The 57671-nt window shown below is 58.5% G+C and carries 54 protein-coding genes (2 of these 54 cut by a window edge); 27 read left to right on the top strand and 27 right to left on the bottom strand.

Features of this window, described 5'->3' with window-relative positions; translation table 11 throughout:
- The 3 genes in view from FHP24_RS14690 to FHP24_RS14680 are tightly spaced (at most 28 nt apart) and all read left to right on the top strand, a layout consistent with a single transcriptional unit that may run on beyond the window.
- Window positions 1-334, top strand: the 3' end of a protein-coding gene (locus FHP24_RS14690) for an ABC transporter permease (RefSeq protein WP_139676923.1). 608 nt of this gene lie to the left of the window's left edge; the window shows 334 of its 942 coding nt (coding positions 609-942); its start codon lies off the left edge, out of view; the stop codon is at window positions 332-334.
- On the top strand, window positions 331-1278 hold the full coding sequence (locus FHP24_RS14685) for an ABC transporter permease (protein WP_139676922.1): 948 nt from the start codon (window positions 331-333) through the stop codon (window positions 1276-1278). The genes FHP24_RS14690 and FHP24_RS14685 overlap by 4 nt, the downstream gene beginning before the upstream one ends.
- Before the next feature lie 28 nt (window positions 1279-1306).
- Window positions 1307-2224, top strand: coding sequence for an SMP-30/gluconolactonase/LRE family protein (locus FHP24_RS14680; protein ID WP_139676921.1), 918 nt, complete (start codon window positions 1307-1309; stop codon window positions 2222-2224).
- 10 nt (window positions 2225-2234) lie between these two features.
- Here the strand turns inward: FHP24_RS14680 and FHP24_RS14675 are convergent, their stop codons facing one another.
- The 4 genes from FHP24_RS14675 to FHP24_RS28730 all read right to left on the bottom strand — a co-directional run bounded on the left by FHP24_RS14675 (window position 2235) and on the right by FHP24_RS28730 (window position 6453).
- Window positions 2235-3974 (bottom strand): ABC transporter permease, encoded by a 1740-nt coding sequence (locus tag FHP24_RS14675; RefSeq protein ID WP_394344627.1) that lies wholly within the window; start codon window positions 3972-3974, stop codon window positions 2235-2237.
- Between the two features lie 17 nt (window positions 3975-3991).
- A complete protein-coding gene (locus tag FHP24_RS14670; protein ID WP_246091762.1) occupies window positions 3992-4969 on the bottom strand; it encodes a Fe(3+) ABC transporter substrate-binding protein in 978 nt (325 codons plus the stop codon).
- A gap of 183 nt (window positions 4970-5152) precedes the next feature.
- Entirely contained in the window at window positions 5153-6187 is a 1035-nt protein-coding gene (locus FHP24_RS14665) for an ABC transporter ATP-binding protein (RefSeq protein WP_139676918.1), read from the bottom strand.
- Window positions 6188-6300: 113 nt separating this feature from the next.
- Window positions 6301-6453: a hypothetical protein gene (locus FHP24_RS28730; protein WP_180356000.1), complete on the bottom strand. Its 153-nt coding sequence runs from the start codon at window positions 6451-6453 to the stop codon at window positions 6301-6303.
- A gap of 155 nt (window positions 6454-6608) precedes the next feature.
- Here FHP24_RS28730 and FHP24_RS14660 point away from each other — a divergent pair, with 155 nt between their 5' ends.
- From FHP24_RS14660 to FHP24_RS14645, 4 genes are all read left to right on the top strand, one after another.
- Entirely contained in the window at window positions 6609-8258 is a 1650-nt protein-coding gene (locus FHP24_RS14660; RefSeq protein ID WP_342782345.1) for a phosphoethanolamine transferase, read from the top strand.
- Window positions 8255-8722 carry a diacylglycerol kinase gene (locus FHP24_RS14655; protein ID WP_139676917.1) on the top strand — a complete coding sequence of 156 codons (468 nt, stop codon included), beginning with the start codon at window positions 8255-8257 and terminating at the stop codon, window positions 8720-8722. Before FHP24_RS14660 ends, FHP24_RS14655 begins: the two co-directional genes overlap by 4 nt.
- 95 nt (window positions 8723-8817) lie before the next feature.
- Entirely contained in the window at window positions 8818-9480 is a 663-nt protein-coding gene (locus tag FHP24_RS14650; RefSeq protein ID WP_112456053.1) for a response regulator, read from the top strand.
- Window positions 9477-10853 carry an ATP-binding protein gene (locus tag FHP24_RS14645; protein ID WP_246091746.1) on the top strand — a complete coding sequence of 459 codons (1377 nt, stop codon included), beginning with the start codon at window positions 9477-9479 and terminating at the stop codon, window positions 10851-10853. Before FHP24_RS14650 ends, FHP24_RS14645 begins: the two co-directional genes overlap by 4 nt.
- Window positions 10854-10932: 79 nt before the next feature.
- Here the strand turns inward: FHP24_RS14645 and FHP24_RS14640 are convergent, their stop codons facing one another.
- From FHP24_RS14640 to FHP24_RS14630, 3 genes are all read right to left on the bottom strand, one after another.
- Window positions 10933-11511, bottom strand: a complete 579-nt coding sequence (locus FHP24_RS14640) for a YceI family protein (protein ID WP_139676916.1) — start codon at window positions 11509-11511, stop codon at window positions 10933-10935.
- A gap of 65 nt (window positions 11512-11576) precedes the next feature.
- Window positions 11577-12440 (bottom strand): hypothetical protein, encoded by an 864-nt coding sequence (locus tag FHP24_RS14635; RefSeq protein ID WP_139676915.1) that lies wholly within the window; start codon window positions 12438-12440, stop codon window positions 11577-11579.
- A gap of 66 nt (window positions 12441-12506) precedes the next feature.
- Complete coding sequence (locus tag FHP24_RS14630) at window positions 12507-13490, bottom strand: glutathione S-transferase family protein (protein WP_139676914.1); 984 nt, start codon at window positions 13488-13490, stop codon at window positions 12507-12509.
- Window positions 13491-13617: 127 nt separating this feature from the next.
- Here FHP24_RS14630 and FHP24_RS14625 point away from each other — a divergent pair, with 127 nt between their 5' ends.
- The gene (locus FHP24_RS14625) at window positions 13618-14550 is read left to right on the top strand and encodes a LysR family transcriptional regulator (protein ID WP_139676913.1); all 933 of its coding nucleotides are present in this window, start codon (window positions 13618-13620) and stop codon (window positions 14548-14550) included.
- Between the two features lie 53 nt (window positions 14551-14603).
- On the opposite strand, the gene FHP24_RS14620 is transcribed toward FHP24_RS14625, so the two are convergent.
- The 3 genes from FHP24_RS14620 to repA all read right to left on the bottom strand — a co-directional run bounded on the left by FHP24_RS14620 (window position 14604) and on the right by repA (window position 18050).
- Window positions 14604-15476: an MBL fold metallo-hydrolase gene (locus FHP24_RS14620; protein ID WP_139676989.1), complete on the bottom strand. Its 873-nt coding sequence runs from the start codon at window positions 15474-15476 to the stop codon at window positions 14604-14606.
- A gap of 223 nt (window positions 15477-15699) precedes the next feature.
- A complete protein-coding gene (repB, locus tag FHP24_RS14615) occupies window positions 15700-16761 on the bottom strand; it encodes a plasmid partitioning protein RepB (RefSeq protein WP_139676912.1) in 1062 nt (353 codons plus the stop codon).
- A gap of 23 nt (window positions 16762-16784) precedes the next feature.
- Window positions 16785-18050 (bottom strand): plasmid partitioning protein RepA, encoded by a 1266-nt coding sequence (repA, locus tag FHP24_RS14610; protein ID WP_139676911.1) that lies wholly within the window; start codon window positions 18048-18050, stop codon window positions 16785-16787.
- Window positions 18051-18419: 369 nt separating this feature from the next.
- On the opposite strand from repA, the gene FHP24_RS14605 reads away from it, so the two are divergent.
- From FHP24_RS14605 to FHP24_RS14590, 4 genes are all read left to right on the top strand, one after another.
- Window positions 18420-19541, top strand: coding sequence for an anhydro-N-acetylmuramic acid kinase (locus tag FHP24_RS14605; RefSeq protein WP_139676910.1), 1122 nt, complete (start codon window positions 18420-18422; stop codon window positions 19539-19541).
- Between the two features lie 134 nt (window positions 19542-19675).
- Window positions 19676-20674 carry a phosphogluconate dehydrogenase (NAD(+)-dependent, decarboxylating) gene (gene gnd / locus FHP24_RS14600; RefSeq protein ID WP_139676909.1) on the top strand — a complete coding sequence of 333 codons (999 nt, stop codon included), beginning with the start codon at window positions 19676-19678 and terminating at the stop codon, window positions 20672-20674.
- Window positions 20675-20740: 66 nt separating this feature from the next.
- A complete protein-coding gene (locus FHP24_RS14595) occupies window positions 20741-21853 on the top strand; it encodes a carbohydrate kinase (RefSeq protein ID WP_139676908.1) in 1113 nt (370 codons plus the stop codon).
- 14 nt (window positions 21854-21867) lie between these two features.
- Window positions 21868-22791 carry a pseudouridine-5'-phosphate glycosidase gene (locus FHP24_RS14590; protein ID WP_139676907.1) on the top strand — a complete coding sequence of 308 codons (924 nt, stop codon included), beginning with the start codon at window positions 21868-21870 and terminating at the stop codon, window positions 22789-22791.
- A gap of 23 nt (window positions 22792-22814) precedes the next feature.
- Here the strand turns inward: FHP24_RS14590 and FHP24_RS14585 are convergent, their stop codons facing one another.
- Genes FHP24_RS14585 through FHP24_RS14575 form a run of 3 tightly spaced genes read right to left on the bottom strand, consistent with a single transcriptional unit; the run spans window position 22815 to window position 26834 of the window.
- Complete coding sequence (locus FHP24_RS14585; RefSeq protein WP_139676906.1) at window positions 22815-24476, bottom strand: urocanate hydratase; 1662 nt, start codon at window positions 24474-24476, stop codon at window positions 22815-22817.
- Between the two features lie 10 nt (window positions 24477-24486).
- Window positions 24487-25575: a DUF917 domain-containing protein gene (locus FHP24_RS14580; RefSeq protein WP_139676905.1), complete on the bottom strand. Its 1089-nt coding sequence runs from the start codon at window positions 25573-25575 to the stop codon at window positions 24487-24489.
- Window positions 25576-25586: 11 nt separating this feature from the next.
- Window positions 25587-26834 (bottom strand): Zn-dependent hydrolase, encoded by a 1248-nt coding sequence (locus FHP24_RS14575; RefSeq protein ID WP_139676904.1) that lies wholly within the window; start codon window positions 26832-26834, stop codon window positions 25587-25589.
- Window positions 26835-27199: 365 nt separating this feature from the next.
- On the opposite strand from FHP24_RS14575, the gene FHP24_RS14570 reads away from it, so the two are divergent.
- The 8 genes from FHP24_RS14570 (at window position 27200) to FHP24_RS14535 (ending at window position 34586) form a co-directional block, all read left to right on the top strand.
- Window positions 27200-28009 carry a transporter substrate-binding domain-containing protein gene (locus FHP24_RS14570; RefSeq protein WP_394344626.1) on the top strand — a complete coding sequence of 270 codons (810 nt, stop codon included), beginning with the start codon at window positions 27200-27202 and terminating at the stop codon, window positions 28007-28009.
- 91 nt (window positions 28010-28100) lie between these two features.
- Window positions 28101-28742, top strand: a complete 642-nt coding sequence (locus tag FHP24_RS14565; RefSeq protein ID WP_139676902.1) for an amino acid ABC transporter permease — start codon at window positions 28101-28103, stop codon at window positions 28740-28742.
- Complete coding sequence (locus FHP24_RS14560) at window positions 28739-29407, top strand: amino acid ABC transporter permease (RefSeq protein WP_139676901.1); 669 nt, start codon at window positions 28739-28741, stop codon at window positions 29405-29407. The genes FHP24_RS14565 and FHP24_RS14560 overlap by 4 nt, the downstream gene beginning before the upstream one ends.
- Complete coding sequence (locus FHP24_RS14555) at window positions 29404-30195, top strand: amino acid ABC transporter ATP-binding protein (RefSeq protein WP_139676900.1); 792 nt, start codon at window positions 29404-29406, stop codon at window positions 30193-30195. Before FHP24_RS14560 ends, FHP24_RS14555 begins: the two co-directional genes overlap by 4 nt.
- On the top strand, window positions 30192-30944 hold the full coding sequence (gene hutC / locus FHP24_RS14550; RefSeq protein WP_139676899.1) for a histidine utilization repressor: 753 nt from the start codon (window positions 30192-30194) through the stop codon (window positions 30942-30944). The genes FHP24_RS14555 and hutC overlap by 4 nt, the downstream gene beginning before the upstream one ends.
- A gap of 32 nt (window positions 30945-30976) precedes the next feature.
- On the top strand, window positions 30977-32329 hold the full coding sequence (locus FHP24_RS14545) for an LLM class flavin-dependent oxidoreductase (RefSeq protein WP_139676898.1): 1353 nt from the start codon (window positions 30977-30979) through the stop codon (window positions 32327-32329).
- Window positions 32330-32523: 194 nt separating this feature from the next.
- A complete protein-coding gene (locus tag FHP24_RS14540) occupies window positions 32524-33924 on the top strand; it encodes a sensor histidine kinase (protein WP_139676897.1) in 1401 nt (466 codons plus the stop codon).
- A complete protein-coding gene (locus tag FHP24_RS14535) occupies window positions 33921-34586 on the top strand; it encodes a response regulator (protein WP_139676896.1) in 666 nt (221 codons plus the stop codon). Before FHP24_RS14540 ends, FHP24_RS14535 begins: the two co-directional genes overlap by 4 nt.
- A gap of 66 nt (window positions 34587-34652) precedes the next feature.
- Here FHP24_RS14535 and FHP24_RS14530 read toward each other — a convergent pair whose 3' ends face one another.
- The 7 genes from FHP24_RS14530 to FHP24_RS14500 all read right to left on the bottom strand — a co-directional run bounded on the left by FHP24_RS14530 (window position 34653) and on the right by FHP24_RS14500 (window position 43489).
- Window positions 34653-35087, bottom strand: a complete 435-nt coding sequence (locus FHP24_RS14530) for a hypothetical protein (RefSeq protein WP_139676895.1) — start codon at window positions 35085-35087, stop codon at window positions 34653-34655.
- Window positions 35088-35245: 158 nt separating this feature from the next.
- The gene (locus FHP24_RS14525) at window positions 35246-36304 is read right to left on the bottom strand and encodes an AI-2E family transporter (RefSeq protein ID WP_139676894.1); all 1059 of its coding nucleotides are present in this window, start codon (window positions 36302-36304) and stop codon (window positions 35246-35248) included.
- A gap of 138 nt (window positions 36305-36442) precedes the next feature.
- Window positions 36443-37876 carry an aldehyde dehydrogenase family protein gene (locus FHP24_RS14520; protein WP_139676893.1) on the bottom strand — a complete coding sequence of 478 codons (1434 nt, stop codon included), beginning with the start codon at window positions 37874-37876 and terminating at the stop codon, window positions 36443-36445.
- A gap of 84 nt (window positions 37877-37960) precedes the next feature.
- Window positions 37961-38761 carry an NAD-dependent epimerase/dehydratase family protein gene (locus FHP24_RS14515; protein WP_139676892.1) on the bottom strand — a complete coding sequence of 267 codons (801 nt, stop codon included), beginning with the start codon at window positions 38759-38761 and terminating at the stop codon, window positions 37961-37963.
- A 144-nt stretch (window positions 38762-38905) separates the two neighbouring features.
- Complete coding sequence (locus FHP24_RS14510; protein ID WP_139676891.1) at window positions 38906-39727, bottom strand: bifunctional allantoicase/(S)-ureidoglycine aminohydrolase; 822 nt, start codon at window positions 39725-39727, stop codon at window positions 38906-38908.
- A gap of 115 nt (window positions 39728-39842) precedes the next feature.
- Window positions 39843-42245: a PIG-L family deacetylase gene (locus FHP24_RS14505; protein ID WP_139676890.1), complete on the bottom strand. Its 2403-nt coding sequence runs from the start codon at window positions 42243-42245 to the stop codon at window positions 39843-39845.
- Between the two features lie 23 nt (window positions 42246-42268).
- Window positions 42269-43489: an ROK family transcriptional regulator gene (locus FHP24_RS14500; RefSeq protein ID WP_139676889.1), complete on the bottom strand. Its 1221-nt coding sequence runs from the start codon at window positions 43487-43489 to the stop codon at window positions 42269-42271.
- Window positions 43490-43736: 247 nt separating this feature from the next.
- On the opposite strand from FHP24_RS14500, the gene FHP24_RS14495 reads away from it, so the two are divergent.
- Genes FHP24_RS14495 through FHP24_RS14470 form a run of 6 tightly spaced genes read left to right on the top strand, consistent with a single transcriptional unit; the run spans window position 43737 to window position 50282 of the window.
- The gene (locus FHP24_RS14495; RefSeq protein ID WP_139676888.1) at window positions 43737-45002 is read left to right on the top strand and encodes an extracellular solute-binding protein; all 1266 of its coding nucleotides are present in this window, start codon (window positions 43737-43739) and stop codon (window positions 45000-45002) included.
- Between the two features lie 28 nt (window positions 45003-45030).
- Complete coding sequence (locus FHP24_RS14490) at window positions 45031-45984, top strand: carbohydrate ABC transporter permease (RefSeq protein ID WP_139676988.1); 954 nt, start codon at window positions 45031-45033, stop codon at window positions 45982-45984.
- Window positions 45981-46823 (top strand): carbohydrate ABC transporter permease, encoded by an 843-nt coding sequence (locus FHP24_RS14485; protein WP_139676887.1) that lies wholly within the window; start codon window positions 45981-45983, stop codon window positions 46821-46823. The genes FHP24_RS14490 and FHP24_RS14485 overlap by 4 nt, the downstream gene beginning before the upstream one ends.
- A gap of 5 nt (window positions 46824-46828) precedes the next feature.
- Entirely contained in the window at window positions 46829-48343 is a 1515-nt protein-coding gene (argH, locus tag FHP24_RS14480) for an argininosuccinate lyase (protein WP_139676886.1), read from the top strand.
- Window positions 48343-49386 (top strand): ABC transporter ATP-binding protein, encoded by a 1044-nt coding sequence (locus FHP24_RS14475; protein ID WP_139676885.1) that lies wholly within the window; start codon window positions 48343-48345, stop codon window positions 49384-49386. Before argH ends, FHP24_RS14475 begins: the two co-directional genes overlap by 1 nt.
- On the top strand, window positions 49383-50282 hold the full coding sequence (locus FHP24_RS14470) for a carbohydrate kinase family protein (protein ID WP_139676884.1): 900 nt from the start codon (window positions 49383-49385) through the stop codon (window positions 50280-50282). Before FHP24_RS14475 ends, FHP24_RS14470 begins: the two co-directional genes overlap by 4 nt.
- Window positions 50283-50293: 11 nt before the next feature.
- Here FHP24_RS14470 and FHP24_RS14465 read toward each other — a convergent pair whose 3' ends face one another.
- The 5 genes from FHP24_RS14465 to FHP24_RS14445 form a co-directional block, all read right to left on the bottom strand.
- Window positions 50294-51595: a Gfo/Idh/MocA family protein gene (locus tag FHP24_RS14465; protein WP_139676883.1), complete on the bottom strand. Its 1302-nt coding sequence runs from the start codon at window positions 51593-51595 to the stop codon at window positions 50294-50296.
- Between the two features lie 48 nt (window positions 51596-51643).
- The gene (locus tag FHP24_RS14460; RefSeq protein WP_139676882.1) at window positions 51644-52723 is read right to left on the bottom strand and encodes an ABC transporter ATP-binding protein; all 1080 of its coding nucleotides are present in this window, start codon (window positions 52721-52723) and stop codon (window positions 51644-51646) included.
- Between the two features lie 109 nt (window positions 52724-52832).
- Window positions 52833-53708, bottom strand: a complete 876-nt coding sequence (locus FHP24_RS14455; protein WP_180355999.1) for a carbohydrate ABC transporter permease — start codon at window positions 53706-53708, stop codon at window positions 52833-52835.
- Window positions 53701-54651 carry a carbohydrate ABC transporter permease gene (locus FHP24_RS14450; protein WP_139676881.1) on the bottom strand — a complete coding sequence of 317 codons (951 nt, stop codon included), beginning with the start codon at window positions 54649-54651 and terminating at the stop codon, window positions 53701-53703. Before FHP24_RS14450 ends, FHP24_RS14455 begins: the two co-directional genes overlap by 8 nt.
- Window positions 54652-54655: 4 nt before the next feature.
- A complete protein-coding gene (locus tag FHP24_RS14445; RefSeq protein ID WP_139676880.1) occupies window positions 54656-55948 on the bottom strand; it encodes an ABC transporter substrate-binding protein in 1293 nt (430 codons plus the stop codon).
- Between the two features lie 229 nt (window positions 55949-56177).
- On the opposite strand from FHP24_RS14445, the gene FHP24_RS14440 reads away from it, so the two are divergent.
- A complete protein-coding gene (locus FHP24_RS14440) occupies window positions 56178-57101 on the top strand; it encodes a LysR family transcriptional regulator (protein ID WP_180355998.1) in 924 nt (307 codons plus the stop codon).
- A 64-nt stretch (window positions 57102-57165) separates the two neighbouring features.
- Here FHP24_RS14440 and FHP24_RS14435 read toward each other — a convergent pair whose 3' ends face one another.
- Both FHP24_RS14435 and FHP24_RS14430 read right to left on the bottom strand, forming a co-directional pair.
- A complete protein-coding gene (locus FHP24_RS14435) occupies window positions 57166-57537 on the bottom strand; it encodes a response regulator (RefSeq protein WP_139676878.1) in 372 nt (123 codons plus the stop codon).
- Window positions 57527-57671, bottom strand: partial view of a response regulator gene (locus FHP24_RS14430; RefSeq protein ID WP_139676877.1) — the end only. It continues 266 nt past the right edge of the window; 145 of the gene's 411 nt are visible here — the last part of the coding sequence; its start codon lies beyond the right edge, outside the window — the gene reads right to left on this strand; the stop codon is at window positions 57527-57529. The genes FHP24_RS14435 and FHP24_RS14430 overlap by 11 nt, the downstream gene beginning before the upstream one ends.

Below are 57671 nucleotides of genomic sequence, written 5' to 3'. Positions count from 1 at the left end.
TGCCGCCACCTATGCGCTTGCAGGGTTCTTTGCCATTCTTGCCGGAATAGCTTTGGTTGGCCTCACCACCTCTGCCGATGCCAATATCGCGCTTCGTTACACGCTTCTGTCGATCGCCGGTGTCATCCTCGGCGGCGGACAGTTCGTCGGCGGCAAGGTTTCCCCGATCGGGGCAGTCATCGGCGCGCTCACTTTGACGCTTGCCGGCTCTTTCCTGTCATTCATGCGCATTTCGCCCGACTGGCAAATCGGTGCGCAGGGCGCGATCCTGATCGTCGTTCTGGCCCTGCGTCTTGCCCTCAACCGTCTCGAAAAGCGGGAGAAGAGCCAATGACACTGCATCGTTTTCTCATGGCTAAACCGTGGATCTGGTCTTTCGCCGCAACGATCATCGTCTGGATCGTCACGGTGCTCTTCACCGGCGGCGCCAGTTCCTTCGGCCTGTCGCAGGCCGCTCTCACCTTCGCCGCCTTTTCGGTCGTCGTCGGTATCGGCCAGATGTTCGTCATTACGCTTGGGCCAGGCAATATCGACCTGTCCGTGCCTGCGACCATGACCCTGTCGGGCACACTGGCACTGAAACTCATGGACGTGCAGGACGGCATGATCGTCGTCGGGCTTCTTGCCTCAATCGGGATCGGACTGGTCATCGGGCTCGGCAACTATGTGCTGATCAAGGCATTGCGAATCCCGCCGATCATCGCGACCCTGTCGATGAGCTTCATCGTCCAGTCGGTGGCGATCTGGAGCAATCGCGGCCTGCGCATTAAACCGCCTGAAACGCTCGCGAGTTTTGCAACATCGGGCCTGTTCGGCATCCCCAATGTCGCGCTTGTGGCGCTGATCCTCTCAGCGCTCGCCTGGGTTCTTCTTGAAAAATCCATCTATGGACGCTGGATTTCCGCAATCGGCCAGAGCACATTCGCAGCCCGCATGGCCGGTATCCCTGTCGATGGGACAAGGCTCGTTACCTATATGCTCTGCGCCGTTCTGGCTTCCGTCTGCGGCTATCTGCTGGCGAGCTTTTCCGGCGGCGCGGCGCTTAATATGGGGTCCGAATACCTGCTGATGTCGATCGCCGTCGTGGTGATCGGCGGCACCGCGGTTGCAGGCGGCAATTCCAACATACCCGGCATATGGGGCGCCTCGCTTTTCATGTTCCTGGTGGTCTCGATGCTCAACACCTACGGCTTCGGCGCCGGTTTCCGCCTCATCCTCACCGGCCTCATCATCATCGCCGTGATCCTGCTTGCCGGCGGCCGGCAATCGCTTCGCTAGTCGACAAAACCCAACCGGACACAATTCCATGTCACAGACCTCATCCATCTACGAAATCCATGACGACCGTTTCCGGTTTCTGATCGTCCCGTCATCTCCACTGGACGAGCTTTATTCCGACTGCCGCTGGGCGGAAGGACCGGTGTGGTTTGCCGATCAGGGATGCCTGATCTGGAGCGACAATCCCAATGAGCGGATGTTGCGCTGGGTCGAGGGTGGCGGTGTTTCTACCTTTCGCAGCCCGTCCGGTTTTTCCAACGGCAATACCAGAGACCGGCAGGGCCGGCTTGTGACCTGCGAACACGGCACCCGCCGCGTCACCCGCACCGAAATCGATGGCTCTATCACCGTGCTTGCCGACAGTTATCAGGGCAAACGGCTGAACTCGCCCAATGACGTCGTGGTGCGTTCCGACGGCAGCGTCTGGTTCACCGACCCGACCTACGGCATCATGTCGAATTACGAGGGCTACCGCGCCGATCCGGAACAGGAAACCCGCAACGTCTATCGTCTCAATCCGCAAACGGGTGCGCTGGATGCCGTCGTCACCGATTTCGGCCAGCCGAATGGCCTCGCCTTCTCACCGGATGAAAGCATCCTCTATGTAGCGGACTCCTCTTCCAGCCATGATCCGAGCCGACCACGCCATATCCGTGCTTTCGACGTCATCGATGGCCGAACGCTTGCAAACAACCGGGAACATTGCACCATCGATGCCGGTCTGCCGGACGGTTTCCGCGTCGATGTCTATGGCAATATCTGGACCAGCGCCGGCGATGGCGTGCATTGCTTCGGGCCTGAGGGAAAACTGCTCGGCAAGATCCTGATCCCGCAAACGGTCGCAAACGTCACCTTCGGTGGACCGAGGCGCAACCGCATGTTCATCACCGCCACCAGATCGCTTTATGCCGTCTACACGGCAACGATCGGAACCTCACTCGGATAGGGATTCAGCGCTACCTGTCAGCCGCCACGCTTCGCCCGGCAGTTCCTATTCTCGAAAGCAGGATAACGGGCAATACGCTGATCGCGACAATGGCAAGTGCTGCGATCGACGCTTCCTCATAGGTACCGCGCGCAGCTTCGCCATAGAGATGCGTGGCGAAAGTTTCGACATTGAGCGGACGCAGGAGAAGTGTCGCCGGCAATTCCTTGATGCAATCGACGAAGACCAGCAGGGCTGCAGCCGAAATCGCGGCCTTGGACAGGGGCAGATGTACATGCCGAAATGTGCCGGCAGGAGATTGCCCGAGTGTACGCGATGCATGATCGAGCGACATCGGGATGCGTGAAAGCCCTGCCTCGATGCCTCCGGCAGAAATCGCGAGGAAGCGTACGGTCAGTGCGTAGACGACGGCCGCACCTGATCCCATGAACAGGAGCCCGGTCGAGATACCGCACCAGTCGAGCGCGGTACGGTCGATAAAGCGATCGAAGCCGGCAAGCACGATCAGCACGCCGATGGCGACGACAGTTCCGGGCGCCGCATAACCCACGGTCGACAGGCGAAGCAGCGTGGCCGATGCCTTGCCGGGGCGCAGTCGGGTGGCGTAGGCGACGACCAGCCCGAGAGAAATGGTGACGACCGTCGCCAGTGTTGCGATGGTTATCGTGCTGATCGCTTCGTTCAGAAGCCGCGGCGAGACCCCGGCAAACTGGTAACGTTTCCACGCTTCCGTGGTCAGATAGAGCGCGGGAGCGACGAAACCGAGCAGAATAGGGACAGACCCCATAAACAGGAGGAGCATGCCGTTCACTGCGCTCACCTTCTGCGGCTTCAACCCACGGCTGCGGCGGGCATCCGTCGCATAACGCTGCTTTCGCCGCGCCCAACGCTCGACCGCCACCAGCCCCACCACGATCAGCAGCAGGGCCAGTGCGATCTGCGAGGCACCCGGCAGATCGGTGCGGGTGATCCAGGTCGTGTAGATCGATACCGTCATGGTGCGAACACCAAGAAATTCGGCGGCGCCGACGTCGTTCAGCGTTTCCATCAACGCAAGGGCGATGCCGACAGCCACCGCCGGCCGCGCCAGTGGCAGCGCCACGCGCCAGAATACCGCGCGACGGGAAATGCCGAGCGTTCGTGCCGCATCGATGAGATTGCCTGATTGGGTGATGAACATCGCCCGCGTGGGAATGTAGACATAAGGGTAAAGCACGAAGCCGAGCAACAGGATGCAGCCGATCATCGAGCGGATATCCGGCAGCCGGAATTGCCGAGGACTTTCATACCCCAATACCCACCGGATCGCCCCCTGCACCGAGCCTATAGGATGCAGGATATCGAGATAGGCATAGGCGATAATGTAGGTCGGCACCGCAAGCGGCAGCAGCAAAGCCCATTCGAGCAGGCGCCGCCCCGGAAAATCATAGGCCGTGACCAGCCAGGCGGTGGTCGTGCCGAGCACCGCTGTTAGAAGGCCTACGCCGACAAGCAGGATGACGGTGTCACGCAATGCGACCGGCAGGACGCTGGAAAAAAGATGCGCCCAGAGACCCGTGGAACCCTTCAGCGCTTCCAGAGCCAGGCCTGCAACAGGCAGGACCACGATCAGCGCGGCGATGGCGGAAAGGGCAAGCCAATTTCGGCCGGAACGACCAGCATGACTGACGACCGATGGGCCGGCGACCGATTTGCTGGCAGACATAGGAATATCCATGAGAAGATGTGAGGAAGGCGCCCCGGTTCCCAGGGCGCCTTCGGCATCGATCAGTTGTCGAAGCTGACCTTGTCGACCAGTTCGCTTGCCTGCTTGCGGTGGCTGACAATTTCGGAAAGCGGCTTGTTGTCGATCTTCAATTCACCGAAAGAAGCGATGATCGGATCGGCGGCAACGCCAGCCTTGACCGGATATTCGTAGTTGGCCTCGGCATAGATTTTTTGGGCTTCGTCGGAGACGAGATATTCCAGGAATTTCACGGCTTCGGCCTTGTTCGGCGAATTCTTGGCGACGGCTGCACCGCTGATGTTCACCTGCGTGCCACCATCCTTGAAGCTCGGCAGCACGACCTTGATGGCCTCGGCCCACTTGACCTGTTCCTCGCCACCCTTGCCGGACTTCATCAGGCCGACATAATAGGAATTGGCGATACCGATATCGCAAATGCCACCGAGAATATCCTTGGCCGCATCGCGGTCACCGCCTGCAGCCTTGCGCGCCAGATTGGCCTTCACGCCGGTCAGCCACTTTTCGGTTTCTTCGGCACCGTAATGAGCGATGTAATCGGCAAACAGCGCGGTATTGTAGGGATGCTGGCCAGAACGGATGCAAACCTTGCCCTTCCACTTCGGGTCGGCCAGATCCTCATAGTTGAAAGAGGCGAGATCGAGATCTTTCGCAGCGTAAAGCACGCGGGCGCGATAGGAGAGGCCGAACCAATGGCCCTTGCCGTCCCGCAGCTCGGCCGGAACTGCACCGTTCAGCACCGTGGACTCGATCGGCTGCGTCACGCCCTTTTCGGCGAGATCGACGAGATTACCCGCATCGACCGCCATCAGGATATCCGCCGGCGAGCTTGCGCCTTCGGATGAAACACGTTCCGCCAACCCGTCCTTCAGGAACACGGTATTGACCTTGGTGCCCGTCGACTTGGTGTAGGCTTCCAGAAGCGGGGCGATCAGCGCCGGTTCGCGCGTCGTATAGACGTTGATCTCGGCCGCTGATGCGAGTGACGGAGCGACGAACATCGAGGTCGCAAGAAGCGCGGAACTAAGGAAATTATGCGGGTTCATGAAACTCCCCCTTTGGAATGAACACGCAACGCTTCCAGCACTTCTTGACTTGATTGGTCAAGTTTAAAGTCTCAACCGATGATACGCATCACGTAAACTTTATCAAATCAGAGGCCACCAAAACAACCAAAGGATGTCTCAGAACGCAAGCACGCGCTCGGAAGCAATCGAGATCCTCACGACCTCGGATCCTTCCGGAAGGCGATCGAGGGCAACGGCTCTCAATGGTGTTTCCAAACCGTCCACTGCCAGCAGGATATGTTCCGTCTCTCCATGAAAAACTCGTTCCCTGACGTGTGCCGTGATCTCGCCTCGGTCAGGTGAAATGGAAATGGCTTGTGGCCGGATATGGACGGTGGCAGCACCGCCTTCGGTGGCCCCGCCGTTCCGCAAAAAATTGCCGACCGGGGTCTCGATACGGTCACCCTTGCAAATGCCCGGAATCTTGTTCGAAACACAGAAGAAGTCGGCGGCATAAGCGCTTGCTGGCCGGTCATAGAGATCATAACCGGATCCGACCTGAACGATCTCGCCCGAACGCATCAGCACCACGCGATCGCCTGCCGACAACGCTTCCTGCGGATCGTGGGTGACCATGATAACGGTCGTGTTGAGCGACTTCAGAAGGGACAGCGTCTCGGTCCGCACCTGGCCGCGCAACCCCTGGTCCAGATTGGAAAAGGGTTCGTCCATCAGGACGATGCCGGGCCGCGGTGCGAGCGCCCTTGCAAGCGCCACGCGCTGCTGCTCTCCGCCCGACAACGTGTGCGGAAAACGCTCAAGCAGATGCTCTATGCCGACACGCCGGATAACGTCCTCGGCATTGGTCAAGGCCTCTGCTCTTGAATGCCGTTTCAGCCCGAACAAGATGTTGTCGCGGACACTCAGATGCGGGAACAGTGCGTAATCCTGGAAGACAAAGCCGACACCACGCATTTCCGGCTCGACGAAACACCCGCCATCCACCTCATGACCATCAAGAAGAACCCGACCGGAATCGATGGTCTCAACCCCTGCAATGATTCGCAGCAGCGTGGACTTGCCGCAACCGGAGTGACCGACGAGCGAGATGACCTCGCCCTTGGCGATATCGATCGATATGACCTTGACAGCGGCAGTCGCGCCGAACGAGCGGCCGACATTGATGAGCTGCAGCGCGATATCCTGTTTCATGGCGTTCCCATCCCCTGTGGCGCGGGAAACTGCCATAGCGATCCGGGAGAGTGAAGGGTGTAATGATCACGATGAGGCGAAATCGATATTGCCTCGCCTATTCCGGGGCAAGCTTATCCCAGAAAACCGCGATGCGGCTGGGCATCCGTAGGCCAGCTCTGAAGTGTATGAATACGCTTGGCCTCATGCATCAGCGGGATAGAGCAAACCACCAGGACGAGAGCCGCGACATAGACCATGCCGACACGGGTTCTAAATGTATTCACGAAACGCCAACTCCTACTCCGATTTCAGAAGTTTGCGACCTCAACCTGACATCGGGCTGAACGGGACGCGTCCCGGAGAAGATTTATGACATTCAGGTGACTGTCAGGATCGAGTGCGATTTCGCCGGCAACAGAAACTGCCGGGAGCCTCCTCCTTGTCCATCATCAGCATGTCCCGCCCTGCACGACCATTTGTCCGGCCGCAGATCGGCAGCGTCACTCTCGCTGTCCTTGGGGCGATTTATTTGATCACGTTTACCAACCGCACGTTTTTCACGCGCGCCTACAGCTATTTCGACAATCACCTGGCGCTCGCTGCTTTTGCATTGGGCCTGACCTGCCTGTTTGCCGCCTTCACCATAACCATCTCCGTTAAATATCTCCTCAAACCTGTCTTGGTCCTGATGATTTTTAGCGCCGCCTCGGCGTCGTGGTTCATGGACAGGTTCGGCACGATCATCGATGTCGATATGATCCGCAATGCGGTGCAAACGACGCCGTCCGAGGCCGGTCATCTTGTTACCCCCGCCTATCTGCTGCACATGACTATATTCGGACTGGTGCCGGCACTTCTGGTTTGCTGGGTGCGTGTCGAACACCGCAATTTCTTCTCCAAGGTGAAGTGGAACCTGACAGCAATCGTTCCGCTGATCCTTGTGGCGCTTGCCTGTGGTGTTAGCAGCGCACGGAGCATCGCTTCCGTAACGCGGCTGCACAAGGATCTGATCCTGACGCTCAACCCGTTCGTACCGGTCGGCAGCGCGGTGGCTTTCACCTTGGCCAGCGAAGCAGACAAGAATATCGTGGCGCAACCGCTGGGTACCGATGCAAAGGTAACCTCCACGCTTGCTTCGGGCAAACCACGTGTTCTCATCATCGTCACGGGAGAAACCGCGCGTGCGGAGAATTTCTCGCTTGGTGGGTATAATCGCGAGACCAATCCGGAACTCAGGAAACGCGATATCACCTATTTCTCGGACACATCGAGCTGCGGTACGGCGACCGCTGTATCAGTACCTTGCATGTTCTCCAACCTGACACGGCACGGCTACTCTCATCGTGCGGGGCTTGCGAACGAAAATCTGCTCGACGTACTGGGCCATGCCGGCATCAAAACGGAATGGTGGGATGACAATACAGGCAGCAAAGGCGTCGCCGATCGGACCATCTATCGTTCCTTCTCCGATGCAAATGATCCGCGTTACTGCAAGGATCACGAATGCCTCGATGATGGCATGGTCGCCGAACTCGACGGATGGCTGTCCAAAGTCAAGGGCGACAGCGTTCTGGTTCTGCATCAGCTCGGCAGCCACGGGCCAGCCTACTATCAGCGGTACACGCCGGAATTCGCACATTTCATGCCGGAATGCCGCACCGGCGAACTTGGCAGCTGCGATCGTCAGTCGGTCATCAACGCCTACGATAACAGCATTCTTTACACCGACCACATTCTCGCCTCGGTGATCGACATCCTGAAAGCGCGCGAAGACAAGGTCGCACCGACGATGATCTACATGTCGGATCACGGTGAATCGCTCGGCGAAAACGGCCTTTACCTGCACGGTGCGCCTTACATCATTGCCCCATCGCAGCAGACGCATGTCCCCTTCGTGTTTTGGCAAGGCGCAGAGGAGAAAGCCGCGGTCGACGCCTCCTGCCTGTCTAAGCGTGCGGGTGCAGAGGCATCACACGACAATCTCTTCCACACGGCGCTCGGCATCATGGCTGTCAAGACCTCCGCGTACAAAGCCAATCTCGACGTGCTCGGCACGTGCCGGAAGGCGGTAGGTAACGCAAACTCATGACCGTTCCCGATTATTCCCCCATCGGAACGGTCAAAAGACCGGTCACGAACAAGGCTGATGAACCGCCGCATGTATCCATCAGCCCCTCGTCCCCCATCGAGAAGGTGACCGGTAGCCGGCACCTCAAGGCAGCGTTCGGCTATTCGCTGGGCGGTGCCTTGAGGTTGCTCGGTGAAACCGCATTCTGCCACGAGATCATCGCTGGCGCCGTGATATTCGCAGCTTTTGTAGCCGTGGGCGCCAGTTTCTCCGATTATGTCATGATGGCCGTCGTCATGCTCGGCCTTTTCGCGGCAGAGGCTCTCAACACCGCAATAGAGGAGATCATCGACCGTATCTCGCCGGAATGGTCGGACACCGGCAGGCATGCGAAGGATCTTGGCTCGTTCGCCGTATTCTGCCTTCTCCTGGCAAACGGGCTGACGGCCGCTTTCGTCATCATTCCAAAACTTATGTCGCCATGATCCCCGCGGATGCACCGTCCCCCCTCGAATTTTATCCTCCCACTCTGCTAAACGGTGGGTATAAGATAACATCGCGGTGGGATGGAGCAGACAGTTTGAGGGTTCTTCTGGTCGAGGATGATGCAACGCTTGGCGAAGCGGTGCGAGATCATGTTGCAAGTGGTGATCATGCAGTCGACTGGATGAAGACGATCGACACGGCGACAAGCGCACTCGAGACCACCAGTTATGGCCTGGTCCTGCTTGATCTTCGGCTGCCCGATGGCAGCGGCATTGCACTCCTGAAGGAATTTCGCTCCCGCGGTGTCACCACGCCGGTGATCATCCTCACGGCGCATGACCAGATATCGGACCGCATCGAGGGTCTGAATAGCGGTGCAGACGACTATCTTGTGAAGCCGTTCAATCTCGGCGAACTGACAGCGCGTATGCTGGCGGTGAGCCGTCGCTACAGCGGACGGCCGGTTTCGCTGGTGCGGGTCGGTGATATAGAGATAGACGCAGCGGCCCGTCGTGTGACGATCAGCGGCGACACCATTGACTTGTCCAGCCGCGAATGGGCCGTACTCGATGCGCTGTCGGCTCGTCCAGGCGCCGTGGTTTCCAAAGCCCAGATCGAGGAGGCGCTTTACGCTTTCGGGTCGGAAATCGAGAGCAACACGGTCGAGGTCTATGTCAGCCGGTTGCGCAAAAAACTGGGCCGTGACCACATCGCCACGCTGCGCGGTATCGGCTACCGGCTGGGGCGCGAACAATGAACCTCTTCCACCACTCGACCGGCCCGTCGATGACCCGGCGGCTGATCCTTTCGCTGACGTTTGCCATGACCTTTCTCTGGCTGCTGGCGGTTGGGCTGGGGCTGGTAGTGATGGAGGAGGAGCTTGCCGAAATCTTCGACGGCACACTTCAGGACACCGCTGAACGGCTGGTGCCTCTTGTCGTCGATGATCTCGAACATCGTGGAATGCTGGGGAGTCCGGCCAATGGAACCTCGAGTGCAGCACCCCAGCAGTTACAGACAGGGAGTTCCAGCGGAGACCACGAGTACCTCATCTACCAGGTGCGTGATCCGTCTGGCCGTGTGTTGATCCGATCCCATGACGCACCAGAACAGGCTTTTGCAACACCGCTTAAGGGAGGCTTCTGGAAAGACGCGACCTACCAGTTCTACACCGCCACCAACGATGACCGACAAATCTTCATTCAGGTCGCTGATGCCTTCGAAAACCGCGAAGAGGCGGTTCGGGAAGGCGCTATCGCGCTATTTCTGCCGCTCATATTCTTGATCCCGGTCAGCGGCATGTTGATCTGGCTGGTGGTTCGCCGTGCCGTTCGACCGGTCGGTGAGTTGCGTCGTGAGATCGAGACCAAGGACGGCGGCAATATGGAGCCGATCAATGCGTCCATGCTGCCGCGCGAATTGCAACCGATCGCAGTTTCCGTCAACCTTTTGATGACACGACTCAGAACTGCGCTGGATGCCGAGCGGGAATTCACCTCCAACAGCGCGCATGAACTACGTACGCCGATCGCGGGTGCATTGGCTCAAACCCAGATGCTGATCGCCGAGTTGACCGAAGGCTCCAGCCGCCATCGCGCCGGCCAGATCGAAGCGTCGCTGACACGTCTAAGCCACCTCGCTGAAAAGCTGCTACAGTTATCGCGCGCCGAGGCCGGCATCGGTATTACCGACAAACCCACAGATCTGACCCGCATATTGGATATGGTCCTGACCGACTTCTGGCGCAGCATGGCGGATCCGGCGCGTCTGGTATTTAAACGAACGCCCGGCGCTCAGTTGATAGGCCCATTCAGTGAAGATGCCTTCGCCATCGTGCTGAGGAACCTCGTCGAAAACGCGCTCGTGCACGGCACACCCGGAGAACCGGTCGAGGTATTTCTCGACGACGGCGGGCCTGTCCGGATCGTCAATGGTGCGCCGAGAATGACGGAAGCCGAACTTGCGTCCATCCGCAAACGTTTCAGTCGCGGAAAGACCGAAGCCGGAGGCTCAGGTTTGGGCTTGTCGATTGTCGAAAGACTGCTTGGCCAGATGAACGGCCGCCTCGTGCTGCTGTCGCCGGCAAGCGGCAGGGATGGCGGGTTCGAAGCAAGGATATTCCTCTCGTAACCAACCAGTATCCAGGCAAAACGCGACCAGCCATACGGCCGATCGCGCTGTGTTTCATCTCACCGGAATGAGACCGACTTTACTTCTTGATTGCTTCGACGTCGATGTCGAGCGCGATGTCCGGACCGATGCCGAAATCGGCCATCTTGGCGATACCGAAATCAGCGCCGCTGAACGAACCGGTTGCGGAAAAGCCGGTCTTGATCGTGTTTGCATCCCATGGCAGTGCGGATTCCGCATTCCAGGTGACGTCGAGAACAACCGGCTTGGAGGTGCCGAGCAGGGTCAGGTCGCCGGTTACCTTGGCGGTCTTGTCGCCGGTCTTTTCGATCGAGGTGCTCTTGAACGTGATCTGCGGGAATTCCTCGGCATTCAGGAAGTCTGGGCTTTTCAAGTGGGTATTGCGCTTCTCGTCGTTGGTGTCGACGCTTGCTGCTTCGAGAGCGATTTCCACCGTGCTCTTGGTGACATCGGCCTTATCGAAGGAAATGGTGCCTGACACAGCCTTGAAAGCGCCATGAGCCTTGGTCCAACCCGCATGGTTCGTCTTGAAGCCGACCCATGCATGCGTCGGATCGATTTCGTAGCTGTCTGCCGCGAATGCAGCACCGGTCATGAACATGCCGGCGACGGCAGTAGCGAGAATCAGGCGTTTCATGGTTTCTCCTTTTGAGGTTGCCCGTGATGGGCGTTTGTGCCCGGCGAACCGGATTGGTGACAGTCTCAGCCGCCCGCCAGGACGGCGATAACAATGGCTGCAATTGCCGGGATCGCTGTCAGCGCTCCGATTATCAGCGGCCGCAGAAACCGCGACTGGTTGATGAACCCGACCTTGCGCCAGTTGAGGATAGCGAAGACAGCAACAGGCAGAACCGAAAGCACGAGGGCAGCAGGTGATGCGCTGGGCGACAGCAGCACGGTCATCGTGGTACCCATCGCTGCAGTCCAGATGAAGGACAGCGCAGCGAAACCCTGGAGATCGAAAGCAGCATCATCGCCTCGGATGTAAGCAATGTAGCGAACCAGCAGCCAGCCGCCGAACAACGCAGCGAGCGCACCATTCATCTGCGCCATCCCGATATAGCCCCCCAGGATCGCGGCAAGGGCGGTTCCGATGGCGGTCGCGAGCAATGCGGCAGGCAAGGCGGACGACGATGTTTTTCCAGCGCGGCGACCTGACACGGTTGCTATTTCGATGGCTACAACGACGAGCACAATGGCGAGCGTTGTTGCTTTCGTCGCGTTGGAGGCAAGAACATTTCGCCCCAGCCACCACGCAGGTGCCGCGAGCGAAACGACGCCGACCAACGAAATGATCCAGCGGTTTACGAAATCCCGCAGCAGAACGCCAAGGATAGCGAAAACGACGCCGCCGATGAGCAACAGCAGCGGAAGTTTCTGTTTTGCCGCGATCGGCGGAAACGGCGGGAACCCTTCGATCGACACGCTCGCGATGGCACCGGCAACCGGTATCAGAAGCGCGGTCAACAGGATGCTTCGCGATGTTGCACCCTTGCCGACAAGCGCGATGACCACGCCAAGAACAAGCGGCAGCAGGACGGTGGTGAGAAGGATTTGGGTCAACATGCGTATAAATCCTGATGTTCGCCGGATGGCGGAAGAATGCCGTGAACGGGGGTTATGCCTGGGAGCTTAAATCGCGGCCGATGCCGCTGAGGGCAGCAGATCCTCGAACTCCAGCGCAGGGCCGACGGGAATGATCTTGGGCGGATTGAGGCTTTCGATCGAATAATAGCCGCGCTTGATGTGATCGATGCTGACGGTTTCCGCGATGCCCGGCGTGGAAAGCATCCGGCGCAGATATCGGCTGAGATTGGAATAATCTGCGATGCGGCGCATATTGCATTTGAACAAGCCGTGATAGGCCGCATCAAACCGTACGAGCGTGACGAAAAGGCGAATATCAGCCTCCGTCAGACGCTCTCCGACCAGGAAATTCTTGGCCGCCAGCAAATCTTCCAGTTCGTCAAGCATGCCGAATATGTCGTGAAAGGCCTCTTCATAGGCTTCCTGGGTCGTGGCGAAACCTGCGCGATAAACGCCATTGTTGAGGCGTGGATAGATCCGTTCGTTCAGCGCGTCGATCTCGGGCTGGAAAGCTTCCGGATAAAGATCGACGCTCTCGTCTGCCAGCGAGCCGAAACCGCTGTTGAACATGCGCACGATATCGGCCGATTCATTGTTGACGATCGTACCGGTCTTCTTATCCCACAGGACAGGAACCGTCGCGCGGCCGGTGATATGCGGATCGACGCGGGTATAGAGCTCATGCATATACCGGGTACCGTTGATGGTATCCTCGGTCGCCCCGGGATAGGTGCCGAACTGCCAGCCTTCCTTGGTCAGCGCCGGCTCCACCACCGAAATCGAGATGAGGTGATCGAGTTTCTTGAGCTTACGGGCAATCAGGGTTCGCGAAGCCCAGGGGCAGATCAATGCGACGTAGAGATGGTAGCGACCCGCTTCGGCGCCAAATCCGCCGGTTCCTGTAGGACCGGCAGACCCATCGGGCGTAATCCAGCTCCGAAAGCTGGACGTCTGGCGTACAAAGCCGCCCTTGGCGTCCTTTGCCTGCACCGGTTGCCAGTCAGCTGTCCATTTGCCATCTACGAGCACGGTCGTCTTCCCAACATGATTCAACCGACAGCGTAAAGCCATCACTAGTGGCACTATGCACTCACTCTGTTGACATGATAATCAAGTTTTCGGGAATTACAGATCACACCGATAGAGTGAGATAGTTATGTTGGATCGTATCGCCGGAATGGAGGTTTTCGCCAGGATAGCCGCCATTGGCAGCCTTTCCGGAGCCGCGCGTGCACTCGGCATGTCACAGACCATGGCAACCAAACATATGGGTGCGCTTGAGGATCGGCTTGGTGTGAAGCTTCTGCATCGTACCACCCGCAAGATCACGCTGAACGAAGCGGGCCGCCGTTACCTGGAAAGTGTAGAGCGTATTCTCTCTGAACTTTCGGAAGCCGACGCGATGGCCGCTGCCGAGCGGATGGAAGTTAGCGGAACGCTCCGCGTCAATGCCCCGGTTTCCTTCGGCGTCAGGGAAATCGTGCCTCTATTGGCTGAACTGTCAGATCTGCATCCGGCGTTGAGCGTCGATCTCGGCTTGAGCGATCGTACCGTCGATCTGGTGGAGGAAGGATGGGATGTCGCCATTCGTATCGGCAAGATCGTAGACCAGACGCTAATGGCGCGGAGAATTGCCCGCTGCCGCATGCTCGTCACCGCCTCTCCTTCTTATTTCGCCAAGCGACCAACTCCCATTTCTCTCTCGGAGTTGGGCTCGCACAACTGCCTCGGTTACACCCTGTCGAGTTCGGTAGGCCCGGATCGATGGCGGTTCGGCCTTGATGGTTCCATCATCGTCCCGGTTACAGGAAATCTCCATGCCAATAACGGCGACGCCCTTGTCGCCGCCGCATTGGCAGGTCAGGGCATCATCTACCAGCCGACCTTTCTGGTGGGCGACGAAATCCGCGCAGGTCGATTGGTCTCGCTGTCTCTCGATCAGCCGCTTATGGAACTGCCCGGCGTGTTCGCGGTCTATTCAAGCAATCGGCGACCGCCGGCAAAAGTAAGGGCGTTTATCGACTTCTTGGCCGGAAAATTCGCGCCCACGCCCCGCTGGGATCGCGATCTACCGATTCAGATAGAATAGTCATCGCGCGTCCGCGCAGCGCCGGTGCTCACGATCGCGAAGGGAGGTTTTGTCTACCAGGCCTGAACGGCGAAGGCATTAATCGGAATTTTGAGATAGCTGGTTCCGTTGGTTTCCGAAGCAGGCAGCCGGCCCGCATTCAGATTGATCTGCAACGCATGGAGCATCAAACGGGGAAACGGCAAGGTCGCATCCCGTTCTTCGCGCAGCCGAATGAAAGCCTCGCATCCTTGGCTCACGTGCGTATTTTCCGCCTTCTGCTGCCCAACCGTGCTTTCCCAAGCCGCTTCACGACCGTCGGGACGATAATCGTGCCCGGTGAACAGTCGCGTATCATCAGGAAAAGCGAGAATTGCCTCGACCGACGACCATAAGCTCTCAGCACTGCCACCGGGAAAATCGGCACGAGCACTGCCGCTATCGGGCATGAACAGCGTATCATGAATAAAGGCGGCATCGCCGACCACGTAAGTGATCGATGCCAGAGTATGCCCTGGCGAATGAATGACCCTGCAGACCATATTGCCGATCTGGAAACTCTCGCCATCAGCGAACAGATGGTCCCATTGCGATCCATCCGTCTTCATCTCCGGCATGTTGTAGATCTTCTGCCAAAGCTTCTGGATATCGACCACTTTCGCGCCAATGGCCGTTTCGGCACCCGTCTTTGTCTTCAGATAGGCTGCCGCGGAAAAGTGATCTGCGTGAGGATGAGTATCGAGTATCCATTGCACCGTCAGCCGCTCGCTCTCGATATAGCTGAGGATAGCATCCGCACTGGACGTCTTTGTGCTTCCCGACTTTTCATCGTAGTCGAGAACCGGATCGATGATTGCGCAATGCCTCGTCTCCGGGTCGCTCACCACATATTGAATGCTGCCCGTGCGCTCATCATAAAAACCTTTGATCAGAGGGGTGGCGTTCATGGGGCAAATTCCGGATGGTTGAACAAACAGGCTATAATGTCCGTATTCTTTCACGGACTTTTCCGTCAGGAACAAGGCCGATCCGCGAGCAATTCTCAGGTTTAGATGGAACGGAAATGCAGCCCCTCCACCTGTGACGATCTCGACGATATTCCAATCACGGCCCGTGGAAACGCACTCTCAACGCCCTATTCCATCCCTGAACGAACGGGCAATTCCTGCCTTATCCCTTGGAAGGCGGGCTGGAAAGAAATGCGTCATAGTGTCGAACGAGAACATCCATGACTTCCTCGACGAACTGGGGATCGATCCCTGCCGCAAACTCGATCCGGCTTTTCTTGCCATCGGTATGGACGTGCGCGAACACCTTGCCTTTACGATCTTTAAGTGGCGTCGGTTCTGCGTGTTGCGGCTTTTCCGGTTTCGAGAGCTGGTTGAATATAAGTTGGAAGCGATCATCGCTTGCGGACGACTGAAAAGCAGCATTCGACAATTCTGCGGCTGCTGCAGCCCGAGCTTTCGCCGACGTGAGCAGCTCGCCCAGTTTCATCCAGCGATCGCGACCGGCTTTCGGCGCAGCGCCAACAGCCCGAATAATCGCATCCGGTACGCTTTCAACGACCTGCAACAACCTTGACAGTTCGCTCTTCTGCACCGATAGCGCCTCGCCGATCACCTTGCGGTCAAAGCCACCGGCAAGAAGATTCCTGGCGAAGACGGCACGTTCGATGAACGAGAGATTACGGCGTTCGGCGTTTTCCTTGCCCTGCGCCAAGACCAGTTCGTCATCAGACAGAGAGCGGACGATCGCCTTGACCTCAAGCCCGAGGCGCGACGCAGCCCTAATGCGACGATGGCCATATGCCGTCTGATAGCGGCCGGGCTTTTCCGGATGATTGCGCACCAGCACCGGCACCTGTTGGCCGCTTTCGCGCATGCTGGCGATAAGCGTCGCAAGATCCTCGTCGTCCTGATCATCCAGCCGCAGGCGATCTTCGACAAAGGAGGAATCGATCTTTTCGGGATGGATCGCCACGATCCGTTCGCCTTCGCTGAGCGCCTGACGCAGAAGGCGGGCCTCCTCGGCTTCCCGGGTCATGGCGTTGAGCGAGAGCCCCATAGCCTTCACGGCGCCGGCAGCGCTTCGCCCGACCGAGTTGGCTGCCGGGACTTGTGTTTCAGCTTCCGGCTTCGGCTCCGCCTGTGTTTCGGGCACTGGCGTAGCGCCAGGCTCAAGCCCGCCACCGAATAGCGCTCTTAACTCGTTTTTTCGGCTGCCTGCCATTGTTCTAAAACCCTCTTTCCGCCTTATCGGCCCCAAGCCGCGTGGATCAGAGCTTCCACCTCACCATTGACGGCGTTCATCGCCTCGAGTGCACGATCATAGGTTGAACGCGTAAAATTCTCGCGCCCGACTTCGTAAAGTGTCTGTTTCGTTAAGCCGGCATCAGAGACCGCCGTCGATTTCAGCATTGGCGCCGTGAGAACGCGGTCTCCGAACAACGAGCGCATGAAACCGACGATCTGCGCCTGAGGCCCGTCATTCGGCTCAAAGCGAGTAACCAGATACCGCAAAAAGTCGAAATTCAACGTCCCTCCCGCTTCGCGCACCACGGATAGGAGATCGGACGTCATGAACAGAAACTGGTTCATCGACGCAACATCCAGCATTTGCGGATGTACCGTCACCACAACCGAAGTGGATGCGCAAAGGGCAGACAAGGTCAGATAACCAAGCTGCGGCGGGCAGTCGATCACAACGACGTCGTAGTCCTGCTCAACCGTTGCCAGAACCGCCTGGATCCGCGCAAAAAACAGCGGGCCGCTGTCCTTGCCGCTTTGACGGTTTGCCAGTGCCTGGGGGGTGACATGCTCGAATTCCTGCAACTCGATATTGCCGGGAACGATGTCGAGACCGGGGAAATAGGTTGCGCGGATAACTTCGGAAAGTGACCGCTGCTCGTCGTCATAGCGAATTGCGCCGTAAAGCGTGTCATTGCCGGTCAGATCAAGTTCCGGCTGATAACCGAACAAAGCCGAAAGGGAGGCCTGCGGATCAAGATCGATCGCAAGCACCCTATGTCCCGTCAGGGCCAGATATTGCGCCAGATGCGCGGCAGAAGTGGTCTTGCCCGAGCCGCCCTTGAAATTCGTGACCGATATGACCTGAAGATGGTCATTCCGTGCCGCATCCCGGCGCGGCAAGTAGGACTTTGCCTTGCCGATATTACCCTTGGCGGCCGCCTGCTCTGCGAGATGGCTGCGCAGCGCGTTGATATCGGCAAGCGAGTAGAACCGGCGTCCACCTGCGCCGGTCTCTGGCTGCGGGCCTTCTCCTGCCAAAGACAACTGGCGCAGATAACCATCGGAGACGCCGATAAGCTTGGCAGCCTCGCCGGACGAGAAGCTACGCAATGTCTTGCTTGCGAGCGGCGGGAAAAGGCGTTCGCGCATCGCTTTGAGCTGTTCGGAAAGCGCGCGTGCATCACGCGCAATGGTCTCATCGGCAAGCTGCCGCGGTTCCAGCGTGACTTCGCCTTTAGGGGCCTGCGTTTTTTCAGCCGATCCGGCCATACCCAAAATCTCCCTGAAGTCTGTTCAAAAGATCGTCACCCAGCATGATGGACTGTGGATGCAACGGCACATTGACAGACAAAACGAACTCGACGCTCTGATAGGCCTTCGGACTCGATTTACACCAAAATCCACCGCTTACGCCTAAAAGCAAAATATTGAACCAAATCCGTTACAGGAATGCGCGCATGCGTGATTCGCGTCAAGGATTTTTTCCAATCGGGAGGCGACCGCCCTTACCGAAATCAAGGGTCCGTTGATCCTTGTAGAAGAAACGGCCAAATTCGACCGCATCAGTTGCGGCTCTGCTGGCCGGAAAGGCACTATGCAGCGGATTTGATTCGGTCATTTGCGATTTGGAGACAAGCAATGAAGCCTATCTGGGCGGTCGGCCTGATGACCGGAACGGTGCTCGACGGCAATATAGACGTAGCGCTTATCAAGACGGACGGCGAGAGCGTCGAGACATTCGGCGCCTATACGCTTGCCCCCTATTCGGAAGCCACCCGCCTCCTTCTGGAGGAGACCCTGCGCCAGGCTCGCAGCTGGAATTTCGAGGGGCCGGAACCTTCGATTTTCAAGGACGCCGAGGAGGCGCTGACCCGTGCCCAATCCAATGCCGTGCAGGAACTTGTGAAGAGTGCCGGATTATTATCCATGGATGAGATCGGCGTCGTCGGCTTCCACGGACAGACCGTGCTGCATCGCGCCCCGACCAACGAGCGCTTGGGCGATACTCGACAGCTCGGTGACGGGCAATTGATGGCCGGCATTCTCGGGACAAAGGTTGCCTATGACTTCCGAACTGCCGATGTAAGAGCCGGTGGGCAAGGGGCTCCGCTGGCGGCCATCTATCACACGGCACTGTTGCACGGCGTTGATCGCAGCAGCGACAGCGCCATCCTCAATCTCGGCGGCGTTGGCAACATCACCTGGTGGGATGGCAAGGATCTTGTCGTAGCCTTCGACACGGGGCCGGCAAACGCGCCACTCAACGATTTCATCAAGGGGCTTGGCCTTGGCGAGATGGACCGGGATGGAGCGCTCGGCGCGTCGGGCAGAGTGGACGAAACGCGTCTTGAGCGCCTTCTGCAACACCCGTATCTGACCGCGCCCTATCCTAAATCATTGGACCGGTTTGATTTCACATCCGCCATGGCGGACGGTCTGGACGCTGCCGATGGCGCAGCAACCCTTTCCGCCTTCACCGCTTCTGCCGTCGGCAAGGCACTCGATCTCTTGCCGCATAGACCAAAGCGCCTGATTGTCAGCGGTGGTGGGCGGCGCAATCCCACGATCATGGCGATGATCGAAAGCCGGGCCGGCGTTCAGGCCGTGTCTGCGGACACGTTCGGCTGGCGTGGTGATGCGGTCGAAGCCGAATGTTTTGCTTTCCTCGCCGTCCGCACCTTACGCGGATTGCCGATCAGCTTTCCGACCACAACAGGCGTTCCGAGGGAACAGACGGGCGGCAGGCTCGCTAATCCATGATATTGTTTGTCACATTTCTCCAGCATGCCGGAGACGTGACCTTTGCCAAAAATAAATCGATTTAAAGGCCTTGAGGCCTGCGACACATCGCCCTAGTCTCCCGACGATTCTTAACTGCATCGAGAGGCTTATACATGCAGATCGGAATGATGGGACTGGGCCGCATGGGCGGCAACATGGCACGGCGGCTGATGCGTGCCGGCCATGAATGCGTCGCCTACGACGTTAACCCGGCTGCCGTCGAGGCGCTTGTTGGCGAGGGAGCTATCGGCATCTCGTCCATTGAACAGTTCCTCGAAAAACTGACACCACCCCGTGCCGTCTGGATCATGCTGCCGGCCGCGATCACTCCCGGGATCGTCGACAAGCTGGCGGCTTTCATGCAGCCCGGCGATATCATCATCGACGGTGGCAATTCCAACTATCGCGATGCAGTCGATCAAAGCGCCAAGCTTGCAGACAAGGGCATTTCTTATGTCGACGTCGGCACAAGCGGCGGCGTCTGGGGTCTTGAACGCGGATTTTGCCTGATGATCGGCGGCCCGAACGAAGCGGTTCAGCATCTGGACCCGATCTTCGCGACACTGGCGCCGGGAGCGGACCTCGACCCTTCCCTGCGTGCCGCCGAACGCGGTTATCTGCATTGCGGCCCAAGCGGTGCCGGCCATTTCGTCAAGATGGTCCATAACGGCATCGAATACGGCATGATGCAGGCCTATGCCGAAGGTTTCAACGTCTTGAAACAGGCAAATGTCGGCCACGCCCATCGCGAGGTCGACGCAGAAACAACACCTTTGCCTGACAAGCAGTTTTACCAGTTCGATATGGATATCGAGGCAATCAGCGAAGTCTGGCGCCACGGCAGTGTTGTCGGTTCATGGCTGCTCGACCTCACGGCAGAGGCCTTGAAGGCTGACCCGTCACTCAGCAGTTTCGGCGGCAGGGTTTCGGATTCGGGCGAAGGCCGTTGGACGATGAAAGCCGCGATCGACATGGGCGTCCCCGTACCGGTTCTTTCGGCGGCGGTATTCAGCCGTTTCGACTCCCAGGGCAACGCCGAATACGCCAACAAGATGCTGTCGCTGATGCGCAAATCCTTTGGTGGCCACATCGAAAAGCCGCACAACAAATAGGCGGCGACAAACAATAGTTGACACCATAGTCAATTGTTTGCATGGGTTTCGCAAGGAGCCCATGCAATGACCCAACCGCTTGTACCGCAGGAAAGCGCCGTTCTGGCATTGATCCGCGAAAACCCTTTCGTCAGTCAGCAGGAAATTGCCACATCCCTCGGGCTTGCAAGGTCCACGGTGGCCGCTCACATCGTCCAGTTGATGAACAAGGGGCATATTCTCGGGAGAGGTTATGTCCTTTCGTCGGAAGCACGTGCGTTCTGCGTTGGCGGGGCGGTGCTAGACCGCAAATATCACGCACGCACCAAGATCGTTCTGGAAACATCGAACCCCGTCGAAAGTACCCGCAGCCTTGGTGGCGTCGCCCGCAATGTTGCGGAAAATCTTGCAAGGCTTGGCTCCTCCACCGGTTTCATCTCCATCGTCGGCGACGATGACGGCGGACAAGCCCTGCTCAGATATATGCGCGAATTGGGGGTCGATGTCAGTCAGGTCGTGACGACGAACGAACGCCCGACGGCCGAATATGCAGCAATCCTCGACGCAGCCGGCGACCTTGTTCTCGGCATTGCCGACATGAACATCTTCGACCTGTTTAAGCCGGATCATATAGAACGTGCATGGCCGCATCTCGCCGCCTCCAGCTGGGTGTTTGCAGATTGCAATCTGCCGGCAGAAGTCCTGTCCACGCTGATCGACCGGAGCAGAAATGCCACCTGCCGGCTGGCGATCGATGCCGTATCCACGCATAAGGGAACGCGGCTACCAAAGGATCTGAACGGGATAGATCTCCTGTTCATGAACATTGACGAAGCCAACGCAGTTCTCGGCCATACGAATGCGCACACCGTTGAAGGCGCGAAACAGGCCGCATTGGCGCTGCAGCAAGCAGGCGCCGACATGGCAGTCGTCAGCGCGGGTGCCGAAGGCATGGCCGTTGCCGGGTCACAGAGCATAGAATTTATCGGGGCCGTGAAAGCCGCCCCGGTCGATATGACCGGCGCCGGCGATGCGATGATTGCCGCAACGCTCCATCGTCTTCTCGAAGGCGACGAGATTTTCGATGGGGCCCGCACCGGCGCACTTGCCGCCACACTCACCACCGAATGTACCGCCAGTGTACATCCCGATCTGTCTGCCGAGCTTATCGATGCCAATCGGCACAGGCTCACGAATTGAAAGGACAAGACGACATGCAACTCCTGAAGCCGAGGCTCAACAAGGAAGTCGCCGACGCAATCGCCAAGGGCGGACCGGTTGTCGCGCTCGAATCCACCATCATCACCCACGGCATGCCCTACCCGGCCAATCTCGAAACGGCGAAAGCCGTCGAAGCTGTCGTTCGCGCCACCGGCGCCGTGCCGGCGACGATCGCGGTCATCGATGGAGAATTGCGCGCCGGCATCGACTCCGATGAGCTCGAACAGCTTGCCCAAGCTAGGGATGTCGTAAAGGCGTCCGGTCGCGACCTCGCCGTCGCCATGGTCCGCAAGCAGACTGCCGGCACGACCGTTTCAGCCACGATGCTGTTGGCTGATCTCGCCGGCATCGAGATTTTCGCCACCGGTGGCGTCGGCGGTGTTCATCGCGGCGCCGAGCATACCTTCGATATCTCCGCCGACCTGACCGAACTCGGCCGCACCAAAACCGCCGTAGTCTGCGCAGGCGTCAAGTCGATCCTCGATATTGCCAAGACGCTCGAATATCTGGAAACCCAGCGCGTGCCCGTCATCGCGTATGGAACCGACGACTTCCCGGCCTTCTTCACCCGCAAGAGCGGCTACAAGGCCGATCACAAACTGGACAGCGCCGCCGAAATCGCCAAGGCGATGTGGCTGCACCACCAGTTCGGAACAGGCACCGGTCTTCTGATCGCCAACCCTATCCCGGAAGCGGCTGCGCTGACGCCGGAATTCATCGACGGCACGATAACGGATGCGGTTCGCGAAGCCGAGGAACGCGGCATTGGCCGCAAGGAACTGACGCCTTTCCTGCTTGCGCGCATCAACGAGTTGTCAAAAGGCGAGAGCCTGAAGGCCAATATCGAGCTGGTCAAGAACAACGCGACGCTCGCGTCCAAAATGGCCGTTGCTTATTCGGCATTCAAAAAAGCCTGATCGCAAATGGATACGGCTGGGTCTTAACCCAGCCGTATATGCGGTACGTTGCCCCGTTCGGCAGCATCGGCAGCCTCGTCATAACCGGCATCCGCATACCGGATAATGCCGAGTGACGTGTCGTTGGTAATCGCCATGTCGAGCCGCTCTGCAGCCGCTTCGGTGCCGTCAGCCACGATCGTCACGCCAGCGCTCGTCATGTAACCGGCATAACCGCCGCCGCCCGAATGGATGACGACGAGATCCGCCATGGACGAGCAAAGCGTCATGGCGTTGATCAACGGCCAGTCGGCAATCGCGTCCGATCCGTCCTTCATATTCTCGGTCATGATGTTGGGATGTGCCATGGCCCCGGCATCGAGATGGTCGCGTGAGAAAGCAATCGGGGCCTTCAGTTCGCCTTTGGCCACCAGCGCATTGACCGCCAGTGCGAGTTGCGTGCGCTCGCCGTGGCCAAGCCAGGCAATCCGCGCCGGAAGCCCTTCGAACGGCACGTTTTCACGCGCCAACCTGATCCAGTTGGTAACGATGTAATTATCCGGGAAAAGCTCCAGAACGAGATCATCGATACGGGCGATATCGCTTTCCTCACCCGACAGCGCCATCCAGCGGAAGGGACCGATCGCGCGGCAGAACAGCGGTCGCAAATAAGCTTCGGTGAAAATCGGGATGTCGAAGGCGTTTTCGACCCCGCCCTGCTTGGCCTGAGTACGGATGAGGTTGCCATTGTCGAAGACCTCCGCACCTCTTTGCTGCAGTGTCAGCATGGCGCGCACGTGATCGGCGATCGAGGCACGACTGGCCGCCATCAGCTGGCCCTGCCCTTCCTTGCGAAGCCGGCGCACTTCTTCCAGGCTCATGCCTTTCGGTACATAGCCATAAACGAGATCATGTGCCGAGGTCTGGTCGGAGACGACGTCAGGTACGATGCCGCGCTTGACGATCTGCCGATAAATGTCGGCAGCATTGCCCACGAGGCCGATCGAGACGGCGCGCTTTTCCCGCACTGCCGCGTCGATCATCCGCAGAGCCGTATCGAGGTCGGGCGCGACTTCATCGAGAAAACCAATTTCGCGGCGCTTGGCCACCCGATCCGGATCGATATCGACCACAAGGATTGCGGCCCCCGCCATGCGGCCGGCGAGCGGCTGCGCGCCGCCCATTCCGCCGAGACCCGCGGTCAATACGAACCGGCCGGCCAGTGTGCCACCAAAGCGTTTTTCGGCGATCCGCATGAAGATCTCGTAGGTACCCTGGATGACACCCTGGCTACCGATATATTGCCAAGCGCCAGCCGTCAGACCGCCCCAGCAGATCAGTCCCTTTTCCTGAAGCTCATAGAAATATTCGGCTTTCGCCCATTGGCCGACAATGTTGCAGTTCGCCATGATCACCAGCGGCGCCTTGGCATGGGTCTTCAACAGCCCCACCGGCTTGCCGGACTGAATGATCAGCGTCTGATCCTCATTCATCTCCTTCAACGTATTGACGATCGCATCATGCGCCGCCCAGTTACGCGCTGCTTTGCCGAGCGCCGCATAAACGATAAGATTATCGGAATCCTCGCCGACAGAAAGGACGTTTTCGAGAAGCCGCAGCAAGGCCTCCTGCCGCCATCCCTTGGCACGCAACTCGTTGCCGCCGGGGATCGGGAATTTCGGATGGCGTGGATTGGGCTTCGGCATGGTTTTCTCCTCAACCCAGAGCGTAATCGGAGATGCTAATTCCAAGCGCCTTCTCGACGATCGGGTAAACCGACGGATCCTTCACACTCGACGACAGCGGAATGATCGTCTTCGGCACGTGCAGTAGAAATACCGGCATTCCGACCTCCAGTTGGCCGACGCTCATCGGCTCGCCTTCCGGCGACAGCGTCGAAATGATGTCCGGGAAGGTGGCAAGCCGGTTTCCGCCGGCATCATCCACCGCCATATATTCGTTCATCACATGCAGCGTCACCGCCTTGTCGCCGCGGCCGACCGTAATCGTTCCGACATCGAAGGCTTCTTTTGTGTAGACGACGGATTTGGCGCTCACCTCGCCCTCGCCGATGATCGTACCGCCGGTCGCCTTGACGATCGCGTCGATGATCGCATGCCCTCCCCTGGCATCCGCCTCAATGATCGCCTCGCCGAGTTTCAGCGCCAGGCTGATACCGCCGAGTGCTGCATTCCTTCTGACATAAGATGCCCGCAGCGGATTGCGGCAGGAGGCGATGAAGCCGCCGGACATGTCTGCAGCCGTGCGCAGGATAGGCGAAACTTTTGCCGTCGCGCCACGCACGACGAGTTCGATATAGCGATTTTCAGCACGATTGCCGCCGACTGCGGTCTGGATCATCTCATCCGGCGAGTTGGCCATGCCGATCGAGCCCATGTCGCCGGTCGGATGAGCACGAACATCACCAACTGCGTCCAGCACCTTGGTCCCGAGAATGGCGGAAGGCAACCAGCCGTTCAGCGTCGAGGACTTGCCGTTCTGGCCGATCATCAGGGCCGATACCTTTTCGCCAAGCGCGTCCTGCAGAAGCTGCACGGCCTTGACGTAATCGACACCCTGCATCTCCCAGGCCGTAGTCGAAGCCGGTGCACCAATGGCAGCCGCAGTCGCAACCCAGTCTCTGTCTTCCAGCTCATCGATCGTGATCAGTTCCGGCCGGCCGATGCTGACTGCGGCATAACCCAGCATGCGTCCATGATCGGACCAGCCGCCGCCGCCGGCCGCATAGACGGAGCCTCCGCGAACGGCGGCTTCGACATCCTTTTCCGTCAGTATGCGTCCCATGCCGTCTCTCCCTATCTTTTATCCAGGTCCAGAATTGCCTCGTAAAGAACGGCTGCCCCCAACGTGATGGCATCATTCTCAGACCACTCTTCCGCAGCATGGCTGCGACCGTCTCTGCTGGCGATGAAGATCATCGCAGCCGGTGCCACCTTGGAAAGAAAGGCAGCGTCATGGCCGGCGCCTGAGACCATCGGCCTGCTGGTGGCGCCGATACGTGCAGCACTCGATGCCAGGACATCCGTCACCATCTCTGACATCGGTGTCGGAGACGCGTTGGAGACCCTGCGAGGTTCATCAATCGTCACGCTCCGTTTTGCCGCCGTCTGGCTACAAAGCGCAGACAGCGCAGCAACGAATTCCTCCATCACGGCAGGGTCGACTGCGCGGGCATCGATCAGCATACGAACATGAGACGGAATGACATTGGCGGCATTCGGCTCCATCGAAAATTCGCCCACCGTACCTGCGAAATAGCTCGATCCGAGAGCAAGTTCCTTGGCGATGCGTTCGATGTCAAGCACGACGCATGACGCCGCCCCTAGCGCGTCATAGCGTGCATTCATTGGCGTCGTGCCTGCGTGGTCGGCACGACCTTCAATCAGGATTTCAAAGCGGGAAATCCCGGTGATCGCGCCGACGATGCCGATATCGACACCTTCCCGTTCAAGCACCGTGCCTTGTTCGATATGCAATTCGAGGAAAGCCTTGATATCTGTTCGACCGCCGACTTGCGCCGGGTCACCACCGACCGTTCGGATACTTTCCGCGAGGTCGATGCGCCCCGCTTCGGTATCGGCTGTCCGCTCCAGCCACTCCTTCGGGCGAACACCCGTCATGCCCCGGCTGCCGATGCATGATACCCCGAAAATCGACACTTCTTCCGCTAGAAAATCGACGATTTCCAGGTCATGCTCCAGCTCAATCCCTGCATCGACCAGCGCCCGTGCTACTTCGAGAGCAGCAATCACGCCGGCGATCCCGTCAAAACGGCCACCATTCGGCACCGTATCCGTATGCGAGCCAAGCATCAGTGTGCCACCGCCCGTCTTCCCCTTTCGTCTGCCAATCAGATTGCCAGCAGAATCGATATGCGTCTCGAGGCCTGCATCGCGAAAGGCCTTCTCCACATAGGCTCGCCCCTTAAGGAACATCGGCGTGAATGCGCGACGCGTCCATGGCCTGTCGGGTTCGGTGATATTGGCGAGAGCGTCGATATCTGCGGAAATCCGATCGGCATTAACGACGAGATTGGAATTCATGTGGGCATGTTCCTGAAATGAAATGCTGGCGTAGACCAAGACGAAGCGTCCATGGCGGGTCTCGGCAAGCAGCTTCGATCCGTCGTCGAATAAGTATGTCGAGAAGATAGGTTCCTGAAAGCTCGCAAGGCAAGCTCATTCGATCAGGGGACGATCAACCGTCCACCGGTCACCACGATTTTGAGGCTGAGACGACATAACCGAAAGCCTCTGCTGAGGCCGTTGACGGCTCCGCGAACATCGGTCATTTGTATAGGCAATAAAAGAGCAGCGATAAAATTTGCTGTCACACGGTGGGAACAGCCGAACTGCGGTCCTTAAGGTAGAACAACGCGGAGAAATCACCAATGCTCAAAAGACAATTGATGAAGGCTGCAGCAATCGGCGCCCTTCTGCTTACTTCATCTCTCGCTGCTCATGCAGAAGACGTGCTGGCCAAAGCCAAGGCCGCAGGCGTTCTCAAGGTCGGCACGGAAACGGCATTCGCCCCCTTCGACTTCATCGATGCCGGCGAACACAAGGGCCTGAACGTCGATTTTTTCGAGGCGCTGGGCAAGGACCTCGGCGTCAAGATCGAATGGGTTGAGCTGCCGTGGGACAGCGTTCTGCCGAGCCTTGAAGCCGGCAAGTTCGATGTCGTCGCAGGCCCGGCAACCATCACCAAGGCGCGTATCGCGCGCTACCGCATGAGCGCACCGGTTGCCGAAGCTTCCGTCGCCATCCTGAAAAAAGCCGGTGATACTTCGATCACCAAGCCGGCAGACATCGCAGGCAAGGCCGTGGGCGTCGGCAAGGCGACCGCTCAGCTGGCACAGCTGCAGGAATATTCCGCAACGCTTTCGGAAAAGGTCACCGTCCGCGAATACGTCTCGTTCAACGATGCCTATGCCGACCTCGCAACCGGCCGCGTCGTCGCCGTCGCGAACTCTCTTCCAAACATCGCTTTCGTCGCCAAGCAGCGCAACGGCGCCTTCGAAGTCGTAACGCCTGCTTTCGGCAAGAAGACCTATTTCGGCTTCATCGGCACCAAGGATGACGATCACAAGGCCTTGCTCGACTATATCGACAACGAAATCATCGCGATGAAGAAAGACGGCCGCCTGGCCAAGCTTCAGGAAAAGTGGTTCGGCACGACCTTCGATACGCCCGACTCGGTGCCTGATCCGGCATTCTGAGCTTCCGTCGATGCGGGGGATGCGTAATGCGCATCCCCTTGTCTTCCGTCTCGTCGTGCGCTCTGCGCCCGCGACCAACGATGCGTAGCCGATGACGCTGAAACTGTTTACGCTGCTTCTTGAAGCGGCTCTTTCGACCCTTGGCATAAGTCTGGTCTCGATCGCGATCGGGTTCGTGATCGCCATGCTTCTGTCCGCCGCGCTCCTGTCCGGGAAATCGGTTTACATCCTGCCGGCAAGGTTGTTCATCAGCTTTTTCCGCGGCGTGCCGCTGCTCGTACAGCTTCTTTTGATCTACACCCTGCTGCCGGTAATCGGCATCAATGTTCCCGGCATCGTTGCCGCAATCATCGGTTTGTCGCTCTGCACGGCGGCCTATCAGGCCGAAAACCTCCGTGGTGGTTTCGCCAGCGTGCCGCGCGGGCTCATCGAGGCCGCCGATGTTGCAGGCTTTACAGGTGCCCAGACGTTTGCACGCATCCGCGCGCCGATTGCCATAAGGCTGACTTTTCCGGCACTGGTGAACGAGGCGATCATGATCCTGAAATCATCCTCGCTCGTATCTGTCGTAGGGATCATTGAGATCACCAAGATGGCGCAGGATCTCGCTTCCAGCACCTATCAGCCGATCCCGATCTTCGCCTCGGCGGCGCTCATCTATTTCGTCATAAATTCCGCAATCGCGCTGCTTGGCCGCTACGCCGAACGATCCCTGAAGGGAGCCTCGGCATGATGTTCGATCCGCAGGTCATCATCGAAAAGCTGCCGGAAATCGGCAGCGGTCTGTTCGTCACGCTGTGGCTCTGGATTGCCGGCGTGCTCGGCGGGGTCGTCGCCGGCTTTGTCGTCGCCACTGCACGGCGTTTTGGCGGAAAGATCGTCAATGCCGTGCTCGGAACCATCGTGGAAATGCTGCGTGGCACTCCGTTCCTGATCCAGATCTTCCTGCTGTATTATGGCGGCCCTTTCGTCGGCCTGATGCTCGATCCCATACCTTGCGGACTGATCGGCCTAACGGTCTATAGCGCGGCCTATTACAGCGAGGTGTTCCGTGCCGGTTACGCATCGGTTCCGGTCGGCCACGTGGAAGCTGCGGAATGCCTCGGCATGACGCGTTCCCAGACGATCAGCCGTATCCAAATCCCGGAAATGGCGCTGATCGTGTTGCCGCCATCAATCAATCTGGCAATCATTCTGCTGAAGGAATCGGCCGTCCTGTCGATCATCACGGTTCCTGAATTGACCGCCACTGTCAGTGCGATCGGCTCGCAGCAATACGCCTTCCTCGAAGCGATCTTCATCCTTGCGATCGTCTACTGGGTCATCGTTGAACTTACCGACCGGCTCGGCCGTATGGCCGAAAACCGTCTCTCCCGACTGAGGTTTTCGAAAGCATGAGTGTACCCGCCATCGCCATCCGCAAACTCGTCAAGCGGTTCGGAGAAACCGCCGTGCTGCAGGACATCGACCTGGAGATACCGGAAGGCAAGGTTTCCTGCCTCATTGGCCCATCCGGCTCGGGCAAAAGCACATTGTTGCGCTGCCTTGCCTTTCTGGAAGAGCCGACCAGCGGCATGATCACCATCAACGGCGAGGCACTGGGCTTTTTCGAAGACCCTACCGGCCGTCGCGAGCGTCTGCCTGCCAACCAGATCCGTGCGGTACGCACGAAGACCGGCATGGTCTTCCAGCAGTTCAATCTGTGGCCGCATATGACAGCGCTCGGTAATGTCAGCGAAGCACTTAAGCTCGTCCGCAAAGTGCCGAAAGCCGAAGCCGAAGAGCGCGCCATGGCGCAACTTCGCAAGGTCGGGCTGGAAAATCGCGCGGGCCACTACCCTTCGCAGCTGTCCGGCGGCCAGCAACAACGCGTGGCGATCGCCCGCGCCCTGGCGCTCGAACCGAAAATCATGCTGTTCGACGAGCCGACGTCAGCACTCGATCCGGAGCTAACCGGCGAGGTTCTCAACGTCATGCGGGATCTGGCGAGCGAGGGCATGACGATGGTGGTCGTGACCCACGAAATTGGTTTTGCCGCCAGCGTCGGCCAGCAGATCAGCTTCCTCGATCATGGTCGGCTGTTGTTCTCAGGTCCGCCAGCGGAAATATTCGCCAAACCGCGCCATGCACGTCTCGAACAGTTCCTAGATACCTACCTTGATCGTGGCGCCAGCATGCTCGCATGATTGAGGGAGATCTCATCGCTGACCCTATTTCCGAGGCCCCGCTTTCGCTTCATCAGCGAATACTCTCCGATATCGAGCAGAATATCCTGACAGGCCGCTGGCCACCCGGCTTCAAGATAGCTTCGGAACAGCAGCTCGCGTTACAATACGGGTGCTCGCGCATGACCGTGAACAAGGTCGTGACGCAGTTGGCGCGCGCCGGCCTCATACAGCGACGGCGCAAGGTTGGTAGTGTCGTGCTTCCACAGAAAGCCCAGAGCGCCATTCTCGAAATTTACGACATTCGCGAAGAGGTGAAAGCGACAGGCGAAATCTATAGCCATCGCATTCTGAGCCGAACGGTGAGGCCGGCAAACAGTCAGGAGGCCGAGCTTCTTGGCATTCTCCGAAAAAAACCGGTGACCGATATCACTTGCCTGCATTATGCGGGCGAACAACCTTTCTGCCTTGAGCAACGGCTGATCAATCTGGACGCCGTTCCCGATGCCGGCACGGAGAGCTTCGAAGCCCTGCCTCCCGGCCCCTGGCTTCTCGAACATGTACCCTGGAGCGCTGCAGAGCATCGGATCGCGGCGCTCGGCGCGGGAACCACGGAGGCATCGTATCTCGCCATTCCCCTCGGTAGCCCGGTATTGGTCGTCGTGCGCCAAACCTGGCGATTCGATCATTCGGTGACTTCGGTTCGACTGACCTATCCCGGCAAAAGCCATACGCTCACCGCCCGTTTCACGCCTTCGCAGGCGGGCTGACAGACAAGACGATCAAGAGGAGTTGAGGAACCATGGCACGTGAAGACAAGCTGAAACTCGGAACCTTTGTCTACACCTTCGGCTTCAACCCCGCGAGCTGGCTGCATCCAGCCGCCGACGTCACTGGCGCCAACAAGATCGACCATCTGCTCAATGTTGCCCGTATTTCGGAACAGGCAAAGCTCGATTTCATGTTCATCGCGGATTCGCCAGCCGCGGCTATCGGTGATGCGGAAGCCCTCTCCCGCTCTCCGACGAAGATGAACCGTTTCGAACCGCTCACGCTCATCACCGCGCTTGCGGCCATGACGGAAAAACTCGGTTTTGTAGCGACGGCCTCGACGAGCTATTACGAACCTTACAATATCGCCCGTATCTTCTCGTCCATCGATCACCTGAGCGGAGGCCGGGCATGCTGGAATGTCGTCACCTCCGACCATGACGAAACCGGATACAACTTCAATCGCGAAGGCCTTGATCCCCACGCGATCCGCTATGAACGCGGCGAGGAGTTCGTCGACGTCGTGTTTGGTCTTTGGGACAGTTTCGAGCCGGACGCACTTCTGCTCGATCGTGAAAACGGCATCTATCACGACAAGGAAAAGCTGCACACGCTGAACCACAAGGGCAAGCATTTCCAGGTTCGTGGACCACTGAACATCGCATCGACACCGCAGGGCAGGCCGGTCATCGCCCAGGCCGGCGGTTCCGAAGCGGGGATGGAACTCGCGGCCCGAACCTCGGAAATCGTCTTCAGCCTCGCCTCCAGCATTGAGCGGAATGGCGCCTTCTACCGAAATGTCAAAGGACGAATGGCCAAGTATGGCCGCATCGAGGACGACCTGAAGATGATGCCAGGCATCGTCGTCAATGTCGGCGAGACAAAAGCGGAGGCGCAGGCCAAGGTCGATTTCCTGATCGACAACCTGCATCCCGATGTCGGCTGCTGGATGCTGGGCGAATTCCTCGAAACGGATCTTTCCGGGGCAGAACTCGACAAGCCTTTCCCGATGGAGCGCCTGCCGCAGCAACCGAAAGGTTCGAAGGCGCTATTCGAGGAATTGACCGATTTCATCAAGCAGGGCCACACGCTTGGCAACCTGATCCACCACTATGCCGAAAAAAGCACAGGCAACGGCATCACCGGAACGCCGACCGAAATCGCCGACTTCATGGAGGAGTGGTTCGAGGCACGCGCCGCGGACGGCTTCATCCTGATGTTCCCGACATTGCCGGCCAGCCTGACTGACTTCACCGAACTCGTCTTGCCGGAACTGCGCCGCCGTGGGCTCTTCCGGGAAGAATACGAGGGCTCGACGCTTCGCGAAAATCTTGGCCTTTCCATGCCGGCAAACCGCTATGTGGCTGCCCGACAAAAAGGCTAGCCAGAAATGACATAAGGCGCCGCTGCCAGACGGCGCCTTATCAATATCCCGGCACTTGCTGTCCCGTATCGGCGCCTTTGCGACCCCAGATTCAAGCTTTGGCCGGTACCGACGAAAAAGCGGGACCGATGCCCCATTGACACCTTGAAGCCGAGCCTTAATTACTTTCTTCTACTGCACCCACCGAGGCTTTCGTGCGCCTACCCAATGTTGTTGCCTATTGGAACGGACAGTCACTCGCCCGCCAGTTTTTGCTCGCCGGTGGGCTCATTTCGATTATCGCGACGCTGATCGTCGGCACCTTTGTCGCAAGTCTCATAGAAGAGGCGGTGACACGAAATTCTGCGGCATCGACAGCCCTTTACGTCGACAGCATTATCGCTCCGATCCTGCCCGACATGACGACGACGGAAAAGTTGGACGAGTCGATCGAGCGCGCCTTAGACGAGACTCTGTCCAAGGGAGCGCTGGGGCAGCGTCTCATCTCGTTCCGGCTCTGGCGTAAGGACGGCACGATCCTTTACGCCAACGACAAGAAACTGATGGGGCAGAAGCTTACCCCTAACGAAAACCTCAAAGCCGCCTTCTCGGGCCGTATGGTCTCTGAATTCAACAAGATAGATTCGGAAGATGCGAAAGCCCTTGGTGACCAGACGCAACCGCTTCTGGAAATCTATAATCCCATCCTTCAACCTTGGTCCGGTGAGGTTGTGGCGGTTTCGGAATTCTATGAAGTCGCAACCGATTTCGAGCAGAGCCTTCAGAGCGCCAGATTGCGCGCCTGGCTGGCCGTCATCGCCGTGATCGCAGCGATATTCTCGCTATTGTCCCTGATAGTCTTTCGCGGCAGTCGCCTCATCGAACTTCAGCGCGGGCTTCTCAATGCCAGGGTCGGTGAACTTTCCCATCTTCTCAAGCAGAACCGGAAACTGCATGCACGCGTCCAGAAGGCGAACCAGAAAACCACAGCGATCAACGAACGGTTTCTGAGAAGATTAGGCGCAGATCTGCATGACGGGCCCGCGCAACTCATTGCTTATGCATCCCTGCGCATCGACAGTCCGGCAATCCTGGGCGCTCAGGCGCTTCGCGAAACGCGCGAGGCGGAAGTCTCATCGATCAAGACCAGCCTGCAGGAAGCCATGCGGGAGATCCGTAGCATATGCCATGATCTCATTCTTCCGGAGATCGAAGCGGCAAATTTCCACGAAGTGATCTCGCAGGCTGTGCAGCGTCACCGGGAAAGAACCGGAAGTCCCGTCGCCCTTACAATGGCCGCAGTCGACTGGCAGCCAAGCCCGGCGGAGAAAATCTGCACCTATCGCTTCGTTCAGGAGGCGCTCAACAATGGCTGGCGGCACGCGGCGGGATCGGGTCAAAAGGTACTGCAACGTTCGGAACAGGATTGCGTTGTGGTGGATGTCATCGATACCGGCCCCGGCTTCGATCCGGCAAAGGTGAAACCGACGAGCCTGGGCATTGCGGGCTTAAGAGAGCGGATCGAAAGCCTTGGCGGTCGGTTCGACATCGTTTCGAATAACAATGGTACGACGGTGACGATGTCTTTGAAGATTTGCGAAACGGAGAAAAATTGATGACGGATCTACGGGTTGCCGTATGCGACGATCACCCACTCTTCAGGGAAGGCGTGACACGCACATTGACCGAACTCGGCTTCGACATCGTTGCTGAAGGAGGCAGTCGTGACGATGCGATCGAAATCGCCCAGCGGCATCAACCCGACATTCTTCTCATGGATATCTCGATGCCGGGTGGCGGTCTGGGTGCAATAGGCCCTATCCTTGCAGAGCGCCCCGACCAGAACATCGTGATGCTCACGGTGTCCGAAACCAGCGACGATATCCGTCAGGCCTTGCAGGACGGCGCCAAGGGCTATGTGCTCAAGGGTATTGGATCGAGCTCTCTGGCGGAAATCCTTCATTCGATTGCCGCTGGAGAGGGTTATGTGGCACCGGCGCTTTCGGCAAAGCTTCTCGCGGAACCGCCTGTATCCGTCGCCGACGACAGCCTGTTTGCCGCCATGCGCGACCTGACGACACGGGAACGCGAGGTTCTGGGGTTGGCTGCCGAAGGTCTCAGCAACAAGGCTATCGCAATCGAACTCGACCTGCACGAAAAGACAGTCAAGCATCATATGACACGCATCTTCAGCAAGCTCAGCGTCAGCAATAGAACGGCCGCAGCGATTGCCTGGAACGAGGCGATACGCGAAGCTTCCGTTCGTCCGGTGGCCTAATCGGATACAGGTATCAGGCTGAGACGGCCGATAGACTTAAGGGTCGATCCGCCAAGGGGTAGGTGCTCACTTGATCAATGAGCGCAATCGGTCGAGATCGGATCGGGTGGCGGCGCGGTTTACAATGGTTCGGCCACTCCGGTCACGCATCACGTAGCGGCCACGATCATTGATCTCCTCCGCGATACCACTGCCGTGTTTCACTCTGATATTGCCGTTATCGGCGTTGACGGCATCGTCCGGCGAGGGGCTTTGCTTTGATCTCGCTCCAACCGAAGAGCCAGAGTTGTGGTCGCCGCCCTTAGTGTCGCGGGTACCGCGACCACCACCATCGTTACCGCTGCCTACACCGCTGCTCCGACCGGAGCGGCCTCTATCACCGCCTCCACCATTGCCGCGGTCTCCTCCATTTCCCTCGCCCGATCCACCGTTCCGCGCTATCGCCGAGCTGGCACCGAGCGACACAAGAACTGAAAACAGTGCCAGCATGAGTCCGGACATGATTTTTCGGCGGGAGTGAATGGCGACCTCCATCGCGCAAGTGTCAGACGTTGTAGCGTACCATCATGCAACATCTAAGCCCGGTCATAGTTCCGCCATCGGACCTTTGCGAATGCCCCAATTGGACCATAGTCCGACCACGCTTGGTGGATGCGACCTCAGTCGGTCACACCGCCGTCGCCTGCCCTCTCCTTTTCGAAAAGCGACCATGCCGCGATGAAAAGTGCTGCAATCAGCGGGCCGATGACAAAGCCATTGACCCCGAGAAGCGAAATTCCTCCAACCGTCGAGATCAGAACGACATAATCCGGAAGCTTCGTTTCCTTACCCACCAACGGCGGGCGGAGGACATTATCGATGAGGCCGATCACGAACACACCGACGGCAACGATGATGGCAGCCTTCAAGATGTCACCGGTGACGGCGAGATAGATCGCCGTCGGCACCCAAACGAGCGCTGCACCCACCGCAGGCACCAGCGACAGGAAAACCATTAGCACACCCCAGAGAAGCGCCGGCTGAACGCCGAGAAGCCAGAACGTGACGCCGCCAATCAACCCCTGCATGATGGCAATGATGATATTGCCCCTGACCGTCGCCCGGACGACCGAGGCAAATTTTGCCATGAACTGGGTGGTGTGTTCATCGCTCAAGGGGGCTGCACTCCGGATCGCCGCCGCCAGGGCGCGCCCATCGCGAAACAGGAAAAAGAGCAGGTAAAGCATCAGGCCGAAAGCAATGAAGAATTCGGCGGCGCTCTGACCGAAATTCAGGGCGCGTCCGGCAAAGAAACTTCCGCCCTGCATGAGAGAGGAAGAAAACCGATCGCGCAAAGCGGCGAAACCTCCGGTCTCAAGGTTCTGCAGCCAATCCTGCATGAAGACGGGCAGCGCGTTCACGACTTCGTTGAGCATTCGGTTGAGGTCGATCTGCCCGCTCGAAATCTTCTGATAGAGGCCCGTTCCCTCCTGGATGAGAGATGCCAGTATCCCCAGCCCCGGCAGGATGACGAGGCAGAGACAAATCAGGACAGACAGAACGGCCGCAACATTGCGCCGTCCGCCAAGTGCAGCCTCCAGCCGTACATAAAAGGGAAAGAAAATGATGGCGAAGACGACAGCCCAGAATACCGCCGAATAAAACGGGATGAGGACCGCGATGAATGCCAAGGTGACAAGAACCAGAAGGATATAAAAGCTGACGCGCTGAACCACCAATATCCCATCCTGCTTCCGAGTCGTTTTCGCAGACAGAGATAACGCACAAAACGCATCCGTCTACAGATCTCACTCTGCAGACGGATCGATCACCGGTCTTTTATGTTTCGACGGCGGCAACGATAACCGCCGTCATGATCAGGCCAGTGTGTAGGCCGTCTTCACCACGGTGAAGAATTCGGCGGCATACTTGCCCTGCTCGCGCGAACCATAGGAGGAAGCCTTGCGCCCGCCGAAGGGAACGTGGAAATCGACACCCGCCGTCGGCAGATTGACCATCACCATGCCGGCTTCCGAATTGCGCTTGAAATGTGTCGCATATTTGAGGCTTGTTGTAGCAATTCCGGCGGAAAGGCCGAAAGGCGTATCATTGGCCATGGCGAGTGCTTCATCGTAATCCTTGACGCGGATGACGCTGACGACAGGGCCGAAAATTTCCTCGCGGCTGATCCGCATCTGGTTGGTCGCTTCGGTAAACAGCGTCGGCTGGAGATAGAAGCCGGGCGTATCCCGCTCGAGACGCTCCCCGCCGAACGCGAGCTTAGCGCCTTCCTTGACCCCGATCTCGATATAATCGGTATCCTGCTTCAGCTGGCGAACATCAACCACGGGTCCGATATGCGTTTCTGGTTTCAGCGCATGGCCGACCTGAATGCTCTTCATCCGTTCAGTCAGGGCAGCAATAAACTTGTCGTGGATGCCTTCGGTAACGATTAGGCGCGAAGAGGCCGTGCAGCGCTGGCCGGTGGAGAAGAAGCCCGAGTTTGCAGCAGCCTCCACCGCAACGCTCAGATCCGCATCGTCCAGCACGACCATCGGGTTCTTGCCGCCCATTTCCAGCTGGAACTTGCGGTTATGCTCGATCGAGGCCGCCGCCACGCGCTTGCCCGTACCCGTAGAGCCCGTGAATGTAATGCCGGCAACATCCGGGCTGTCGAGCATGGCTTGTCCGACAACCGATCCCGGCCCCATCACCAGATTGAGCACGCCTTTCGGCAGACCCGCACGGTGCAGGATATCGACGATCGCCCAGGAGCAGCCCGGCACGAGTTCCGCCGGCTTGAAAACCACCGTATTACCGTAGCAGAGCGCCGGCGCGATCTTCCAGGCAGGAATGGCAATCGGAAAATTCCAGGGCGTGATGATGCCGATGACACCCAGCGGCTCGCGCGTGATCTCGACACCGATGCCAGGCCTTGCCGATGGTATTACCTCGCCTGCCAACCGGAGTGTTTCGCCGGCAAAAAAGTCAAAAATCTGCGCTGCACGCGTGACCTCACCGATACCCTCGGCCAGCGTCTTGCCCTCTTCGCGAGAGAGAAGCGTACCCAGCTCCTGCTTACGTGCCAGAATTTCGTCCGCGGTCTTTTTCAGAATTGCATGACGCTCGAGAATGCCGGACCGTGACCATGCCGGAAAAGCCGCTTTTGCAGCGGCAATTGCCTGCTTCACATCATCCGCAGTGGCCTGCGCGTAAACGCCTATAATGTCATTGGTATCGGACGGATTGACGTTTTCCGAGCCGTTGCTGCCGACCCATTCGCCGGCGATGAGATTTTGATGGATGGTCATATTGCTTCCTTCCCAAACGGCCTGATCCAAGCGATCACATATGGCCGTGACATATGAATGAATGGGCGTCCGCGGGCGATGTTATCAGCTGTCGTGGGGATGACCAGCACCGGCAAACGCCCCGCCCTGATAGATGACGGTGGGATCGGTCGGATCCTGGGCACCGGTCGCAGCCTCGACCTCGACGCGCCATTTTTCGGAACTGTCCTGCGGTTGCCAGCCGAGAAATGCAGCATTGCCATTGTCCCACCACGGTTTCTCGTTGGCAGAAGCGCCATAGACGATCGTGTGCGCAAGGCGTGGGGTCAGAAACGCTCTTTCACACAGGGAAACGAAATCCCGATAACTCAGCCAGGTCGACAGCATGCGCGGATTAAGTGGCCTGTCGAAGCAGGAGCCGATCCGAAGCGAAAGGGTCTCCTGCCCAAACTTGTCATAATACATGCTGGCGACCGCCTCACCAAAAACCTTGGAGACGCCATAGAGCGAATCCGGACGAGGATAGACCGTATTGTCGATCTTTTCGTCCTGACGGTAATAACCGACGACATGGTTGGAGCTGGCGAACACGATGCGTGGCTTGCCCTGATGCCGTGCCGCTTCGTAAAGATTGTAGAGGCCGATAATATTGCCCTGAAGGACAAGATCGAAAGATCGCTCGACCGACACGCCGCCGAGATGAATGATGCCGTCGACCCCCTCCAGAAGCTCTAAAACCCCTCGGGCATCAGCCAGATTACATCTGACAAAACTTTCCTTGGGGCCGAGATCCGAGACATTGCCGAGGTCCGACAGCACAACCCTCTCCGCCAGCTGCGAAAGCAGCGGACGAATGCCCTGACCGACGCCACCAGCAGCGCCCGTCAGCAACAGTTTCTTCAGCATATATCCTCCCCAGGACAGGCATCACCAGCAGGGCGCCAGCGTTGTCATACATGACGGCCGAATAGATACTACAAGTGAGAGGAACTGCGTCAACAAGTTTATTATTAACGCCTTAAACTCATCGTAAGACGGTTGCCGCCCGCGCTACCAGAGATCGGCGTGGCGGTTCACATCCTTGTATAGGAGGTAACGGAAACGGCCGGGACCACCGGCATAACATGCCTGCGGGCAAAACGACCGAAGCCACATATAGTCTCCGGCCTCGACCTCTACCCATTCCTGATTAAGGCGATAGACCGCCTTGCCTTCAAGGACGTAGAGACCGTGCTCCATGATATGGGTCTCCATGAATGGAATGACCGCGCCCGGTTCAAACGTGACGATGTTCAGATGCATGTCGTAGCGAACGTCGGACGGGTCGATGAACCGGGTCGTCGCCCATCGACCTTCGGTATCCGGCATCGGATCGAGAACGCATTCGTCCTCATGTGTGAAAATTGCCGGCGGAGCATCGAGCCCCTCGACGACCTTGAATGCCTTGCGCACCCAATGGAAACGGCAGGCCTTGTCGCCTTCACCACGCAATGTCCACTTCGAACCGGCAGGAAGATAAGCGAACGAGCCCTCCCGCAGACTATGCGCCTTACCTTCAAGCTCGATCGTCAGATTGCCGGTGACGACGAATATGGCTGCGGAGGCGCGAATATCGGGCTCCGGCCGGCTACTGCCGCCACCCGGCATAACCTCTACGATATATTGCGCAAACGTTTCGGCGAAACCGGAGAGTGGACGGCTAAGGATCCAGGCCCGCGTCTTTTCCCAATGCGGCAGAACACTGGTAACGATGTCGCTCATCACGGTACCGGGGATGACCGCATAAGAGGTCGTGAAAACGGCCTTGCTGGTGAGAAGCTGCGTCTGTGGCGGCAATCCGCCGACCGCACTGAAATACTTGCTGTCAGTCATGTCTGTTCCCTGATTATGCTGACTAAGGTTTAAGCGCGCCTACCCGATTCATCAATCGGCAAACGATTGAACCCTCTCGGATTCGCCGAGGCTGTTCGCACAGATGACTGGCGCCTCAGGCGGGCCGGACAAGGTTGGCCATGAGCCGGAAGGCACCCGGAACGAGCCGGTCCATCTGGTGATGCAAAGTCAGGCTTACGTGGGTGTGCCGCCCGTGACCAATCCCGGCCGAGAGCAAGGCGCCCTTGAGGGGCTGTTCATCGACATCATGCATGGAAAGAAGAGGCTCATAGGCCTCATCCCAGCTCGACGCGAAATAGAGGCCGCGCTCCTTGTTCCATCCCTGCCAATCTTCCGGGCCAATGCGGTTCGGGCCGGAAAGCAACATATGGCCCGGCGAAAGCACCGTGACCTCGGCTCCGGGATCCGTTACGCGCCAGCGGACGGAGGGGGAACCGATCTGCAGCCGACGAACCGGTGTTTCATCAGAATCCCAGCCATCGGATGGACGATGGTAGAGCGTGACGAGATGGCCGCCGTTTTCCACGAACTGGTGCAGCCTCGACGTTGCAGCCGCCAGATCCTTGCGAGTCCCGAAGGCGAAGATGCCGACAACGATCGTGGTAAATTGCGAAAGATCGCCGGCAAGACCGGAAGCATCCAGCTCAACGACATCAAGCCCCATGCGGGCAAGCCAGAGACCAGCTCGATCTGCGCCGCCGCCGACATAGCCTACACGGGCTCCTTCAGGCAGTTTCAGGTCCAGCGCCAGGATATTCAGCGCGGCAGGACGACGAAAGTCCACCCGGCCGATATGAGGGTAAGACATGGCTTCGGCTTCGAATGCCGGTTGGCCGTCGACCTTCGCTTTTATGCTAAAAAGACCGGGCTTAACCGCACCCAGAGCCGTCGCTGTCCAGTTATTTGCAGCGGCCTTCACGGCCCAGCCAACGGGTGCATCGAAGGAAAGTTCTGCCGGCGCGCCAGTTAGATCGGCTTTGACCGGCCATTCAGTACGTGGCGTGCCAAGAGGCACGAGCAGGGCATCAGGGAAAAGCTTCAGCGTCTGTGCAGCCGATACGGCGAATTGTTCCTCCAGATCGAACAGCCCGGCGACATTGCGACCTTCTATCTCGGCAGAAACCCGGAGATAAGCATGGCCATTGCCGCCGAGAGCCGACCAGCCGGGCAGGAACAGGCCCGAGAGTGATGTATCTGCTGCGGCTGTCAGCAGGAAAGTTCGCCCACGACGGGATGATGTCAGTTCCGCGGCAACACCTACGGGCAGCACAGGCGAGACGCTAACCTCGTATTCGCCGGCACCCTCCCCCAGTTCCACAGTCAGCACCGAGCGTCCAACCGCGGCAATCGAGGGCGGATCGGCGGAAACCCGGTCAAATATAGAGGCCGCCTCCAGGATCGCAGCATCCACTTCCGTGCGCTTGCGTTGGATGCGGTGGCTATGCAAAGCCAGAAACTCTTGCGGACCTTGCGTTGCGACAATCTCCAGATGGCCGGCAGCTTGCGTCAGCAGGGAAATGATAGATTGGCGATGCGGAAATGCAGCGATTGCAGCGCCGATTTCGGTCGCGGCGGCATCGAGCGCTACCGTAACCTCTTCCGGCAAACCGGGAAGGATTGCTAACTGCGCAAGTGATGCAGGGATTCCATCGGATATCAACTGCTCCTCGTCATTGCCGACAGCAGTCAGTTTCAGATGGAGCGGCCATACCGACTTTGCCTGCGCGGGCCACTCGCCCATGCCCTGAGACGCATGAAAATAACGCGACCATTCGCCGATGCGGCCATATTCGGCACCGGTTGCGGGGTCACATCCCGAAGCCGCCACAGTGATGGTCGCATCGGGCGGCGGCAGGGCATCATCATAGGTGCTGCCCCCACCGGACCAGGCGGGCAGGTAATATTTGCTGACTGTCCAGGGCGTCAGGCCGTCTGCAAAGTGTTCCGGAAACGCCGACGCGTCTGCAGCCAGCGCGATGGCAGCTTCGGCGGCGCGGGTCATTGCCCGATGGTGGCCATGCTGCCCCGGCACATCGAGAAAGGTGGGAATGACGATATCCGGCCGGTCCTTCCGATAGGCTCGCACAAGGCGTTCAACGATCCGCGCCTCACCCCAGCGGGAGAAAGTCGCATCGCCATCCTTGGAGAACCCGAAATCATGGACTGCATCGTCAGGACCATGTCCAAGCCAGGCAACATCCGCATCGATGATCCGCGCCGCCTCTTCCATCTCACGCGAGCGCAGCATACCCAGGGCACCATGCCGTTCTGGGCCAAGGGCATTCTGCCCTCCCTCGCCGCGCGTCGAGCAGGCGACGATCACTCTCATACCGTACTCAAGCCGCAAGAGTGCGAGCAGGCCGTTTTGCTCATCATCCGGATGGGCGCCGGTATTCATCACCGTGACAGTCGATTTCAACCGTGAAAGCTTGCGGTGGAGCCGAACCAGAGCGGGAGTGGCCATCTGTTTTTCGATACGTTCGCGCGCGCTCAACATGGGACTACCACCTCATTATGCGTTCAGGCTGAAATCGTGTTTCCGGGTGAAATCTCGAGTTTCGGCGTAACAATGTCGAACAGGGGAATGGCCGCGGCGCCGAGTGCTGCGGTCAATTGACCGGTCTTGCCGCGCATGACACGTGGCAGTTCGCGCTGCCTGCGGCTGGCGACGGAGGTCGGCAAAACACCCATGCGAACAACGATATCGTCGATAATTGCGTCCGGCAGAGCCCCACCCAGAATAACCGTCTGGGGGTCGAGAATGTTTTCCAGCATGGCGACCATCGGCCCGAAATAGGTGGCCGCGTCCTCTATCCATGCCATCACGGTCGGATTGCTCTCTGCATGCAATCGCTCCAGATCAGCAAATTCGCTATCGGCAATGCCTATGGCGGCAAGCTGCTGCTTAAGCACATAGACGGAGGCATAGGCTTCCAGGCAACCGCATTGGCCGCAGGAGGGGCAAAGCCGCCCCTTGGGCACGACGGTCACATGCCCGATTTCGCCGGCATTGCCAAAGGCGCCACGATATGGCGCGCCATCCTGAATGATGCCCAGGCCAAGGCCGACACCGAAATAGATCATGCAGAAATTGGAGATGGAGAGGCCGGATCCAAACAGGCGCTCGCCGACAGCCGCAGCCGTCGCATCGTTCTCGACCACAACCGCATGGCCGCACGCTTCGCTCAGCGCCTCGGCCGCATCGACACCCGCCCAGCCTGAAAGCGTCGTCGGCCCGACCGATGTCATCCCGTCAATCTCGAAAGGGCCAGGCATGACGGCACCGACCCCGAGCAGTCTACCGCCAAGCGATCCCGTCAGACCGGAAAACTCGCGAGAAAAGAGCGAGAGAATGGAGCCGGGCGTCGTATCCTTGAGTGGCGCAATCCGCTGGCCGCGGAGACTGCCGGAAAAATCGAGTGCGACCGTGACCATATGGTCTGCCGCGATCTCCACGCCGATGGTGATACCTCCGTCCGGATTGACAGCGAACTGGATCGGCGGCTGGCCGCGACCGGAGCGCAGCCGGCCGGTTTCCATCAACAGCCCCTCGCCCATCAGTTCGTCGACAATGTTGGCGACCGCTTGCTGCGTCAGCTGGGTAAGCTTGGCAATATGTGCGCGACCCAGCGAGCCGTGCCGGCGCACGATATCGAGCACCACCCGGCGGTTGTGATCACGGCTTCGCTCGGGATTTTTCCCGATGGCCACGGGATGTGTGCCGATCGTGTGAATCGTCATTTCTGCAACCTCTTCCACTTTCAAACCATAGGTTCAAAGCAGACGCCACCGCAAATATAATAATTCAAGTAAATTATCTTATTGACAAACCGACCTGGTCAAGGAAGCTTTACGGCAGTCGGGAAAGTACCCGCGATACCGGATGCATCCATCGGATCGGTCCGCTCAGACAACAACGCATCGGGCGTCACGCGGCCGAATGCAGGGAACAATCGCACCCCGAAAACCGGAAGAACCGGTGGGGTAAATGGAGGCTCACATGCGCAAGTCAGTCTTGCTGGCCGGGCTCGTTGCCGGTTTCAGCACCTTCGCGTTCAACGCGGCACAGGCAGTGGAAATCGAATACTGGCAGTACGTCTTCGACACACGCGTGAAGGCGATGGATCAGCTCATCACCGACTTCCAGACGAAAAATCCGGATATCACCGTCAAGCAGGTCACCTTTCCCTATGCGGACTACCAGACGCGGGTGATTGCAGCCAATATGTCCGGCAACGGTCCCGACGTGATGCAGCTCTTCTATGGCTGGCTCGACAAGTTCGCAGCCGGCGGCATTCTTCAACCCTTGCCGGCCGATGCGTTCCCGCATGAAAAGATCGAGAAGGAATTCTTCCCGATCGTCAGCGCGATGAAGCGCGACGGCAATTATTACGGCCTGCCGACCGCCGTGCGTTCGCTGGCGCTCTTCTACAACAAGAAGCTGTTTACGGAAGCGGGTCTTGATCCGAGCAAGCCGCCGCAGACGCTGGACGAATTCGTCGCCGCGGCCGAGAAGATCGCCAAGCATGATGCAGCCGGCAACGTCACCGTCGCAGGTTCTACGCTGGACATGACGGGCCAGGATCACCAGTGGTGGCGGGAAGTGCTGGTCCGCCAGTTCGGCGGAGAACCCTATACCGACAACGATACCAAGGTTACCTATAACAGCGAGGCAGGCGCCCAGGCGCTGAAATTCTACACCAGCCTGCAGACGGAAAAGAAGATCGGGGCCGCCGGCTTCATGGACGAAGGGCAGGCCGCGTTCCGCGCCGGTAAAGCCGGCATGACCATCGACGGCACCTTTCGTCTCGGCGCCTTCTCGACGATCAAAGATTTCGAGTGGGGCGTGACTGAGCTTCCAGCCAACAAGGATGGTCTCCGGTCCAACTATGCGAGCTATTTCGCGAATGGCATCGGTGCCAAGACGACCGGTGAGGAACTGGAAGCGTCGAAGAAATTCCTGACCTATCTCACCTCGCCGGAAGCCATGGCGATATGGCTGAAGGTCGTCGGCGAGCTGCCGGCCCTGCGTTCGGCCGCTTTGACCGACGCAAACCTCAAGGACCCGATCTACGGACCGTTCCTGAAGGGCCTGGAATACGCCCACACGACCATGTTCAAGGACGAACTCGGCCAGCGCCAGAACGCCATCGACATGACCAACCGCGTTCTCCTCGAAGGACAATCGCCGGAGGATTCGGTCAAGCAGGCGGCCGAGGCCGAGCAGGAAATGATCGACGCGGCCAAGCCGTAAACGCCGATCAGCGAAAGCGGAGTTGATGATGGGAACGGACAATCTGCAGGGGGCGGCGAGCGGCCGCCCCGGCGGGACTGCGGCGACTATGCCCGCAGACCGCTTCTCGATGCGCACCAGAAGGCTGCTCTGGGTTTGGGGGTTCCTGGCGATCCCCATCCTGTTTTACGCCATCATCCGCTTTTATCCGACATTCCAGGCTTTCTACCTGTCGATGACAAACTGGGATCTGGTACGACCGGCAAAATTTGTCGGCTTTGCCAACTATATCAAGCTGTTCAAGGATCCGCAGTTCTGGAAGGTGTTCCGCAATACCTTCACCTATCTCATTATAGGAACACCACTCAGTCTGGTCATCGCCTTTACGGTCGCGTTTTTCCTCGACCGTGTGCGGTTCATGCACAACTTCATTCGGGCTTTGTATTTCCTACCCTACCTGACCACGGCCGCGGCCATGGCCTGGGTATGGCGCTGGTTCTACCAACCGCCACCGATCGGCGTGATCAACGACGTTCTGGCAATCGTCGGCATTCCGCAGCAGCCCTTCATCCGCTCGACCGACCAGGCATTGTTTTCCGTCATGGTAACGGCCATCTGGGCCGGGCTCGGTTTCCAAGTCATCATCTTCATGGCCGGACTACGCGCCATCCCGACAACCTTCTACGAAGCCGCCCGGATCGACGGTCTTGGCGAATGGGCGATCCTGCGCAAGATCACTCTTCCACTGCTGAAACCCACCACGGTTTTCCTCGTGGTCTTTTCCTCGATCGCTTTCCTGCGGATATTCGATCAGGTCTACAACATGACCACCAATGATCCCGGCGGACCGCTCGGCTCCACCAAGCCTCTGGTGCTGATGATCTACCAGACCGCCTTCGGCTCTTATGCCATGGGCTATGCGGCGGCACAGACGGTGGTGCTGTTCACTATTCTGCTGATCGTTTCGCTGCTGCAGCTCTGGATCCTGAGGGAAAAGAAATGACAGATACGCCGGCACTTTCCCACGCCAATATCAGGCCCGGACGGATCATTACATGGACGCTGCTGTTCATCGGCGGGCTGATCATGATCTCGCCGCTGCTGTTCATGTTTTCCACCTCGCTGAAGACCGCCGATCAGGTCTATGATCTCCGGCTGATCCCGGCGGCGCCAACGCTCGCGAACTACATCTCGGTCCTGGCCGACGGTCGGTTCATGCGCTGGTTCCTCAATTCCATGTTTGTGGCCGTCACCGTCACCATTTCCAATTGCTTCTTCGACAGTCTGGTCGGCTACACGCTTGCCAAGTTCGAGTTCCGCGGGCGCTATTTCATCTTCATCGCCATTCTATCGACGCTGATGATCCCGACCGAGATGCTGGTCATTCCGTGGTACCTGATGTCGAGCCAGCTCGGCTGGCTGGACAGCTACTGGGGCATCATGTTTCCCGGCATGATGACCGCCTTCGGCACATTCCTGATGAAGCAGTTCTTCGAAACCGTTCCCAACGACTTCATCGAGGCGGCGCGTGTCGATGGCCTGAACGAATTCCAGATCTGGTGGAAGGTGGCGATGCCGCTGGTCACGCCGGCGCTCTCGGCGCTTGCCATCTTCACCTTCCTCGGTAACTGGACCGCCTTCTTCTGGCCATTGATCGTCACCACCAGCAAGGAACTTTATACGCTGCCGGTCGGACTTTCGAGCTTTGCCGTCGAGCAGTCCATCCAGTGGGAAATGATCATGACGGGTGCTGCTATCGCCACCCTTCCGACCCTCATCGTCTTCCTCGTCCTGCAGCGCTACATCGTCCGCGGTGTGATGCTTGCCGGCCTGAAAGGATAAAAGCCATGGCGGACAAAGACCCGCGCCTTTCCGACACCAGTAAATTCCCCGATCCGGTCTATAAGGAAACGGTGCTGCGCCCTCTCTTCGACGGCGCGAAAAACCATCACGTCGATGGCTTCCGCCGCATCGACCGTGCTCACCTGGTCATGCTTGTGGAAACCGGAATTCTCGATCGCGCCATCGCAGCCAGGATCGCCGAAGCACTGGTCGCCATCGACCGCGAGGTCGATCCGGCAACGCTCGTCTATACCGGCGAAGTCGAGGACTTCTTCTTCCTGATCGAAAAAGAGCTGAAGGCCCGTATCGGCGTCGATGTCGCCGGCCGTCTGCATACCGCCCGCTCGCGCAACGATATCGACCACACGCTCTTCAAGCTCGGCTTGAAAGAGAAGATCGACGTGTTGATGGCGAAAGCGCACCTGCTTCTCACCGCTATGATCGATGCCGCGGACCGGCAGAAATCTACCCTCATCGTCGCCTATACCCACGGCCAGCCGGCGCAGCCGACGACCTTCGGTCATTATCTTTCCGCTGCCATCGAAGTGCTGATCCGCGATATCGAGCGGTTTGCCGAAGCGAGGAGGATCGTCGATCTGTCGCCGATGGGCGCTGCGGCAATCACCACGTCAGGCTTCCCGATCGACCGAGCACGCGTCGCGCAACTGCTCGGTTTTTCCGCGCCGTTGCGCAATTCCTATTCCTGCATCGCGGCGGTGGACTATACGACCTCCACCTACTCGTCGATCGAGCTTATGTTCCTGCATCTGGGTCGCCTCATTCAGGATTTCCAGTTCTGGACGAGTTTCGAAGTCGGCCAGATCTACGTGCCGAACGCATTGGTGCAGATCTCCTCGATCATGCCGCAGAAGCGCAATCCGGTCCCGATCGAGCATCTGCGTCACCTTGCCAGCCAGACCTTTGGCCGCGCCCGCACCGTGCTGGACGTGATGCACAACACGCCGTTCACCGACATGAACGACAGCGAAGGCGAGACCCAGGGCATGGGCTACGACGCCTTCGCGTCGGCCGCCCGCGTGCTCGATCTTCTGGCTGCGCTGATCGCCCAGATCAGCATCGATCCGGAACGGGTGGACCAGAACATCCGCCGTTCCTGCATCACCATCACCGAGCTTGCCGATTCCCTCGTGCGCATAGAAGGACTGTCCTTCCGCGAGGCGCACGAAATCGCTGCGGCAACCGCCAAAAGCGTCGTTGCGGCAAAGGGCAGTCTGGTCGATGACGGTTACCCACCTTTCATCACGGCCTTTGAACATTCGACCGGTCGCAAGCCATCCCTTGATCCGGCAAAATTCGAAGAGATCGTCTCACCTGAACATTTCGTTGCCGTTCGCAACCGCTTCGGCGGCCCGGCACCGGGGCCGATGCAGGCGGCTCTTGCCGCCTATCGCGAACGCCTCGCGGCCTTCGAGGCCGAAGCGAAACAGGCCAAGGATCACGAGGCGGCCGCTGCGGCCGAACTCGAAGACAAATTTGCCGCTCTGATGGGAGGCCGCTGATGGCGACGATTGAACTGACAAAACTGATCAAGCGCTACGGCAAGGTCGAGGCGGTCAAGGGTATCGATCTTTCTATCGCCGATGGCGAATTCGTCGTCTTCGTCGGACCTTCCGGCTGCGGCAAGTCCACGACGCTCAGAATGATCGCCGGGCTTGAGGAGATCTCCGACGGCACGCTGAAGATCGGCGACGAGGTGGTCAACGAACGCGAGCCGAAGCAGCGCAATATCGCCATGGTTTTCCAGAACTATGCGATCTACCCGCATATGACGGTGCGCCAGAATATCGGTTTCGGGCTTTACACATCGAAACTCGACAAGGCGGAGAAGAACCGGCGCATCGAGGATGCGGGCCGTATTCTCGGGCTGGAAGCCCTGCTCGACCGACGTCCCGCGGCCCTCTCCGGCGGTCAGCGCCAGCGTGTCGCAATCGGCCGCGCCATGGTGCGTGATCCGTCCGCCTTTCTGTTCGACGAGCCGCTTTCCAACCTCGACGCACAGCTTCGCTCGCAGATGCGCATTGAAATCAAGCGTCTGCACCAGCGGCTGAAGACGACGACCGTCTATGTGACCCACGATCAGGTCGAGGCCATGACTATGGCTGACCGGATCGTGGTGATGAAGGACGGACATATCCTGCAGGTCGGCACGCCAACGGAGCTTTACGAGAGCCCGGTCGATGTATTCACCGCCCGCTTCATCGGCAGCCCTTCGATGAACCTGCTGCCGGGCCGCAAGAATGATGCAACCGTCTCGGTCGCTTCCGGTGGCGACATCCTGATCGGTGTCCGCCCGCATGACCTTATCGTTCGCGCGACCGCATCGGACGATAAAACAGCTCTCAGTTTGACCGGCACAGTGACGGCAGTCGAGCCGCTTGGTCCCGAAACCCTCGTGCATCTCGACATCGACGGCACTGCGGTCATCGCCACTGCGCGAGACAAGTTCGTGCCGGCTGTGGATACCACACTTACATGCACTGCAGCACCCGGCAACCTTTACATCTTCGATGCCCAGACAGAGAAACTCCTGAGCCGTTCATGATGACCGATACAGACAAGCGGTCCGCGGTGCTGAGCATCGGCCGGATTTATTGCGACCTCATCTTCACCGGCCTGAGCGAGCTTCCGGTGCTGGGGCGCGAACTTTTTGCCGATGACATGCAGATTGCAGCCGGTGGCGGCGCCTTCATTTCGGCCGCGCACCTCGTTCATGCGGGACGCAAAACCGCGCTGGTCGCAAGACTTGGAACCGACGTTCTTTCAGGCGATGCCAGGCGGCAGATAGCAAAAAGCGGTGTGGATCTTCGTTTCGTCGAGCATGCCGCAGAGGCGGGCCCGCAAGTCACCGTTGCGGCAGTCATCGGCAAGGAACGCGCTTTCCTGACACGCCGCGCAGGGGCAGCCATACCATCAACCCTGAACGATGCATTCAGCTGGCCCGAGGCGAAACACCTGCACATCGCCGAATATGCAACGCTTCACGAAATCCCCGATCTGGTGCAGCGAGCGAAAAGCAAAGGCCTCAGTGTCTCGCTGGACCCAAGCTGGGACGCAGCGCTGATCTATGACAAAGGCTTGCTGCAGGCCTGCGCCGGGGTCGACCTTTTCCTTCCCAACCTTGAAGAAGCGGAAGCGATCACGGGATCGAGCGACCCCGAGACAGCGTTGCGAGTGCTTTCAAGCACGTTTCCGCACGTCGCCCTAAAAGGCGGCGCGCAAGGCGCCTGGACGATATCGGACGGCAACATGCTTCATGTGGCGGCGGATAGCGTACCGGTGGTGGATACGACCGGCGCCGGCGATGCCTTCAATGGCGGCTTCATCGACGCTTGGCTAGATGAAGGCTCACCACTCGCCTGCCTGACCGCGGGTATCCGCTCGGGAAGCCTCGCGGTGCAGTCGCCGGGCGGCTTCGACATGTCTCTTGTGCCGACCTGAAGAGGGCCATCCTACCATTTCTTCTGCGGCAGACGGATGCCCCGTTCCGCGAGGAAAGGCTCGATATGGATCACTTCCCCGGTCTTGATCGAGGCATTGGCTGCAATCCCGGTCAGGATCGACCACGCGCCGTCGATATAGCTTGAACCGCGCCCATAACGATCGGCCGTGATCGACGGGTCGAACAAGTGGCCAAGCATCACCGGATCCGCACCGCCGTGATCGCCTTCTCCGGCCCATACGTCGAGATTTACTGGCTCCTGGCCGGCAAGATGCAGGAGCGTTGTCATGGACTCGGAGCCATGTGACTTGTTCTGCTTGCCGCCGAACACGCCATGGACTTCCACATGCCGATGGGAGAGTTCGCCCTTGGTGCCGTGGAATTTGATTTCCAGCCCTTCCCAAGGGCTATAGGCGCAGAGCGTATAGTTCAGGCTGGCGCCATTCGCATAAAGCGCATGCACCTGCATCGTGTCTTCGATGGTGATATCGTCGTCGAAAACACAGAGATCACGGATGTAGCCATCACAATCCTCTGCCTCCAGATAGAGTTCTCGCAGCGGCTCATTTCCCTCGAGATCGAGCTTCAAATCACAACGATCGGCGCTGGGACAGGTGTGACAGCGGGGACCACGTTCGGAAAGGCCGAAAGCTTCCGCAGTCTCCGGCTTGTAGAAGGCACGACGTCCATTGGCGGCGACTGAAACCGGCGATGATCCCAGCCACCAGTTGACGAGGTCGAAATGGTGGGTCGACTTGTGAACCAGAAGCCCGCCGGACTGGTCCTTGTAACGATGCCAGCGGCGAAAATAATCCGCTCCATGGACCCGGTCCAGATACCAGGTGAAATCGACGGCGGTGATTTCACCGATGGCGCCGGACATCAGGATGTCCTTGAGCTGCGTGCGCGCCGGGGTATAGCGGTAATTGAAGGTAACGGTGATCGAGCGGCCGGTCTCCGCCTGGGCGTCAAGGATAGCCTTCAGCTTGTCGAGATCGATCGTCATCGGCTTTTCGGTCATGACATTACAGCCGGCCCGCATAGCCTCGACGATGTATTCGTGATGCAGATAATCCGGAACCGTGACGATCACCGTATCCGGCTTTTGTTCATGCAGCATTTCCTGGAACTGCTCTGCCTGATATGTCGCAATCCCGTTGCCCTTAGCCGAAACGGCTGCAGCCGAAATGGCAAGGCGATGTTCATTGATGTCGCAAAGCCCGACCAGGCTGTTCTCGCGGCCATAGGTTTCCGCCACGGCCTGCCGAAACATCTTGTGACGGGAGCCGGCTCCAACGATAGCGTATTTCATAGTCCTGTCCCTCCTGGGCCGATGGTTGGGAGCCACCGGTAAATCAATTCAATTGCGTAATGTCTGGTCGTCGGGGCCGAACGCGTGACAGTTCGCTGCGTCGATCCTGAGCGGCACGGTTTCGCCATGCCGGATGGAAAGCTGTCCAGGAGCCAGAATGGTCAGGCTGGCACCGGAAGGCATGGTCGCGTAGACCGATGTGCTGCCGCCGAGGTGTTCGACGAGATCGACCTTCACCTCGCCCAGGGACTGCCCCGCTTCGCCACCGAGCATGATATGTTCAGGGCGAATGCCGAAGGTGACCGGCGTCTCGGCGGAACATCGGCCCAGCTGGTCCAGCGAAAGCTGCAGCGCCTGCCCCGGCACCTCGATTGCGTCCGGCGCTGTCCGTCTGGCCTCCAGAAAATTCATTTTCGGCGAACCGATGAAGCCCGCCACGAACCGGTTCGCCGGTCTGTTGTAAAGTTCCAGCGGACTTCCGACCTGCATCACCTCACCACCTCGCAATACGACGATGGTGTCCGCCATGGTCATCGCTTCGACCTGATCGTGGGTGACGCAGATCATCGTGTTGCCGAGGCGTTCGTGCAGCTTGGAAATCTCGACACGCATCTGCACTCGCAACTCTGCATCGAGGTTGGAAAGCGGTTCATCGAACAGGAATATGTCCGGGTCGCGCACGATCGAACGTCCGATCGCGACACGCTGCCGCTGACCTCCGGAAAGCGCTTTCGGCCGTCGTTGCAGATATTCTGTGATACGCAACGTCGCGGCGACCTCACGCACGCGGCGATCGATTTCATCGCGTTTGACACCGGCGGTTTCAAGGCCGAAAGCGAGGTTCTTATAAACCGTCATATGCGGATAGAGCGCATAGGACTGAAAGACCATCGCAATGCCGCGCCTGGCCGCCGCCACGTCGTTCATCCGTTGACCGCCGATATGCAGATCACCCTCCGTTATCGTTTCGAGACCGGCGACCATCCTCAGCAATGTGGACTTGCCGCAGCCGGAAGGCCCGACGAAAACCGTGAACTTGCCGGGTTCGATATCGAGATCGACGCCCTTGATCACCTCCAGCGCCTCGAAGCGCTTCACGACTTTTCTCAACTGAATGCTGGTGGACATGCATTTCTCCGATGATTGTTCGTCACGGCCGGTAATCCGTCGCCGCGGTCATGCAGGCTTGGCGACAGGGCGAGTTTCGCCCTCGCCGCGTAAGTTTCGTCGCGAGCAATCATCGCTTCATCCCCGTCGTTGCGATGCCTTCGATCAGCAGCCGCTGGAAAAATAGAAAGATCAGGAAAATCGGAATCAGGGACAGGATCGACATCGCGAAGAGTTCGTTCCAGCTCGACGTCCCGCTGGAGTCGATGAAGGAGCGCAATCCGAGCTGGACGGTGTACAGGCTCATGTCGCTCACGTAGATCAGCGGCCCGAAGAAATCCTCCCAGGTCCAGATGAACGAGAAGATCCCCGCAGTGGCCAGTACGGGAAGCGAAAGCGGCAACATTATCTTGTAATAAATCCGCCAAGGGCTGCATCCATCCATCTGCGCAGCCTCGTCCAGTTGACGCGGTATGCCGCGAAAGAACTGCACCATCAGGAATATGAAGAAGGCATCGACCGCGAAATATTTCGGCACCACCAAGGGTAGCCATGTGTTGATCCAGCCGAGTTTTAGAAACAGCACATATTGCGGGATCAATGTCACGTGATAGGGGAGCATCAGCGTCCCCAGCATCAGAGCGAACCAGAGCTTGCGTCCGAAAAAGTTCAGCCGCGCGAATGCATAGGCGGCAAGCGAGGCGGCAAGAACATTTCCGAGAGTAGCCAAGGTTGCGATCAGCAGCGAGTTCAGGAAGAAATGCCCGAAACTCACCTGCATGCCGAACCAGCCTTGTGAGTAAGCCTTGATCGTTACCTGTGACGGGACAAGGCTCGCCCCGCCGCCAAACAGATCTTCGGCCGGCCTTAACGACCCTGCCAGCATCCAGAGGATCGGATAGAGCATCACGAAAGATGCCGCGATCAGAAGACAGTGAAGCAGGCCCGAACGCAAATAAGGATGGTTGCTGCCCTGACCGGGTAGTGCCCGTGCCTCGTTACTCATCGTAATGCACCCAATAACGCGTGGAAAGAAACGAGAAGGCCGTGAAGATCGCGATGATGATCACCAGAACCCAGGCGAGCGCCGAGGCATAACCCATCCGGAAATTGCCGAACGCCTCCTGATAGAGGTAGAGCGTGTAAAACAGGGTCGAATTGATCGGTCCACCGGTGCCGCCGGAAACGATGAAGGCAGGCGTGAACGCCTTGAAGGCCTCGATCGTCTGGATAACGCAATTGAAAAAAATCACCGGCGAGAGCAGCGGCAAGGTGATCTTCCAGAACTGGCGACGTGCCGATGCGCCGTCGAGACTCGCCGCCTCATACATATCGACAGGGATCTGGCGAAGACCGGCGAGAAAAATGATCATCGGCGAGCCGAACTGCCAGACCGACAGAACCACCAGGGTGTAAAGCGAATAACGTGGGTTCGAGATCCAACTCGGGCCTTCGATGCCAAAGACGGCGAGCATGCTGTTGACCATGCCGTCGGCAGCAAAAAGCTGGCGCCACAAGACTGCAATCGCGACGGATGCTCCCAAAAGCGATGGCAGATAGAACACCGCGCGATAAACCGGCAGCCCCTTTATCCCGCGATTGAGCATCATCGCCACCGCGAGCGCGAAGCCAAGCTTCAACGGCACCGAGAGGATGACGTAGAGGAAGGTCACCCGAATGGCCGAGATGAATTTCGGATCGGCCGTTGCCATACGGATATAGTTCTGAAATCCGACGAAATTCGGCGCCTGAAGAAGATCGAAATCCGTCAGGGACAGATAGAGCGACCCCAGCGCCGGGCCGAGCGTCAGACAGAAAAAGCCGATAAGCCAAGGGGTAAGAAACAAATAACCAGGCGCATTCCGCCGAAACGCCTCTCGATAGGAACGGGCGAGAGCAATGCTCTCGCCATTCCCGGCCGCCGCGGGCGACCGCTCACTAACCGCCATCGGCTCATCCCTTCTTCAGGACGGACTTGGCTTCCGCGACCAGGCTTTCGCCGCCAGCTTCCGGCGTCGATGCCTCGAAGGCGACCTCCTGACTGATGCGGATCAGCACGGCGTTCATTTCGCCAGCGCCTTGTGGCGGCGCAGGCGGCAGTGTGCCGACGTAAGGCGTGAGGGCCGAAATGAACTTCACGACTTCGCTGTTGGCCGCGTCCAGTTGCGGGACAAGCGCATCGCGGATTTCCGGCGATGCCGGGACACCGCGTTCGACGCCAAGGATCAAGGCCCCAGCCGGGTCGCGGACCAGGAAGTTGATAAGTCTTGCCGTGACTTCCGGCGCCTTGGACTTCGAGGAAATCGAGAACATCTGGGATGGCTTCAAATAGTGACCCGGCTTTCCATTGCCGACAACCGGCTGGCCCGTCAGTGCAAGGGTTGGCTTGTTCACTTTCTGAAAGCCGACAAACTGGTTGGAGAAAGCAAAATCCGATGCGGAATAGCCGAGTGTCAGTGGCGAAGTCTCGATCGTGTTCTTGTAGAGAGCCTCTATGTCCGCCGACACGCAACCACCGGCTTCGCGCAATTCGGCCCAATACTTGAACCACTCCGCAGCATCGGCGGCTTCGTAACCGAGAGTGCCATCATTCTTGTAGAGTGATTTTCCGCGTGAGATCAGCCAGCCTTCGAAAAGCTGCTCGCTGCCGCTGCCGTCGGCCGAGGCATATTTCTTCTTCCCCTTGGCGACCTTGCCGTAGGCAATGCAGGCTTCGGCATACTGATCCCAGGTCGTGCCCAAGCTCGGTGCGGCAAGGCCGGCGTCCTGCCAAGCGGCCGTATCGACGATCGTGCCAAAAGCGTTGACGCCGACATTGGCGCCGTAAAGCTTCCCGTCGACCGAACAGGACTTCAAATTCCCTTCGCCGAAATCGGCGATCTTCAATTCCGAACCCATATATGGATCGAGCGGCAGAATGGTCCCCCGCCGCGCATATTCGAACATGAAGCGGTAATCCATCTGGATAAAGTCAGGCGCATTGCCGCCGGCGACCTGAGTCGCCAGGCGCGGCCAATAATCATCCCATCCCATGGATTCCGTTGCGACCGTCACGCCGGCGTTTGCCCCCTCGAAAGCCTTGACAGCCTCCTTCGTGCGGCGGGCACGATCTTCAGAACCCCACCAGACCATACGCAATTGTGCGCCTTCGGCAGCAAAGCCGGGCAGCGCCCCCCAAACCGGCATGGATGCGAGACCCAAACCAGCGCCGAGAAAATGACGGCGATTTACCGTAAGAATGCTCATGAACTCCTCCGAAATAAGCAAACACATGCAATGCGTGCCGTCCGTGCCAACTCCCCAGCAGCACACATCCGCCTCGGCTTCCAAACTCCGGTTCTTCTCCTGAAAGCTCCCGAGCTGCCGAATGTTTGAAAATTACAACCGCACCAATCTCGAAACAAATACAAAAAATGTCGCATTCTATAAAATTAATTTATAGTGCGAGCGCACGGCACGGAGTTCGATGGAATCAATGGATAAATCGCTAGAACAGTTTATGGCGGTGACTGAGCTTGGCTCATTTGTCGCAGCCGCGGAGCGGCTTCTCGTCTCTCAACCGGCATTGACCTACAGCATCAAGAAACTGGAAGAGAACCTTGGTGTCCGGCTTTTCGAGCGCTCTTCGCGCGGCGTTCGGCTGACGGCGTATGGCGAGACGCTCTACAAGAACAGCCTGATCATGCGCCGCCTTTATTCCAACGCACTGGAAACGATAGAGCGGCAGAAATCCGAGTTCGAGCACGGGATCAGCATCGGTACCGGTTATTCGTCCTGGACGCTTTTCCTCAAGGACTTCGTCGTGGCGCATTTCCGCGATCATCCGAATGCGCCGATCAATGTCAGTATCGGCAATGCAATGCGGTGTATGGATCAGCTCTGGGCCGGCGACATCTCGCTTTTCGTCGGGCATCAAATCCAGAATCTGGTCCGGGAAGTCGATATAGACTTCATTCCGCTCGGTCTTGCCAAAGACGGTTACTTCGTTCGGCAAGACCACCCTCTTCTCGGCCAGTCACGGCGCCTCAGCGATATCTATGCCTATCCGACGACCATGGCTTTTCCGCCTGAATCCCGCCAGAAGCGGCTGCTGGTCGACAGTGCCGTTACCGTCCCGCAACCGGACAGGTTCGGGCATGCTTTTACCTCGAATTCGATGCGCGCCTGCATGGATTTCGTTCGCGAAACGGACTCGGTCCTTATTCACTCGGATTTGCTCGCGGACTCGTTCACCGAGCACGGCTTGATCCAGGTCGTCATCGATAGCGGGGAAATGCAGCGGAGCTGGCTGCTTGGCATCTATGTTCTGCCCGAGCGGCGAGCCGATCCTCACGTTCGCAAGTTCATCGAACTCATTCGCCTGGGCGCGTCAAAACTCGACCTGCAGACACCGCTATAAATGCCATCGGCACTGCCTTTTTGGCAGCATTCTGGCTCCGGCGGGTAAAACTGCTACCAACTCGTCAACGAAGCGCACGTAGCCGTTTGATTTCATCAACCAGACGCTGCGGATGATAAGGTTGCTCCAGTGGTCCCTGTTCGCAGAGGTCTCCAGCGACCTGTGCCGTTTTGACCAGCGATTGGGTGAGGATGATTTCGATCGACCGAGACTTCGAGCGAATATGCGTGGAGAGATCGAAGCCGGTTCCGTCCCGCATTTCGGTATCCGACACCACGACATCAATCTCATAATGTCCGATCGCGACCTTTGCTTCTTCCAGGCTTGTCGCCTCGATGACGCTATACCCACATTCCCGAAGATATTTGGCTATTACAGATCGCTGCAGAGCATCGCTGCTTGCGACGAGGATAGTTTCAGCTTCCTCATTTTGCATTTTGGTCGCCCTCTATCACCTTGGTCAGCATCTCGGCAACATTCCAGACCGGCTTCACCAGGAATAGTTCACACAGTTTAGGATCAATAGGCTGCGCCTCGCTGTTTCCCGACATGATCGCTATTTTCATTTCG

Origin of the sequence: Aliirhizobium smilacinae, from assembly GCF_006335145.1 — a bacterium.
Lineage (GTDB): Bacteria > Pseudomonadota > Alphaproteobacteria > Rhizobiales > Rhizobiaceae > Neorhizobium > Neorhizobium smilacinae.
The sequence above is the reverse complement of the archived record's forward strand: the minus strand, read 5'-3'. Positions and strand labels throughout refer to the sequence as shown.

Coding starts and splice junctions, on each gene's coding strand:
- FHP24_RS14470 (WP_139676884.1), top strand. CDS start 49,383: ATGATGACCGATACAGACAAGCGGTCCGCGGTGCTGAGCATCGGCCGG.
- FHP24_RS14560 (WP_139676901.1), top strand. CDS start 28,739: ATGATGTTCGATCCGCAGGTCATCATCGAAAAGCTGCCGGAAATCGGC.
- gnd (WP_139676909.1), top strand. CDS start 19,676: ATGCAGATCGGAATGATGGGACTGGGCCGCATGGGCGGCAACATGGCA.
- FHP24_RS14605 (WP_139676910.1), top strand. CDS start 18,420: ATGAAGCCTATCTGGGCGGTCGGCCTGATGACCGGAACGGTGCTCGAC.
- FHP24_RS14515 (WP_139676892.1), bottom strand. CDS start 38,761: ATGCTGAAGAAACTGTTGCTGACGGGCGCTGCTGGTGGCGTCGGTCAG.
- FHP24_RS14435 (WP_139676878.1), bottom strand. CDS start 57,537: ATGCAAAATGAGGAAGCTGAAACTATCCTCGTCGCAAGCAGCGATGCT.
- FHP24_RS14530 (WP_139676895.1), bottom strand. CDS start 35,087: ATGTCCGGACTCATGCTGGCACTGTTTTCAGTTCTTGTGTCGCTCGGT.
- FHP24_RS14595 (WP_139676908.1), top strand. CDS start 20,741: ATGACCCAACCGCTTGTACCGCAGGAAAGCGCCGTTCTGGCATTGATC.
- FHP24_RS14585 (WP_139676906.1), bottom strand. CDS start 24,476: ATGCCGAAGCCCAATCCACGCCATCCGAAATTCCCGATCCCCGGCGGC.
- FHP24_RS14680 (WP_139676921.1), top strand. CDS start 1,307: ATGTCACAGACCTCATCCATCTACGAAATCCATGACGACCGTTTCCGG.
- FHP24_RS14450 (WP_139676881.1), bottom strand. CDS start 54,651: ATGGCGGTTAGTGAGCGGTCGCCCGCGGCGGCCGGGAATGGCGAGAGC.
- FHP24_RS14455 (WP_180355999.1), bottom strand. CDS start 53,708: ATGAGTAACGAGGCACGGGCACTACCCGGTCAGGGCAGCAACCATCCT.
- FHP24_RS14565 (WP_139676902.1), top strand. CDS start 28,101: ATGACGCTGAAACTGTTTACGCTGCTTCTTGAAGCGGCTCTTTCGACC.
- FHP24_RS14485 (WP_139676887.1), top strand. CDS start 45,981: ATGACAGATACGCCGGCACTTTCCCACGCCAATATCAGGCCCGGACGG.
- FHP24_RS14575 (WP_139676904.1), bottom strand. CDS start 26,834: ATGAATTCCAATCTCGTCGTTAATGCCGATCGGATTTCCGCAGATATC.
- FHP24_RS14445 (WP_139676880.1), bottom strand. CDS start 55,948: ATGAGCATTCTTACGGTAAATCGCCGTCATTTTCTCGGCGCTGGTTTG.
- FHP24_RS14620 (WP_139676989.1), bottom strand. CDS start 15,476: ATGAACGCCACCCCTCTGATCAAAGGTTTTTATGATGAGCGCACGGGC.
- FHP24_RS14670 (WP_246091762.1), bottom strand. CDS start 4,969: ATGTTCGTCGCTCCGTCACTCGCATCAGCGGCCGAGATCAACGTCTAT.
- FHP24_RS14545 (WP_139676898.1), top strand. CDS start 30,977: ATGGCACGTGAAGACAAGCTGAAACTCGGAACCTTTGTCTACACCTTC.
- FHP24_RS14625 (WP_139676913.1), top strand. CDS start 13,618: ATGTTGGATCGTATCGCCGGAATGGAGGTTTTCGCCAGGATAGCCGCC.
- FHP24_RS14460 (WP_139676882.1), bottom strand. CDS start 52,723: ATGTCCACCAGCATTCAGTTGAGAAAAGTCGTGAAGCGCTTCGAGGCG.
- FHP24_RS14500 (WP_139676889.1), bottom strand. CDS start 43,489: ATGACGATTCACACGATCGGCACACATCCCGTGGCCATCGGGAAAAAT.
- argH (WP_139676886.1), top strand. CDS start 46,829: ATGGCGGACAAAGACCCGCGCCTTTCCGACACCAGTAAATTCCCCGAT.
- FHP24_RS14570 (WP_394344626.1), top strand. CDS start 27,200: ATGAAGGCTGCAGCAATCGGCGCCCTTCTGCTTACTTCATCTCTCGCT.
- FHP24_RS14495 (WP_139676888.1), top strand. CDS start 43,737: ATGGAGGCTCACATGCGCAAGTCAGTCTTGCTGGCCGGGCTCGTTGCC.
- FHP24_RS14475 (WP_139676885.1), top strand. CDS start 48,343: ATGGCGACGATTGAACTGACAAAACTGATCAAGCGCTACGGCAAGGTC.
- repA (WP_139676911.1), bottom strand. CDS start 18,050: ATGGCCGGATCGGCTGAAAAAACGCAGGCCCCTAAAGGCGAAGTCACG.
- FHP24_RS14520 (WP_139676893.1), bottom strand. CDS start 37,876: ATGACCATCCATCAAAATCTCATCGCCGGCGAATGGGTCGGCAGCAAC.
- FHP24_RS14580 (WP_139676905.1), bottom strand. CDS start 25,575: ATGGGACGCATACTGACGGAAAAGGATGTCGAAGCCGCCGTTCGCGGA.
- FHP24_RS14590 (WP_139676907.1), top strand. CDS start 21,868: ATGCAACTCCTGAAGCCGAGGCTCAACAAGGAAGTCGCCGACGCAATC.
- repB (WP_139676912.1), bottom strand. CDS start 16,761: ATGGCAGGCAGCCGAAAAAACGAGTTAAGAGCGCTATTCGGTGGCGGG.
- FHP24_RS14440 (WP_180355998.1), top strand. CDS start 56,178: ATGGATAAATCGCTAGAACAGTTTATGGCGGTGACTGAGCTTGGCTCA.
- hutC (WP_139676899.1), top strand. CDS start 30,192: ATGATTGAGGGAGATCTCATCGCTGACCCTATTTCCGAGGCCCCGCTT.
- FHP24_RS14640 (WP_139676916.1), bottom strand. CDS start 11,511: ATGAAACGCCTGATTCTCGCTACTGCCGTCGCCGGCATGTTCATGACC.
- FHP24_RS14555 (WP_139676900.1), top strand. CDS start 29,404: ATGAGTGTACCCGCCATCGCCATCCGCAAACTCGTCAAGCGGTTCGGA.
- FHP24_RS14505 (WP_139676890.1), bottom strand. CDS start 42,245: ATGTTGAGCGCGCGCGAACGTATCGAAAAACAGATGGCCACTCCCGCT.
- FHP24_RS14645 (WP_246091746.1), top strand. CDS start 9,477: ATGAACCTCTTCCACCACTCGACCGGCCCGTCGATGACCCGGCGGCTG.
- FHP24_RS14655 (WP_139676917.1), top strand. CDS start 8,255: ATGACCGTTCCCGATTATTCCCCCATCGGAACGGTCAAAAGACCGGTC.
- FHP24_RS14490 (WP_139676988.1), top strand. CDS start 45,031: ATGGGAACGGACAATCTGCAGGGGGCGGCGAGCGGCCGCCCCGGCGGG.
- FHP24_RS14510 (WP_139676891.1), bottom strand. CDS start 39,727: ATGACTGACAGCAAGTATTTCAGTGCGGTCGGCGGATTGCCGCCACAG.
- FHP24_RS14685 (WP_139676922.1), top strand. CDS start 331: ATGACACTGCATCGTTTTCTCATGGCTAAACCGTGGATCTGGTCTTTC.
- FHP24_RS14465 (WP_139676883.1), bottom strand. CDS start 51,595: ATGAAATACGCTATCGTTGGAGCCGGCTCCCGTCACAAGATGTTTCGG.
- FHP24_RS14635 (WP_139676915.1), bottom strand. CDS start 12,440: ATGTTGACCCAAATCCTTCTCACCACCGTCCTGCTGCCGCTTGTTCTT.
- FHP24_RS14665 (WP_139676918.1), bottom strand. CDS start 6,187: ATGAAACAGGATATCGCGCTGCAGCTCATCAATGTCGGCCGCTCGTTC.